Raw genomic sequence first — 55760 nt, 5'->3', positions numbered from 1 at the left:
GTCGCTGGTGCGCGAGGACGACGCGCGCCCGCCGAGCTGGCAGAACCTGCCGGCCCTGCACCACAGCGACGGCGTGATCCTGGTGACGTCCCGGATGACCGGCCGGCAGCGCGAGCAGCTCGAACGCGCCGGCGTCGCGCTCGTTCTGGTCGACCCGGTGAACCTGCCGGACACCGACATCGCCAGCGTCGGCGCCACCAACTGGGCGGGCGGCCTCGCCGCCACCGAGCACCTCATCGGGCTCGGCCACCGCCGCATCGGGATGATCGGCGGCCCCGCCGACATGCTGTGCACGCAGGCCCGGGTGGACGGCTACCGGACGGCCCTGGAGCGCGCGGGCATCGAGGTCGACCGCGACCTCGTCCGGTACGGCGACTTCCACCACGAGGGCGGCTTCGCCCGCAGCCGCGAGCTGCTCGACCTGCCGGACCGGCCCACCGCGATCTTCGCGGGCAGCGACCAGCAGGCCATGGGCGCCTACCAGGCCGCGCGCCTCGCCGGACTGCGCGTCCCCGAGGATCTGAGCGTCGTCGGGTTCGACGACCTGCCGACCTGCGAGTGGCTGTCGCCGCCGCTCACGACCGTCCGGCAGCCACTGGAGGAGATGGGCCGGGTCGCCGCCCGCACCCTGCTGCAGCTCCTGGACGGACGGCCGCCGCTGACCCCCCGCGTGGAGCTCGCCACCGAGCTCCGCGTCCGCGCCTCCACCGCCCCGCCCGCCCCCACGGAGCAACGATGACCGAAGCACCCTCCCCCGCCGCGGCCGCCGCGGAGCGGTGGCGCGATCCCGCGCTGCCGGCCGCCGACCGGATCGCCGACCTGCTGTCCCGCATGACCCCCGAGGAGAAGGCGGGCCAGCTCGCCGGCTTCTGGGCGATGCCCGCCGAACCGGGCGAGCCCGTCGCCCCCATGGAGGACGACTCGAACGAGTCGGCGCCCGCGCTCGACGAGCTCCTCCCGCACGGCCTCGGCCAGTTCACCCGGGTGTTCGGCACCGCGCCGGTCACCGCCGCCGAGGGCGCCGCCCGGCTGCGCGACCTGCAGCGCCGCGTCGCCGAGGCCAACCGCTTCGGCATCCCCGCCATCGCGCACGAGGAATGCCTCAACGGCTTCATGACCTGGGGCGCCACCGTCTTCCCCAGCCCGCCCGCGTGGGGCGCGACCTTCGACCCCGGGCTGGTGGGGGAGATGGCCGCCGCGATCGGGGCGAGCATGCGCGCCGCGGGCGTCCACCAGGGGCTCGCGCCCGTCCTGGACGTGGTCCGCGACGCCCGCTGGGGGCGCACCGAGGAGTGCATCGGCGAGGACCCGCAGCTCGTCGCCGTCCTCGGCACCGCCTACGTGCGGGGGCTGGAACGGTCCGGCGTCGCCGCGACGCCCAAGCACTTCGCCGGGTACTCCGCGTCCCGCGCCGCCCGCAACATGGCGCCCGCCCCGATCGGCCCCCGCGAACTCGCCGACGTGATCCTCGAACCGTTCGTCATGGCGCTGCGCGACGGCGGCGCCCGCTCGATCATGCACTCCTACACCGACGTGGACGGCGTCCCCGCCGCCGCCGACGCGCGGCTCCTCACCGACCTGCTGCGCGGCGAGCTCGGCTTCACCGGCGCCGTCGTGTCCGACTACTTCGGCATCTCCTTCCTGGAGAGCCGGCACCGCGTCGCCGGGTCCCGCGGCGAGGCCGGCGCCCTCGCGCTGCGCGCCGGCATCGACGTCGAGCTGCCGACCGTCCGCTGCTTCGGCGAACCGCTGCTGGAGCTGGTGCGCCGCGGCGACGTCCCCGAGGAGCTGCTCGACCGCGCCGCCGCCCGCGTCCTCGCCCTCAAGGCCGGGCTCGGCCTCCTGGACGGCCCGCCCGACCCCGCGGGCCCCGATCCCGCCGGCCTCGACTTCGACCCGCCCGAGCACCGCGCGCTGGCGCGGCGGCTGGCGGAGGAGTCGGTCGTCCTGCTCGCCAACGACGGGACGCTGCCGCTCGCGCCCGCCGCCCGCGTGGCGCTCACCGGCCCCCTCGCCGACGACACGGCCGGGATGCTCGGCTGCTACACCTTCCCCGCGCACGTCGGCCGCCACCGGCCCGACCTGCCGCTCGGCGTGGACGTCCCGACCCTCGCCGACGCCCTGCGCGGCGAGCTGCCCGACGTCGCCGTCGCCCCGTCCGCGGACGTCCTGGTCACCGAGGACGACATCGCCGCGGCCGCCGCGGCGGCCCGCGACGCCGACGTGGCCGTCGTGGCGCTCGGCGACCGGGCGGGCCTGTTCGGGCGCGGCACGTCCGGGGAGGGCTGCGACGCCGAGACCCTCGCGCCGCCCGGACGGCAGCGCGACCTCGCCGAGGCCGTCCTCGCCACCGGCACGCCCACCGTGATCGTGCTGCTGTCGGGACGCCCGTACGCGATCGAGGACCTCGCCGACCGGGCCGCCGCCGTCGTCCAGGCGTTCTTCCCCGGCCAGGAGGGCGCGGGGGCGGTCGCCGGGGTGCTCACCGGACGCGTCGAGCCGTCCGGGCGGATGCCGATCAGCGTCCCGCGGCGCGCGTCCGGCCCGCCCGTCACCTACCTGCGCTCGAAGATGGACGGCCCGCACGACTGGAGCGCCGTCAGCCCCGCCCCGCTGTTCCCGTTCGGGCACGGCCTCACCTGGACGCGGTTCGCCTACACGGACCTGCGCGTCGACGAGCGCGCCCCCACCGACGGGTCGCTGACCGTGGAGGCGGTCGTCCGCAACGTCGGCGACCGCCCGGGCACCGAGGTCGTCCAGCTCTACCTCGCCGACCCGGTCGCCTCCGTCGTCCGCCCGTCCCGCCTGCTCGCCGGGTGGGCCCGCGTCCGCCTCGAACCGGGGGACGCCGCCCGCGTCGCGTTCACCGTGCACGCCGACCGCACCTCGTTCACCGGCCCCGACCTGCGCCGCATCGTCGAGCCGGGCGCGATCGAGGTCATGGTCGGCGGGTCCAGCGAGGACCTCCCGCTGCGCGGCGCGTGCACGCTGGACGGCCCGGTGCGCGTCCTCGGCGCCGACCGCGTCCTCGACGTCCCGGCGGAGGTGACGCCGCTGTGAACCGGTTCCGGAACCCGATCCTGCCGGGCTGCCGCCCCGACCCCTCGGTCTGCCGGGTGGGCGAGGACTACTACCTCGTGACGTCCACGTTCGAGTGGTTCCCGGGGCTGCCGGTGTTCCACAGCCGCGACCTGGTCCACTGGCGGTGCATCGGGCACGCCTTCGACCGTCCGGACCAGCTCCCGCTGGACGGCGTCCCGGCGTCCGGCGGCCTGTACGCGCCGGCCCTGCGCCACCACGACGGCCGCTTCCACCTGTTCTGCACGCTCGTCGACGGCGCCGAGTGGTCGGGGCACTTCGTGCTGACCGCCGACGACCCGGCCGGCCCGTGGTCGGACGCGCACCGGCTGGAGGGCGAGGGCATCGACCCGTCGCCGTTCTTCGACGACGACGGACGGGCCTGGTGCACCGGAACCCGGCTCACCGGCCGCTACGACGGGCACACCGAGATCTGGCTGCGCGAGTACGACCCGTCCGTCCCGGCGCTGGTCGGCGAGGAGCACGTCATCTGGGACGGGACCGTCAAGAACGCCATCTGGACCGAAGGCTCCCACATCTACAAGGTGGACGGCCGCTACCACCTGCTGACGGCCGAAGGGGGAACCGCGCTCGACCACGCGGTGATGAGCGCGCGCGCCGACGCCGTCACCGGCCCCTACGAAAGCAACCCGCGCAACCCGATCCTGACGCGCCGGCACCTCGGCCTGGACACCCGGACGGGCGAGTACCCCATCGTCGGGACCGGGCACGGCGACCTCGTCGACACCCCGGACGGCGAGTGGTGGATGGCGCTGCTGGCGATGCGGCCGCACCACCGGGACCGCTGCGCCCTCGGGCGGGAGACCTTCCTGACGCGGGTGCGCTGGGAGGACGGCTGGCCGGCCGCCGACCCGGTCGAACCCGTCCGCGAGGCGCCGTCGACGCCGCCGGCGCCCTGGCCCGCCGAACCCGCCTGCGACCATTTCGACGCGCCCTCCCTCGCGCCGGAGTGGAGCATGCTCCGCCCGCCCCGCGAGCGGTGGTGGAGCCTCACCGACCGCCCCGGGCACCTGCGGCTGCGGGTCCGGCCGGAAACCCTCGCCGACACGGCGAACCCGTCGTTCGTCGCGCAAGGGCAGCGGCACCACGACTTCGCCGCGTTCACCGCGCTGGAGTTCGCGCCGCGCGACGAGGAGCAGGCGGGCCTCGCCCTCGTGCAGAACGGCGACTTCCACGTGCTGCTCGTCTCGACCGCGCGGGGGCTGCGCCTCGTCAAGCGGGAGCAGGGCCTCGAGACGGTCCTGGCCGAGGCGCCCGCGGCGGAGCGGGTCCGGCTCGGCTTCGAGGCGCACGGCCGCTGGTACCGGGCGCTGTACGCGGCGGACCCCGGACCGTTCGCCCCGCTCGGCCCGCCGCTGGACGGCGACATGCTGACCAGCCAGGTGGCGGGCGGCTTCACCGGGGTCTTCATCGGCCTCTACGCGACCGCGAACGGGCGGACGAGCCGCAACCACGCCGACTTCGACTGGTTCGAGTACCGGCCGCTCCCCGGACCGGCCTAGCCGGAGTCGGGCGGCGGCGCCGGACTTCGTAAGATCCGTGCCGTGCCCTCACCACACCCCCCACCGCCGCGGTCGGGCCCGGACCGCTGCCCGGGCGCCCTCCGGGTCCACGCGGCGGCCGACGGCGGGCTCGCGCGGGTCCGGCTCCCCGGCGGGCTCCTCACCCGCGTCCAGACCGGCGCGCTCGCCGACGCCGCCGCCGCGCTCGGCGACGGCTTCCTGGAGCTCACCTCCCGCGCGAACGTGCAGATCAGGGGGCTCGCCGAGGGGGCCGAGGGCGAGCTGGGCGACCGGCTGCGGGCGGCCGGGCTGCTGCCCTCGGCGACGCACGAGCGCGTGCGGAACATCGCCGCGAGCGTCCTGTCCGGACGCGACGGCGCCGGGCTCCTCGACGTCCGCCCCCTGGTCCCGGCCCTCGACGCCGCGCTCTGCGCGGATCCCGCCCTCGCCGCGCTGTCCGGCCGGTTCCTGTTCGCCCTCGACGACGGGCGCGGCGACGCCATCGCCCTGCGCCCCGACGTCGGCCTGTACGCGGTCGCACCGGACGAACTCGCGCTCGTCCTCGCCGGGACCGACTCCGGTCTGCGCACGAGCCGGGAACACGCCGTCGGCCTCGCGGTCGACGCCGCCCGCGCCTTCCTCCGCGCCCGCACCGCCGAATGGCGGATCTCCGAACTGCCCGACCGGGCGCCGCTCGTCGAGGCCCTCGCGCGCGGCCGCCGCCGCGCCGGGCCGGTGCCCGTCCCGGCCGTCCCGAGCCGGACGCCGCTCGGCGCGATCCCCCAGCGGGACGGACGGCGCGCGCACTCGGCGCTCGTCCCGCTCGGGCGCCTCGACCCCGCCCCGCTCCGGGACGCCGAAGAGATCATCGTCACTCCGTGGCGGGGCGTCGTGATCCCCGACCTCACGGACATGCCACACTTTCCTGGCCTGGTCACGGCGGCGGACTGGGCCGGGGTCACCGCCTGCGCGGGCCGCCCCGGCTGCGCCCGGTCGCTGACCGACGTCCGCGCGGACGCCGCCGCGGCCGTCCTCGCGGCGCGCCCGCACGGACCCGCGGGCGGGGCGCCGGTGCACTGGTCCGGCTGCGAGCGCCGGTGCGGGCACCCGCCCGACCGGCACGTCGCGGTGGTGGCCGCCCCCGGCGGCTACGAGGTGCGGCTCGGCGACGAGGTCCGCGCCCGGACCCGGGACCCGGCGGCGACGGCGGCCGCCGTCGCCCGAACACGGAGGAGCGAGTGATCGACTACGTCCGCGACGGCGCGGAGATCTACCGGCGGTCGTTCGCGACCATCAGGGCGGAGGCGGACCTGTCCGGGCTGCCCGAGGACGTCGCCCGGGTCGCGGTCCGCATGATCCACGCGTGCGGGATGACCGACCTGGTCCGCGACCTGGCCTGGTCGCCCGGCGCGGTCGCGGCCGCCCGCGCCGCGCTGCTGGCCGGACGGCCGATCCTGTGCGACGCGCAGATGGTGGCGTCCGGCGTCACCCGCAAGCGGCTGCCCGCGGACAACGACGTGGTGTGCACGCTCCGCGACCCGCGCGTCCCCGGCCTCGCCGCCGACCTCGGCACCACCCGCAGCGCCGCCGCGCTGGAGCTGTGGCGGGACCGCCTCGACGGCTCCGTCGTCGCGATCGGCAACGCCCCCACGGCGCTGTTCCGGCTGCTGGAGATGGTCGACGCGGGCGCCGGGCGCCCCGCCGCGGTCCTGGGCGTCCCGGTCGGGTTCATCGGCGCGGCCGAGTCGAAGGAGGCGCTCGCCGCGTCCGGCCTGCCCCACCTGGTCGTGCACGGCCGCCGCGGCGGCAGCGCCATGACGGCCGCCGCGATCAACGCCATCGCCAGCGAGGAAGAGTGATGACCGGACACCTGTACGGGGTCGGGCTGGGGCCCGGCGACCCGGAACTGATCACCGTGAAGGCCGTCCGGCTGATCGAGGCCGCCGACGTGATCGTGCACCACGCCGCCCGGCACGGGCGCAGCGTCGCCCGCCGGATCGCCGAGCCGCACCTGCGGGACGGGCAGATCGAGGAGGCGCTGATCTACCCGGTCACCACCGAGGACACCGACGACTACCAGCGGGTCCTCGACGAGTTCTACGAGCGCTCCGCCGAGCGCCTCGCCGAGCACCTGGACGCCGGGCGCGACGTCGTCGTGCTCTGCGCGGGCGACCCGTTCTTCTACGGCTCGTACATGCACCTCCACAAGCGGCTGTCCGGCCGCTACCCGGCGACCGCCGTGCCCGGCGTGACGTCGGTCAGCGCCGCGTCCGCCGAGCTGGGCCGCCCGCTGGTGGAGCGCGACGAGGTCCTGACCGTCCTGCCGGGGACGCTGCCGCCGGACGACCTGGCGCGGCGGCTCGCGGCCACCGACTCGGCCGCCGTCCTCAAGCTCGGCCGCACCTTCGGCGGCGTCCGCGGCGCCGTCGAGGAGGCCGGCCGCCTCGACGACGCCTGGTACGTCGAGCGCGCCACGACCGGCGGGCAGCGGATGCAGCCGCTCGCGGACGTCGACGCCGCGACCGTCCCGTACTTCTCCCTCGCGATCCTGCCGTCCCGCGTGCACGAGCGGACCCGCCGCGAGCTGCCCGCGCCCCGCACGCCCGGGGACGGCGCGCCCGGCGAGGTGACGGTCGTCGGGCTCGGCCCGGCCGGGCGCGACTGGCTCACCCCCGAGGCGCAGGACGCGCTGGCCGCCGCCGACGACCTCGTCGGCTACGCCCCCTACCTGGCCCGCGTCCCCGCCAACCCGCGGCAGGAGCGGCACCCGTCCGACAACCGGGTGGAGTCCGAGCGGGCCGAGTTCGCGCTGGCGCTGGCCGAGCGGGGGCGGCGCGTCGCGGTCGTGTCGTCCGGCGACCCCGGCGTGTTCGCGATGGCCGCCGCGGTCCTGGAGGTCGCCGCCGAGGAGCGCTGGAAGCACGTCCCGGTGCGGGTGCTGCCCGGCCTGACCGCGGCGAACGCCGTCGCGTCCCGGATCGGCGCGCCGCTCGGCCACGACTACTGCGTGCTGTCGCTGTCGGACCGGCTGAAGCCGTGGGACGTCATCGAGCGGCGGCTCGCGGCCGTCGCCGCCGCCGACCTCGCGATCGCGATCTACAACCCCGCCTCGCGGACCCGCACCGGGCAGGTCGCGAAGGCCCGCGACGTCCTGCTCGCGCACCGCGCCCCGGACACGCCCGTGGTGATCGGCCGCGACGTCGGCGGCCCGGAGGAGAGCGTCCGGGTGGTCCGGCTCGCCGAGCTCGACGGGACCGGCGTCGACATGCGGTGCCTGCTGCTGGTCGGCTCGTCGCGGACCCGGGTCGCCGAGCGCGGCGGCGGCACCGCCGTGTTCACGCCCCGCCGCTACCCGGCGTGAGGCGGCCCGCATGACCGAGCCACGCCGCCGCGTCCTCGACGGTCGCCGCCACCGGGACGCCGTCCGGGACGGGCGGCCGGTCGACCACCACGACCGGGACGCCCAGCTTCCGCGCGGCGGTCAGCTTCGCGGCCGTCATCGCGCCGCCGCTGTCCTTGGTGACGAGCACGTCGACGCGGTGCTCGCGCATCAGCGCCGTCTCGTCCCCGACGGTGAACGGGCCGCGCGCCAGCACGACCGTCGTGCGGGGCGGCAGCGGCGGCTCGGGCGGGTCCACCGACCGCACGAGGTACCGGCGGCGGGCGTCGCCCGCGAACGCCGCGAGCCCGGTGCGCCCGGTCGTCAGGAACACGTGCTCGCCGGGCAGGTCCGCGGCGGCGGCCGCCAGGGACGGGACGCGCCGCCAGTCGTCGCCCGGCCCCTTCGTCCAGCCCGGACGGCGCAGCACGAGCAGCGGTACCCCGGCCGCCGCGCAGGCCAGGGCGGCGTTGCCGGTCATCCGCGCGGCGAACGGGTGCGTGGCGTCCACGACCGCGTCGATCCGCTCGACCCGCAGCCACGCCGCGAGCCCGTCCGGGCCGCCGAACCCGCCGACCCGCACCCGTCCGGGGAGGGCCCGGGGGGCGGCGGTCCGGCCCGCCAGCGAGCTGGTCACCTCGACCGCCGGGTCCGCGTCGAGCCGCCCGGCCAGCCGCCGCGCCTCCGCGGTGCCTCCCAGCAGCAGCACACGCCTGCTCACGGAAGTAATCGCCACGAGGGAATGCTATGAGCGGACTGCGGTACGGCTGGACGACCGGGGCCTGCGCGACGGCCGCGACCAAGGCGGCCCATGCCGCCCTGCTGACCGGCGAGTTCCCCGACCCCGTCGAGATCACCCTGCCGAAGGGGCGGCGGCCCGCGTTCGCGCTCGCCGTCGAGGAACTGGGCGACGGCCGCGCCACCGCCGGGATCGTCAAGGACGCGGGCGACGACCCCGACGTCACGCACGGCGCGCTCGTCCGCTCGACCGTCCGCCCGGGGGCGCCCGGCACCGGCGTCACGTTCCGGGCGGGCCCCGGCGTCGGCACCGTCACCCGGCCCGGCCTGCCGCTCGACGTCGGCGAACCCGCGATCAACCCGGTGCCGCGGCGGATGATGCGCGAGGTCCTCGGCGACGCCGACGTCGTCGTGGAGATCTCCGTGGACGGCGGCGAGGAGCTCGCGCGCCGCACCTGGAACCCGCGGCTCGGCATCCTCGGCGGCCTGTCGATCCTCGGCACCACCGGCGTCGTCGTCCCCTACTCCTGCTCCGCGTGGATCGACAGCATCCGGCGCGGCGTGGACGTCGCCCGCGCGATGGGCCGCGCGCACGTCGCCGGGGCCACCGGCAGCACGTCCGAGAAGGTCGTCGCCGAACTCCACGGCCTGCCCGAGGACGCCCTGCTCGACATGGGCGACTTCGCCGGGGCCGTGCTGAAGTACGTGCGCCGCCACCCCGTGCCGCGGCTGACGATCGCGGGCGGCATCGGCAAGCTCGCCAAGCTCGCCGCCGGGCACCTCGACCTGCACTCCAAGCGCTCGCAGGTCGACTTCGCCGTCCTCGCCGCCATGGTCGGCGACCCGGAGACCGCCGAGCGCGTCCGCGGCTGCAACACCGCGCTGCACGCGCTCCAGGTGTGCCAGGAGGCCGGGATCCCGCTCGGCGACCTCGTCGCGGAGCGCGCGCGGGCCACCGCGCTGGACGTCCTGCGCGGCGCCCCGGTCGAGGTCGACATCGTCGTCATCGACCGGGGCGGCACGATCGTCGGGCGCGCCTAGGGGCGGGGGCGGGCGGCCGAGTACAGGTGGCTGTCGGTGAAGTCCTCCGCGCCCAGCACCGACCCGACGATGATCACGGCGGTGCGGCGCACCCCGGCCTCCCGGACCTTCCCGGCGATGTCGGCGAGCGTGCCCCGCAGGACCAGCTCGTCCTCCCGCGACGCCCGCGCCACCACCGCGACCGGGCAGCGGCCTCCGTAGTTCGGGAGCAGCTCCTCCACCACGGCGTCGATCCGCTGCACGGCCAGGTGCAGCACCATCGTCGCGCGGCTCCGGCCGAGCGCCGCCAGGTCCTCGCCCGGCGGCATCGGCGTCGCCCGCGCCGCCGTGCGCGTCAGCACCACCGTCTGCGCGACCCCGGGCGCCGTCAGCTCCCGGCCCAGCGCCGCGGCCGCCGCCGCGAACGCCGGCACCCCGGGCGTCACGTCGTACGGGACGCCCGCCGCGTCGAGCCGCCGCATCTGCTCGGCCATCGCGCTGAACACCGACGGGTCGCCCGAATGCAGCCGCGCCGCGTCCTCCCCGCGGCCGTGCGCCGCCACGAGCTCGGCGACGATGTCGTCCAGCACCATGTTCGCCGTGTCGACGAGCCGCGCCCCCGGCGGGCACCACTCCAGCACCTCCGCCGGGACGAGACTGCCCGCGTAGAGGCACACCGGCGACGCGGCGACCAGGTCGCGGCCCCGCACGGTCATCAGGTCGGCGGCGCCGGGCCCGGCGCCGATGAAGTGGACCGTCACCGCGTCACCGGCCCTTCACCGCGCACCACTGCGTCACCGGCATCCTCGCCCTCCATCCCGTGAAGCCGCCCACCGGCCCCGCCCGGCTCACCTCGACCCGGGTCAGCTCGCCGCCGAACTTCCGGCGCGCCTCCACCAGTACGTGCTCCGACTCCAGCGTGACCGCGTTCGCGACGAGCCGCCCGCCCGGCCGCAGCGCCGCCCAGCACGCGTCGAGCATCCCGCCCGCGGTGACGCCGCCGCCGACGAACACCGCGTCCGGCTCGGCCAGCCCCGCCAGCGCGCGCGGCGCCTCGCCGGTGACCACCTCCAGGCCCGGGACGCCGAGCCGCTCGGCGTTCGCCCGGATCCGCTCCGCCCGCGCGGCCAGCGCCTCCACCGCGACGGCGCGGCAGGCCCGGTGCGCCCGCATCCACTCGATCGCGATGCTCCCGGTGCCCGCGCCGACGTCCCACAGCAGCTCCCCGGGGACGGGCGCGAGCCGCGCCAGCGTGATCGCCCGGACCTCCCGCTTGGTGAGCTGCCCGTCGTGGTCGTAGGCGTCGTCCGGGAGCCCCGGCACGGCCTGGACGCCCGCGCCCCGGCACCGCACGGCCACGATGTTGAGGGCCGCGACGTCCGCCCGCGGCGGCCCCACCCGCTCGTCGGGCCCGCCCAGCCGCTCCAGCACCGTGACCTCGCTGGCGCCGAAGCCCCGCTCCTCCAGCAGCTCGACGACCTCCGCGGGCGTGCCGGCGTCCGCGCTGAGCACCAGCACCCGCCGGCCCGGCGCCAGCACCCGGGCCAGCGCCGCCAGCGGGCGCCCCACGGCGGTGACGACGTCGGTGTCCTCCAGCGCCCAGCCGAGCCGCGCGCACGCCAGCGACATCGACGACACGTGCGGCAGCACCCGGACGTTCTCCGCGCCGAGCAGCCGCACCAGCGTCGTCCCGACCCCGAAGAACATCGGGTCGCCGCTCGCGAGGACCGCCACCCGCCGCCCGCGGTGCTCGTCGAACAGCGCGGGCAGCGCGGGCAGCATCGGCGACGGCCACGCCACCGCGACGCACTCGGCCGCGAGGTCGGGCAGCATCCCGAGCTGCCGCGCCCCGCCGACCAGGACCTCGGCCGCCCGCACCGCGTCCCGCGCCGGGCCGGCGAGCCCGTCCCAGCCGTCCGCCCCGATCCCCACCACGGTGACCCGGTGGCCGCCGGCGCCGACGTCCTCCACCGTGATCGGCGCCTCTCCGGCGCCGCGCACTCCGGCGCCGCGCGCCCCCGCCGCCCGGTCGGACGCCCCGCGGTCCCCGGCCGCCGCCCGCCCGTCCGGCGGGTCGACCGGGCCGCCCGAGTTCCGTACGTCCTCAGACATTGCCGAGCACCCGCGCCACCGCGATCTCGATGACGACCCGCTCCGGGTTGCGGCGCGGCGGCTTGTACCGTTCGGCGTACCGCCGTTCCGCGTCCGCGACCGACTCCGCGTCCGTCCGCAGCACCGCCCGCCCCTCGGCGGTCGACCAGCGGCGCCCGTCCACCTGGCTCACCGCGACCGGAAGCCCCGCCGGCCCGGCGGCCCGCACGTGCCGCGCCTTCGCCGACCCGCCCGACGTGATCACCCGGACGATCCCCGCCGCCGGGTCCAGCGTGGCCCCGACGGGCACCGCGTGCGGCGTGCCGTCCGGCCGCAGCGTCACGAGCGTGCACACGCGCCGCTCCCGCCAAAACTCCCGTACCCGTTCGTCGTCCAGCTCCAGCCGGTGCCGTTTCCCCTGCATCTCGTCCTCTCGTCCGCGCGACCAGCAGGATCCCAGAAGCGCGCGTGCCGCCGCACGCCCACCCGCGCCGAACCGCCCGGCGTGGACGTCCCCGCAGCTGGCGGGCCTCCAGGTCGGCCGCGGGCGCGGGCGGTCAGGTCCGGACGAACGGCTCGTCGCGGGCGGCGAGGTCCGCGCGGGGCGCGGCGGCGCGCAGCACGACGTCCAGCACCCGGTCCGGCGGGGCCGCGTAGCAGTTGCTGAACCACGCCTCGTTCGCCTCGACCACCGCGTACCGGGGCGGGCCCGGCGCCGTGACGAGGCCGACGTCCACGACGACCGCGCCGGGCAGGTCCGGGGCGGCGTGCGCCAGCAGGTCCGCGGCGAACGCCTCGACGGCCGCGCGCTCCGGCAGGACGCCGAGCGGCGCGGCGTCGAGCACCCCGTGCACCGCGTAGCGGGACGCGGCCCGCACCGCGCCGTCCAGGACGTGCAGGCGGTACTCGCCCGCGAACACCACCGGGTCCGAGAGCAGCACGGGCGCCGCGGCGGGCAGCCCGTCCGGCGGGCGGCCCGGCCCGTACACGCCGGGCGCGAACGCCTTCCCGGACGCCGGTTTGACGAACGTCGGCGCGTCCAGCCGGCGCGCCTCGTCCGGCGAGCCGAGGCGGACGCGGCGTCCCGTGAACTCCGCGGGCAGGCCGGGCAGCCACCCGGGGCCGGGCGCCAGCAGCGCCACGTCCAGGACCGACGCGGCCTCCGACGCGAACGCCTCCCCGCCGTACACGTGCGCGCGCCCCCGGAGGCCGGGCGGGACGGGCCGCCGGTGCAGCGTCCGGACCGCGAGGCCGCGCCCGGCCGCCGCCTCGCCCAGCCGCGCGGCGGTGGCCGTCGCCGCGGGCGGCAGCAGCAGGACGCGGCCGCTCATCCCGCGAGCTCGGCGCAGAGCGCGGGCAGCGCCTCGCCGATGGGCTCGCGGACGACCCGGTCGGCCAGGTCGTCGTAGGGCGTCGGGTCCCGGTTCACGATGATCAGCGTCGCGCCGGACTCGGCCGCGACGGCGCACAGGCCCGCGGCCGGTTCCACGCCGAGGGACGAGCCGACCGCCACGAACACCTCCGACACCCGCGCGATGTTCGCCGCGTGCGAGAGCACGTCCTTGTCCAGGTACTGGCCGAACAGGACGACCGACGGCTGCAGGACGCCGCCGCAGCCGGTGCACGCCGGGTCGTCCTCGCCGCGCGCCAGCACATCGGTGGTCGGGGTCCGGGCGTGGCAGCGCATGCACTCGGCCGTCGCGAGGTTGCCGTGGAGTTCGAGGACCTTGCGCGGCGTCGAGCCGGCCTTCTGGTGCAGCCCGTCGACGTTCTGCGTCAGGATGCGGACGGCCGCGGCGCCCTCCAGTTCGGCCAGCGCGTAGTGCGCGGCGTTGGGGCGCACGTCGTCGTACCGGTCTCGCGTCCGCCAGAAACGGCGCCGGACGTCGGCGTCGCCGAGGAAGTTCTTGCGCGTGAACAGCGCCGCGAGTCCGGGGTCGCGGGCCCACAGCCCGGAGGGGCCCCGGTAGTCGGGGATGCCCGAGTCGGTGGAGATGCCCGCGCCCGTCAGCACGGCGATTCGCTTGGCCATGCGCGACACCGTACGAACGCCGAACGCCGCCCGCGACGGGTTTTCCGTGCGGGCGGCGTCCGGGGCGGTCACTGCCAGGAGCGGACGAGCTCGTCCAGCTTCGCCGGGTCGTAGTCGACGCCCTGCTCGTTCAGCTCCCGGGCGACGAGCGCCCCGTCGCCGTCGTGCTTGGCGAGCAGCCGGTACACGGCGTAGGGGAACCAGATCTTCTCGCGCACCCACACGACCTCGGACTCGTCGAAGACGTGGCCCTGCGCGCGGATCTCGGCCACGGCCGCGGCGGTGTCGCCGTTGGTGCGCTCGAGGATCTCGCGGGCGAGCGCCCGCAGGGTCTCGGCGTCCAGCGTGGGGACGGCGGGCTCCTCGACCGTGGCGACCGAGCCGTGCCCGTTCAGCTCGCTGCGCGCGGCGGCGGCGCTGACGAGCGCGGGCTCCGGGGCGGGCTCCGGCACCGGGGCGGGGGCCGGGGCCGGGTCGGCGGCCCGCGCGGCGGGCCGGGCCTTCGGCGCCTCGGGGGCGGGCGCGTCCTCGGCGGCCCCCGGCGAGGCGTCCGCGGCGGCGTCCGGCGCGGCCGCCGCGGCGGCGGGGCCGAGCGCCTTGCCGGTGTGCCCGGGGACCTGGATCTGCGGGAGCGGGCCGGTGTTGCGCAGCGGCATCAGCGTGATGTGCTGCAGGGTGACCGGCCCGGCGATGGCGCGCGTCTGCGGCTCGGGCTGCTTGGGCGCCTCCTCCTCGGCCTCCTCCGTCTTCTGCGAGACGTACCGGTGGAGTGTTCGCAGCAGGACGAACAGGCCGAGCATCGACACGATCGGCGGGACGGCCGCCGTCACCTGGTACGAGAACGTCCGGTTGCCGACGTGCCCGACGTTGAAGATGAGGCTCGCGGTCCACCCGGCGAGGGCGATCGTCAGCGGCAGGAAGAAGTCCAGCCAGCTCATCGCGCTCTTGCGGTGCAGGACGAACGCGTCCACGGCGAGCAGGAACAGGCCCAGCTCGCCGACGATGATGAACAGGTCGACCAGCAGCGGGAACGAGCTGGCCTTCCAGCCGGTCAGGCCGTGCTCCAGCGCCCAGTGGTACAGACCGGCGTAGGACTGGGCGAAACCACCGGCGGTGGCGGTGATGACCGCTGCCGCCATGAAGGAGATGGCCCCCCACCGTGTGATGACCTGTACGCGGTTGGCAGCGCTCATGCGGCGTACGCTCCAGACTTCCTTACGCGGCCGATGGTGATCGTCGGGAGACTATCCGTTTCATCTCGGCTTCGCGGGGTAATCCCATCACTTCCAGGTCACGTTCGACGAAACAGGCGTCCCCGCCGGGCCGGGCGGCCGCGACGGGGACGTTTCCCTGGAGGGGGCGGGAGCCGGGCGCTACGGGACCCGCAGGACGAAGTCGAACGCGGCGGCGCGTCCCGACGGGCCGCCCTGGACGTCCATCAGCAGCGCCGGGTCGAACAGCATGTCCGTCCGGTTGCGGGGCTCGCCCGGGAAGTACAGCTGCGTGGTGAGGATCGGCTGGTAGGGGGCCTGCACCTTGACGTGGATGTGGCGGGTGCGTCCCGGGTAGAGCCCCGGCACGATGGTCGACAGGGTGAACCGCCCGGACGCGTCGGTGTACTGGTGGCCGCGCAGCGTGTAGCCGTAGTTGTCGTACCGGCCGTAGTGGTCCGCCTGCCAGAAGTCGAGCAGCGCGCGCGCCACCGGACGGCACGACAGCGAGTACACGTATCCGGTGACGGTGAGCGGCGTGCCGGGCATGCCGGGCCGGACGAGCGACGCGCGCTCCGGCGAGCCGGGCTTGAAGTACGGCCCCTCCATCTGCGGCGGGGTCGGGTCGTCGCCGTCGTCGCACATGGGCGTGGGCGTCAGCGGCTCCCGCCGCGTGCGCGCCGCGGCCGGCGCGGCGGCGGCGGACACCGCGGCCGGGACCGCGAGCGCGCCGAGGCCCGCGGCGACGATGAACTTCTTGCGGGTGATGCCGGACTCCTGGGGTTCGTCCTCGGGCATGGTGTTCCTCTCCGGGGTCTTCCGGTTCGGGCGGGGGAGCGGGCCCTCCTCCGGTTCACGGCGGCGGGCCCGTAGCGGTATGTACCGGTAGCGACATGTATAGGCCGGGCGGGCGCGGCCGGTCTTGGCGCTGCCTGCCGCCGTCTTGGCGCCGAGTGCCGAACTCGGCGCGCGGCCTCGTCTCGACTCGCTCATTGACGGATCTGACCGGCTGTAGAAGCCTTGCGGGTGGCGTCCGGGACCGCCCCCGCACTGTGAAGGAGCGTCATGGCAACGCTCGTCCGCACCTCGGACCGCCCTGCCGCCGACCAGGCCGAATTCTGGCGGCACACGATCAGCTCGGCCTTCGGGCCCTTCCACCTGCGCCCCGCCGCGGAGGGGGGCGCCTTCCCCGCCCGGCTGCTCGGCCGGACCTACGGGGACGTCGAGGCCGGCGACGTCCGCGCGCCCGCGCACGCGGTCCGGCGCGGCGACCGGCAGATCGCCCGCGACACCCGCGAGTGCTACAAGATCGGTCTGGTGCTGCGCGGCTCCTGCGTGCTGCGGCAGAACGGCCGGCGGGTCGCGGTCGCCGCCGGCGACGCGGTGTTCTACGACCTGACCCGCCCGGTGGAGATCACGTTCGGCGCCCACCACATCTTCACGGTGGTGATCCCGCACCGCGCCCTGCCGCTGCCGCACGCGCGGGTGGCGGGGCTGGGCGGGACGCTGCTGTCCGCGCGGGCCCGCACCGGGCGGCCGGTGACGGCCCTGCTCGCGGCGCTGGCCGAGGACGCCCGCGAGCACGGCGGACCCGGCGGCGGCCCGGACGCCGCGGACGGCGCGGACGCCTCCGGCGGCGCGGCGCCCCCGGCCGGCGAGCCGTTCGCGCACCATGTCGGCGGGGCGATCGTCGAGCTGGTCGCCGGGGCGGCGGGGGAGTGGCTGGGAGTGCGGGACGAGTGCGCCGGCCGGGCCCCCGAGCGGGCGGCGATGCTGCGCGCCGTCCGGGAGTGGATCGAGGCGCGGCTGCACGAGCCGGACCTGTGCCCGGCGCGGATCGCGGACGCGCACCACGTCTCCGTCCGGCAGCTGTACCGGCTGTTCCAGCCGACCGGCACCACCGTCGCCCGGTACGTCCGGGACCGCCGCCTGGAGCGGTGCCGCCGGGAGCTGGCCGACCCGTTCCTCGGCACGCAGCGGATCGGCGCGATCGCGGCCCGCTGGGGGATGCCGGACGCCGCCGGGTTCAGCCGCGCGTTCCGCGCGGCGTACGGGGTCACGCCCAGCGCGTACCGGGCCGCCGCCACCGGCCGCCACCGGCCCGAGTAAACCCCCACAAAAGGGATGTTCGGCTGGGAATTGAACCGTCCGTCGCGGGGAAGGCGGGGAGCACGAAGCGAACGCGACATCGGGAAGAGGGGGAGCACCGATGAGCGATGCCGACGACGTGCGCGGCGCCGCGCTGCAGCTGGAGTACGAGGAGGACCTCGGCCCGCTCCTGGACCGGATCGGGGACGCCTCGTGCGTGCTGCTCGGCGAGGCCAGCCACGGGACGCACGAGTACTACGCCTGGCGGTCCGCGATCACCCGGCACCTCATCGCGGACAAGGGCTTCTCGTTCGTCGCCGTGGAGGGCGACTGGCCGGACTGCCGCCGCGTCGGACGGTCGGTGACGCTCGCGCCCGGCGCGGCCGCCGACCCGCGCGCCGAACTGGACGCCTACGAGCGCTGGCCGACGTGGATGTGGGCCAACGAGGAGACCGCCCGGTTCTGCCGCTGGCTGCGCGACCGCAACGCGGACCTCCCGGCGGACCGGCGCGCCGGCTTCTACGGGCTCGACGTCTACAGCCTGTGGGAGTCGCTCCGCGCCGTCGTCGAGTACCTCGCCGACCGCCGCCCGGAGTACCTCGGCACGGCCCTGGAGGCGTACCGCTGCTTCGAGCCGCACGGCCAGGACCCGCAGTCCTACGGGCGGAACACCTCGCTCGTCCCCGCGGGGTGCGAGGAGGAGGTCCTCGCGCTGCTCTCCCGGCTGCGCCGTCCCGTCGGGCACGCCCCCGACCACGACCGGCAGGCCGAGTTCGACGCCCGGCAGAACGCCGAGGTCGCCGCCGGGGCCGAGCGCTACTATCGGTCCATGATCGTCGGGGGCGCGGAGTCGTGGAACGTCCGGGACGTCCACATGGCCGACACCCTCGACCGGCTGATGGATTTCCACGCCGCCGGAGGACGCCCCGGCAAGGCCGTGGTGTGGGCGCACAACACCCATGTGGGCGACGCCCGCGCCACCGACATGGCGCGGGCGGGGATGGTCAACCTCGGGCAGCTCGCCAGGGAGCGGCACGGCCGCGACCGGGTGGTCGTGGTCGGGTTCGCGGGCGGTCCCGGCGAGGTCGTCGCGGCGCCGAGCTGGGGCGCGGCGATGGAGGAGATGCTCGTCCCGCCGCCGCGGGCCGGGTCGCTGGAGGCGGTGCTGGCCGAGTCGGAGCTGCAGCGCGGCCTGTTCGTGATGCCGCCCGAACGCGACAAGCCGTCCTTCCTCACCCGCACGCTGGGGCACCGGGCGATCGGCGTCGTCTACGACCCCGACCGGGACGGGCGCCAGTACGTCCCGACGAACGTCGCGGAACGCTACGACGCCCTGTGCTGGTTCCGCGCCACGACCGCGCTGCAACCGCTCCACCTGGAGCGGGCGCGCCTCGGCGAGCTGGAGACGATGCCCACCGGCGTATAGGCGCGATAGGAGTCGCTGATGTCGCTTACCCTGCCTCCCGGACCGCTCTCGGGTTCGCCCGGCGAGACGGTCAATTACACGATCGACGCGCCGAAGCACAAGCTGTTCATGCACGACTTCCCCCGCCGCGTCCGCGCGCGCTTCGCGGGCGAGACCGTCCTGGACACCGAGCGAGGCAAGCTCGTGCACGAGACCGGGCTGCTGCCCGTCCTCTACGTACCGGAGGAGGACGTCCGCACGGACCTGCTGGAGAGGACCGAGCACAGCACCCACTGCCCGTTCAAGGGCGACGCCGCGTACTGGACGCTGCGGGTGGGCGACCGGGCCGCCGAGAACGCGGTGTGGGCCTACCCCGAGCCGCTGCCGCCCGCGTCCTGGCTGCGCGGGTACATGGCGTTCTACTGGGGCCGGATGGACGCCTGGTTCGACGAGGACGAGGAGGTGCGCGGCCATCTGCGCGACCCGTTCCACCGCGTCGACGTCCGCGCGACGTCCCGCCGCGTCCGCGTCCTGCGGGGCGGCGACGTCCTCGCCGACACGACCCGGGCGAAGCTGCTGTCGGAGACGGGCCTGCCGAACCGGTTCTACATCCCGGCCGAGGACGTGAGGACCGACCTCCTCGTGCGCAGCGGCACCCGCACGGTGTGCCCCTACAAGGGGGAGGCGACGTACTGGTCGCTGCGGGACGGCGCCGCCGACGTCGCGTGGTCCTACGAGGAGCCGCTGGAGAACGCCCTCAAGGCGGCGGGCCACCTGTCGTTCGACCACGCCGACCTGACGGTCGAGGCGGGCCCGCCCGGCGCCTGACCGGCCCGACGTGATCCGCCTCCCGGACGGTGATACCGCGTTGCCTCGCCCGCACCGCCGGTTTACCGTTCGGGTGACGGATCCGCACCCGCCGCGCAAGGAGGACCGTTGGCCCCGCACGCGTCCTCCCCGCATCCCGGCTTCTGGCCCGCGCTCGACGCGGCCCAGCAGGCCGCGCTCCGCGCCGTCGCGCGCGTCCGGCAGTTCGGGGCCCGCGCGCCGCTCGTCTACCAGGGCGACGAGTCCGACCACGTGATCGTGATCGAGCGGGGCTGGGCCAAGGTCACCGCGACGACCGCGGACGGCCACGACGTCGTGCTCGCCGTGCGCGGGCCGGGCGACCTCATCGCCGAGAGCGCCGCGCTCGGCGGCCGGACCCGCTCGGCGACGGTGACGGCGCTGTCGCCGATCCGGGCGCTGGTCGTCCCGGCGTCCCGCTTCACCGGGTTCCTGGAGTCGCACCCGGACGTGTGGCGGCTGGTCACCGGCACGTTCGTCGACCGGATCGACGACCACGACCGCCGCCTGCAGGCGCAGGCCGCCGCCCGCGGCGCCCGCCGGCTCGCGCTGCTGCTCGCGCAGCTCGCCGAACGGTCCGCCCGGCACGTCCCGCCCGCCCGCGACGGCGCGATCGAGATCGGCCCGCCGCTGTCCCAGGCCGAGCTGGGCAGCTGGACGGACGCGTCCCGCGAGACGGTCGCCCGCGCGCTCACCGTCCTGCGCCGCGCCGGGCTGATCCGCACCGGCCGCCGCCGCATCACCGTCCTCGACCTCCCCGCCCTCCACGACTACGCCGCCCAAGACCCCGACGACGCCCCCGACGACTGACACCTTCCTTCGCACCGAAGAGGCCGCCCAAGCCGCCGTGGAAAGCTGCTCCGCCCGGTCACGCCCACGGCGGGCGTCGGGACGGGATGCTCCCGGCGGGCCGAGGTCCTGAAGGTCACCAGAGCACGGGACCGTTCACGTCGAAGAAGCCGCCGCTGGGACCGTCCGCGGGGAGCGTGGCGGCGCGCACGACGACCTTCGCGCCCTCTGCCGGATGCTGCGTTCCGAGATTGTTGTTCAGATCGGTGGCGTTGTATCCGGGGCACACCGAGTTGATTTTGATCGGTGTGTCGTCGAGTTCGACGGCGAACCATCCGGTGAGCGCGTTGAGGAGGGTCTTCGAGGCGGGGTAGGCGAAGGCCGGAAACCGTCCCAGCGGAGTGTTCGGAGATACGAGCGTGGTGATGGAGCCCATCGTGCTGCTCACATTCACGATGCGCCCGGCCCGCGCTCTCCGTACGAGCGGCAGGAATGCCTGCGTGACGCGCAGCGCCCCGTAGAAGTTCACCTCGAACGTGCGCTGAATCGTTTCCAGCTGCACGGTACTGGGAAGGCCCTCTCCTTCCCCGATCGCGACACCTGCGTTGTTGACCAGCACGTCCAGCGCGCCGGTTTCATCGCCGATGCGCGCCGCAGCGGCCCTGACGCTTTCCGTGTCGGTCACATCGAGACTGACGAGCCGAACGTCCCCGTCGTCGGCGAGTCCCTTCGCCGCTGCTTCGCCGCGCCCCTGGTCGCGGCACCCCAGCCAGACGGTGAAGCCCAGCTGCGCGAGCTGCCGCGCTGTCTCGAATCCAATGCCCTTGTTGGCGCCCGTGACGAGCGCCGTCCGCTCAGCGATGTTCACGGCCTCGATACTGCCGGACCAGGGCGGTACGATCCATCACGTCAAGTCTCCGATTCTTTACGCATCGTCCAAGGAGGGGTGGGTGCTCGGCTCCGACGATCCGATCGCTGATGCCATCGGTCTCCTGCGTCCCCGCACCGTGGTCGAAGCCGGCCTCCACGCCGCCGGGTCGTGGGCGGTGCGTTTCGATCCGTTCCCGCACGTCAAACTCGGCGTCGTCGTCCGCGGCGAATGCTGGCTGGCCCTCGAAGGGCACGAGCCCGTGCTACTGAGAGAGGGCGACTTCTACCTGCTGGGCAACCCTCCCCCCTACGTGCTGGCCAGTGCGCTCACCGCCCGACCGCGCACCGCGAAGTCGTTGTGGGACGGCGCCGCGAACGGCATCGTGCGGATCGGACCCGAAGCCGAGGAAGACGCTTTCCTGTGCAGTGGGCACTTCCGGTTCGACGACGCGAACGCCTCGATCCTGCTCGATGTCCTGCCGCCCCTCGTGCACGTCCAAGCCGCGGACCCCCGGGGAAAACTGCTCGGACACCTGAGCGAACTGCTGGTCACCGAGGTGGAGACCACCGCCGTCGGCGGCTCTCTGGTCCTGGACCATCTTGCGCAGATCTTGTTCGTCCACATGCTGCGCGCCCACGCCGACCAGGCCGGTCGGCCCACAGGCTGGTTGGGGGCGCTCAACGACGACGGCATCGGTGCCGCACTTCGCGCCATGCACGCGGACGTGGCGCACCGCTGGACGCTCAACGAACTCGCAAAGATCGCCCGCATGTCACGCTCGGCGTTCGCCGCGTCCTTCAAGAACCAGGTCGGAACCGCCCCGCTGGAGTACTTGATCGAGTGGCGGATGAGCCTTGCCCGCGATGCCCTGCGCCGCGGCACTCGATCGATCTCCGAACTCGCCTTCGCGACCGGCTATGCATCCGAGAGTGCCTTCAGCACCGCGTTTCGCCGTGTGGTCGGCTCCTCGCCCAAACAATTCCGGGACGCCGCACATCGGGGTGCGCACACCGCGCCGACGGTGTAGGCGTGGTTGTCCTGGCGTCGGCTGTGTCTTGGACGAGCCGGCACGATCGTCATATCAGCACGGCGCTCTGGGCGGTGGCCTTGCGGGTTGGAGTTGATCGAGCAGTGGCCGGACTGACAGATCCGTCTCCAGGTGCTTATGATGTCCGGGATGAAGAACAACTCCTCGTACAGATCGGGGGGATCGTTCGCGCAAGGTGAGTGCTGATGGCACCGCACCTCGCGAACATTCCGGCCCGTCTGCTGATGTGGCAGCGCGTGCGTGAGTACGCCGTGCCACTGTCCATGATCGAGACTGCGACCGCACGGCGTGCGGTCGGTGACTGGGCGGGGGCCTGCGCCTCCGCTCGGATCGACATCGATTTCGATCTGCGCGCCGTACGCGACCGCTACGGCACCGAGTTCGTCACCCGCCTTAAAGCGGATCTGCGTCGGCTGGCGCCGGATCTGCTTCGCTGGCACATGCCCCGCGTCGCTCCCCACGGGCGGATCCGGCCCGGCCTGACCATCTCCCTCAGCCGTTATGGCCGCTCCGGCACCACGCCGTTGCAGTTGGTGGTGCGGACACCGCCGGCTTGGGCGGACGCCGGCCAGCGGATGTCCTTGGCCCTCTGGGACGAGCACGGCGACGACGCACCGGGCCGTCACCCGCACCCGCATCCCGCCCGGCGTTTCCGGCTCGACCTGCACCGGCATCTGTGGGACTCCAGTCGATGCGGCGAACTGGCGTCGCGCTGCGGTGCCGACATCGCGCCGGTCCCGGCTCCCCCCGACCGGCCCGACCCGCTCGACTGGCTGAAAGGGCCGGTCCGGCCCGTTCCCTCCGAGGCCGATGATCTTTCGTGGGCGTCGGCGCGGTGGGCCGCCGAGGCCGAGCTGTTGCTGGGGGCGGAGGGCGACTCCGGCGGGGTTTTCACCGTGCGGTTCGGCGCACGGGACCGCAGGGCGTTCGAACTCGTCGCCCCCGACGACCACCACGTCCCGACGTTCCGGCCGCTTCGGGAGGCGCCGCCGCCCCAGGTGGTCGCGGCACTGCCGGTGCTCCCGGAGGCGTCGGCCCGGGTCCTTCCGGATCTGGCGTTGCTGCGGGCCGGGCTGGTCGCCGCCGATCGGCTGCATCCGCTTGTGGCCAAGGCGTTGTCGGCGTCCGGAGCAGAACCCGCGCCCGGGCCTGGGCAACAGCCCGGCGACCCCCACAGAGTGGAGTGCCGGGGCGAGGTCCACCGGATCGCGCTGCGGGACGGGGTGCTGACGGCGGTCGACCACGACCCGGCGCAACTGCGCAGGGAAGAGCTGCTGGTGGCACTCGGTGGCCCCGCGCTGCCGTGCCTTCGCGCGATCGACGCGGTGCACCGCGACCCGCAGGCACTCCCCGCCGTCCGGGAGCGGCTCGGCCACGGCGATGTCTCCGGGGCGCTGGCCGTGGTCGAGGGCCTGCTCGGGTCGGGTGCGGTCCTGCGCGACGGGCCCCTGCGAGAGGCGCTGGAGTCCGCCGCGGCCCGCCGCCTCGACCACGGACTCTTCCGCTCCGGCCTGCGCCCCGCGCACCCTCCCGCGACGCGCCCCCCACGGCGCGGTCGGGCGCGCTCCCGCACCAGTCGAGCACGGGCAAGCTGACCGTCCCGCGCTCGCAGCACGAATTCCGCACGGGCCGGCTCCACCGTCCTGCGGCCATGCCGTCCATTTCGACTACCCCCAGGTGAAGCCCATGATCTCCAGTGCCCTTCCGTCCGCATCGGTCCCGACGACCGGGACGTCCGCCGGCGCGTCCGGAACCGACCCGCAACTCGCTCTCGCCGACGACCTGTTGGCCCTGCTGCGAACCACCGCAAGCGAGCCGCGCCCCGACGAGCAGCTCGAAGCGCTCACCCTGGCCGTGGCGGCCGACCTGCCCGTGCTGCTGTGGGGCGAACCGGGCATCGGCAAGACCGCGGCGCTGACGCAGCTCGCCGCCTCGCTCGACCTGCCGCTGACGACCGTGATCGCCAGCGTCCACGAACCGACGGACTTCTCCGGGCTGCCCATCGTCGGCGATGATGCGGCGACGCAAGGAGTGCCCATGGCGCCGCCGCAGTGGGCAGTGGACCTCGTCCGTGCCGGACGGGGACTGCTCTTCCTGGACGAACTCTCCACCGCCACTCCGGCCGTCCAGGCCGCGCTGCTCAGGGTCGTCCTGGAGCGGAGGGTCGGTGCGTTGCAACTGCCGCCGGCGGTACGGATCGTGGCCGCCGCCAACCCGCGCGCATCGGCAGCGGACGGATGGGAGCTGAGCCCGCCGCTGGCCAATCGGTTCGTGCACCTGTACTGGGTCCACGACAGGGACACCGTGGTGCGCGGGCTCGGCGGGGTCTGGCCCCGGGCGCGACTGCCCCGGCTGGTACCGGAGAAGCTGCCGGAGGCGGTGGCCTACGCCCGGCGGGCGGTCTGCGGATTCCTGCAGGCACGGCCGACACTGATCCACCGGCTCCCGAGCACCGAGACACGGCGCGGCGGTGCCTGGCCGTCGCCCCGGAGCTGGGAAGCCGCGCTGACACTCCTGGCCTTCGGTACGGCGGCGTCGGTCTCTCGGGAGGTGCTGGCGGCGCTGGTACGGGGCGCGGTGGGGGACGGGCCGGGGCTCGAACTTCTTGCCCATCTGGACCGGATGGACCTGCCGGACCCCGAGACGCTGCTCGCCGATCCCGCGTCCGCCGAGCTGCCGATGCGGGGAGACCTGCGTCAGGCGACTCTGGAGGCGGTGGTGGCCGCCGTGGGCGCACGGCCGCAGCGGGAGCGCTGGGAGGCGGGCTGGATGGTCCTGGTCCGGGCGCTGGAGACCGGTGCCGCGGACCTGCTGGTCGCCCCGGCGAAGGTCTTGGCCTCGCTGCGGCGTGACGACTGGGAGGTGCCGGAGTCGGTGGAGCGGCTGGCCGGAGTGATCGGCCTCGCCCGGCGGGCGGATCAGTCGGTACTGCGGGCCGCGGGGGCGGCCGGCGCCGAGCCCGCGGCCCGGGTGGGCCGGTGACGAGAGCACCGAAGGTTCCGATGGCCCGGCCCGCACCGCCGCGCCGAGCGCGGGCCGCCGTTCCGACGCGCCCGGCCGCCTCCGGCGAGCCGTACGGACCGCCCGGCCTTCCGCTGGACCTGGAGAAGTTGCTGGCCGCGCGACTGCACGCGGTCAAGGTTCGTCCCTATCTGGCGAGCGCGCTCTTCGCGCTGCACGTCGTGGAGGACCGTTCAGTGCCGACGATGGCGGTGGACGCGCACTGGCGCTGCTATGCCTCCCCCGGCTTCGTCGCGCGCACCCCGGTGGAGGAGCTGGCGGGCGTCTGGGTGCACGAGGTCTCCCATCTGCTGCGAGACCATCACGAACGGGGAGACCGGTACGCGAGAGAGCACGGGGAGAACGGGCCGGGCGAGCGGCTGCGGCGGAACATCGCCGCCGACTTCGAGATCAACGACGACATCTACGGTGACGGTCTTCCCCGGCCCGCCGGAGCGGTCCTGCCGTCGATGCTGAGGCTGCCCGCCGGGATGCTCATGGAGGAGTACCTGCGGACGACCTCCCTGTCCGGGCTCACGCCGGACCTGGCCTGGCTGGACTGCGGCAGCGGGGCCGACGGACAGGACCGTCCGTGGGAGCTGGGGCCCGACGGGGCGCACGGCCTGAGCAGGCAGCAGCGGGACGCGGTGCGCTTTCGGGTCGCCGAGGGAATCAAGGGTCGGCCGGGCGACGCACCGGAAGGCTGGCGCCGCTGGGCAGACGAGGCGTTCCACCCGCCCCAGCCGTGGCGGCGGTTGCTGGGGGCGGCGGTCCGCTCGGCAGCGGGAGCCCCCGGGGCAGGAGAGGACCACAGCTACCGGCGCCCGTCCCGGCGCGCGGCCGCCGTCCCCGGTGTGCTCCTGCCGAGCCTGCGCCGTATCCCGCCCCGGGTCTGCGTGGTGATCGACACATCCGGATCGGTCAGCGACGCCGAACTGGGCAGCGCGCTGCTGGAGGTCGCGGCGATCTCGCGGGCGGTGGGCGGGCGCCGCGACCTGGTGTCGGTGATCTCCTGCGACGCGGCGGCCGGGGTCGCCGTCCCGCTCTGCCGAGCCGAGCACCTCGAGCTGATCGGCGGCGGCGGAACGGATCTGCGCTCGGGTTTCACCCGGGCGCTCCGCCTGCGGCCCCGCCCGGACGTGATCGTCGCCCTGACGGACGGCCAGACGCCCTGGCCCGCCGAGCAGCCCCCCTGCCGCACCGTCGTGGGCCTCTTTCCTCGTCCAGCGAGCGCAGTGGACGAGGACGACCCCGACTACGCCCCGGACAACCCGCCGCACTGGGCCCGCGTTGTCACGATCAGCTGAGGAAGCGCGACAGGCGCGGCTCGTTCTCGGGAGAAATCCGACCCAGCTCAGAGAAACCCCTACGGAAGAGCCGCGCCCGTCGACGATGACGACGGCGCGCGAGCCCGGCTCCGTGAAGTGCCCTACGGATGGTGGGGTCGCGGGCCGGCGTGTCACGTTCGGGTCAGGGGATTCCGGGCCTCGGCGGCGAGGCGTTGTTGTGCGTCGGCCCAGGTGAGGGGTAGCTCCGAGCCCCGGACGGTCCAGAACACGAACGTCGAGTCGCGCATCACCGCGCGCTTGCGGCGCATGGTGGACCGGTGCGGTTCGGCGGCCGCGTAGGCCCGCAGGGCCGCGTCGTCGCGCCACGCGGACAGCGTCCAGAACGTCCGCTTCGCCAGTTGGGCCTTGAGCGTGAACCCGTGCGCCCCCGGCGCCGTGCGGGCCTGCCGCAGCAGCGCCAGCGAGGCAAGGAAGAAGCCCGGGACGTGCCGGAGTGAGCGGACCTCGAAGCGGGAGGCCATCACCACCACGTCGGCGTCCGGGTCCGCGGCCTCGCGGGGGATCCAGGGAAGGGTCGGCATGGTGCCTCCTCGTCGGCAGCGAATCTAGTCATTGGCTAGATTGCCTCGCCGACGCGAACTTGTCAATGGCAAGATATGATCGGGGCGACCGAGGGAGGACACCATCGAGCAGCCGAGCTACCACCACGGGAACCTGCGGCGCGCCGTCCTGGACGCGGCCGCCGCCGCGATCGCCGAGTCGGGTCCGGCCGGCTGGAGCCTGCGCGAGCTGGCCCGCCGCGCGGGGGTGTCGCACGCCGCCCCCGCCCACCACTTCGGCGACAAGACGGGCGTGCTGACCGCCGTGGCCGCCGAGGGCTACGCGCGGTTCGCCGACGCGCTCGAGGCGGCGGGCGACGACCTGCACGACACCGGCCTCGCCTACGTGCGCTTCGCCGTCGACCACCCCGCGCACTTCGCGGTCATGTTCCGCCCCCAGCTCTACCGGACGGACGACCCCGAACTGGCCGCCGCGCGCGCCCGCGCCGACGCCGTCCTCACCCGGGGCGTGCGCGGCGCCGCCCCCGACGGCGGCCGGGACGCCGACGGCTCCGCGGCGCTCGCCGCGTGGTCGATCGTGCACGGCTTCGCCGACCTGTGGCTGAGCGGCGCGCTGCCCGCGGACCTGGGCGACGACCCGGTCGCGGCGGCGGGGCCGATCATCGGCCACCTGTTCCCTGGCTAGAACGGCCAGCGGCCCCGCCGGGCCTCCTCGATCAGCGGGACGACGCCCAGCGCGGCGTCGGAGAGGCCGTGGAAGACGATCCGGCCGGGTTCGTCCGGCTGCTCGTGGTCGGGCCGGTGGTCGCTCAGCCACGCGTACACCGGGACGTCCGCGCCGAGCTCGTCCGTCCGGTGGAACTCGACGGCCACGACGCGGTCGTGCCCGTCGAGGGCGCGGGCGACCGCCGCGGGGTCCGACCGCGTCAGGGGGCCGAGGCCCGCGGCGGGCCAGCGCAGCCGGCCGTGCAGCGGCGACTCGCCGGGGACGACCGGGAGGGGCTCGCCCAGCCCGCTCACCACGTCGGCGGACGCGCAGCGCAGGGCGAGCGCGAGGGCGAACACGGCGCCCGCGGCCGTATCGTTGCCCGCCACGATCAAGGTGCGGCCGGGGATCGCGGGGACGGCGGGCAGGTTCACGGCCGCGGCCTCCTCCAGGACCGGCCCCCAGCGCCGGCCCGCGACGCGGTCCCGGGCGGCGGCGAAGCGCAGCGGCAGCAGCCCGGACGCGCGCACCTCGGCCGGGTCGGCGAGGCGTTCGGCGATCTCCATCGCGGTGTCGAACGGGATCCCCGCGGCGTCGAACCGGCGCAAACCGTCCAGCAGGTCGGGCAGCGCCATGCGCGGGACGAGCCGCTCCCAGTCGTCCCGGCGGAGGCGGCGGCCCAGCGCGCCCGCCTCCTGCCGCCACGACCGGGCGGGGGAGCCGGGGGCGCGGCGGCGCAGCGCGAGCCGGAACACCTCGGCCTGGGCCGCGTCCCGGGGCCGCGGGTGGACGAGCGAGATCACGTCGCCGAACCGCGGCGGGCGGGCCGCCGGGAGGCCGCCGCGCACGGTCAGCGTGGACCGCAGGAACGACGGGACCGACAGGTGGCGGCCGCCGGTGTCGTACAGGGCGAGGGCGCGCTCGTCGTAAAGGCGCGCGACGGCGTCGGCGATGCCCCGCTTCAGCGGTTTGGGCAGCGGCCTGCCGTGGGTCCGGAGCCAGTGCCCGAGCAGCAGCCCCGGATCGTGCGGGTGCCGCAGCACGGACGCGACCACCTGCCGGGGCGTGCCGCCGGGGCCCTGCGGCGGCCGCTCCCGGACGTACGCCGCCGCGCCGGCCAGCGCCGGATACCGCATCGGGGTCGCGGCGCGGAGCCAGCCGAGGAACGCGGCCGTCCACGCGGGGTCGGCGCGCGCCGCCTCCCGGACGAGCCCGGTGAAGCGCTCGGCGCCGCCCCGCGGCCACGCGGACATCACGTCCTCGTAGCCGACGCGGGCGAGCGTCATGACGAACAGCTCCTCGAACGGGCCGTCGATGGCGCGTCTCCTTCCCTGCCTGCCGGGCGGGGAGCGCGCCCGAGAACCGTCGGCGGCGGGCTGGTGCCCCGGCGAGTCGCGAGCCGTCGCCCCTCCCGGGGCGGCGTCTCCGCATCTCCCTTTCGCGAACCGCGGCCTGCACACCGGGCGCGCTCCCGCGCGGGAGCCTAGAACCCGGCACCGACAGAACCAGCGGGAGGCAGGTGATCAGAAGGCGGGTGATCAGAAGGCGGGTGCGGTCCGGTGCCTGCGGCGCCGGTAGCGCGGCAGCCAGCTGCGGCGGCAGACCAGCCGGATCGGGACCGGCTGGAGCCCCAGCACCGCGCGGCACGTCGGCTCCGGCGCGCCGTCCAGCAGCCAGGGCAGGAAGAGCCGCAGCCCGCGGACGCCGATCTCGTGCCGGAACTCGACGTCGAAGGTGCCCCACTCGAACGCCGTGAGGCTGTCGTGGATCAGCGGCAGGACCTCCGCCTCCTTGTGGTCCAGGAGTGCGCGCACCGCCTTGCGGAGGTCCCGGGCGTACGCGGCGAGCACCCGCGCGTCGTGGTGCTCCACCGCCGCGTCCACCGCGTCGACCAGCGGGACGGTGCGGAGCGCCAGGGCGTCCATCGCGTCGAGGGCGGCGGCCCGCCCGGGCGGCCCGCCGGGCACGTGCCGCATGACCGACCACAGCGCCCGCCGCTCCGCGGCCTGCTGCGCCCGCCAGTGCAGCGCGAACAGCGCCCACACGTCCGCCGCCGCCGGGCTGGACCCGCCCTCCGCCGCCAGCCAGTCGGCGTCCCGGCGGAAGGCGTCGTACGCGGCGTGCAGCATCGTGAGGTCGAAACGTCCCGGTGCGTCCCGCATGTGCTTCATCTACCCCGCTGACCGTGTACCTACCGGTCCGGCGCCGCCCCCGCGGCCCCGACGGCTTCAGCGTACGACGCCCCCGGCGCGGTGATCACCCGGGGCGGGCCCGCCCGGCGGGCGCTCACGCGGGTTCGGCCGCGCGCTCCCGGATCCGCTCCCGCTGCGGCACCACCGTGTACTTCGGGTCCTTCGCCGACCGCATGCCCGCGTGGAACACCCCGAACCGGGTGCACGCCGAACCCGCGAGCAGGGCCGCGCCGCAGAGCGCCGCCGCCGTCCGGTTCCGGCCGCCGAGCAGCGCCCCGCCCGCCGCGCCCGCCGCCGTGAGCACCCGCGCCGCGCGCATCAGCCGCCCGCCCGTGCCCTCCCGGTAGTTCTCCGCGATGATGCCGAGCCGCCGCTCCATCAGCGTCGCCGCGCCCAGCTCGAGCGCCGCCCCGCACACCGCCGCCGTCCGCATCGGCGCCGTCTCCCGGGGCGGTGCCGCGACCAGCGCCATGCCGGACGCCGCCACCGCCGCCGACCCCGCGAACACGAACGGCAGCTCCCGGAACCCCTCGTGCCAGGCCGGGACGGCCGTGTCGGCGGCCAGCACGGCGGTGTAGGCGGCGACGCCCGGCCCGAGGGCCGCCGCGCCGGCCGTGGCGGCGTGCCCGAGCCGCGGGAACAGCCCCGTGACGTCCAGGGCGGCCGCCGCGCCCGCCAGCGGTCCGTACGCCGCCAGCAGCCACGAGCCCATGCTCATCGGCGACGTCGGCTTCATCACCCGCAGCATGTTGTAGAAGCGCCCGGGGCGGCCCAGATCGTGGATCAGCGCGGCGGTCGAACCCGAGATCGCCCCGAGCGACGCGGCCTTCAGCGCCCGCGCCGCCGCCGGGCGTCCCGTCCAGTGCGCCCCCGCGGCCAGCACCGACCCGGCCCCGGCGAGCCCGCCGAGGAAGAAGTACCCGGCGATGTCGACGGACTTCCAGACCGGCGGGTTCAGGATCGGCTTGCCGTAGTACGAGCGGAACTCGGCGTCCGGCACCATCGCCCGCTCGCCGCGGCGGCCCCGCCGGCCGCGGCGCCCGTCCGGGCGGTGCCCGCCCTGCCCGATCCTCGCCTCCCGGTCCGGCCGCGCCCCGGTGATCCCGTCGCGGCCCACGTCGGACGTGCTCACCGCGCGCCTCCCCGCGGCCCGTGGACGGCGAACACCGCGGCGAGCCCGCCCGCCAGCGCCGCCGCCGCGACGCCCGCGTGCCGCCACATCGACGGCAGGTCCCGCGTGGTGACCACCGGGTCGGGTGGCAGCCCGTACACCTCCGGTTCGTCCAGCAGCAGGAAGAACGCGCCGTCGCCGCCGACCCCGTCGTCCGGATCGTGCCCGTACAGCCGCGCGTCCTCCACGCCCATGCCGTGCAGCTGCTCGACGCGCATCGCGGCCCGCTCGCGCAGCTCGTCCAGCGGCCCGAACTGGATGGAGTCGGTGGGGCACGCCTTCGCGCACGCCGGCTCCATCCCCACCCCGAGCCGGTCGTAGCACAGCGTGCACTTCCACGCCCGCCCGTCGCCCTTGCGCTGGTCGATGACCCCGTAGGGGCACGCGGGGATGCAGTAGCCGCACCCGTTGCAGATGTCCTCCTGCACCACCACCGTGCCGAACTCGGTGCGGAACAGCGACCCGGTCGGGCAGACGTCCAGGCACGCCGCGTGCGTGCAGTGCTTGCAGACGTCCGAAGCCATCAGCCAGCGCATCCCGCCGTCGCCCTCGGCGGACGGGACGCCCTCGGCCTCGGGCCGCGCCGACACCGGCCTGTCCTGCTCGATGAACGCGACGTGCCGCCACGTGTCGGCGCCGAGCCCCTGCGTGTTGTCGTAGGACATGCCCGTGAACTCCAGGCCGTCCTCGGGCACCGCGTTCCACTCCTTGCAGGCCACCTCGCACGCCTTGCAGCCGATGCACACCGACGTGTCGGTGAAGAACCCCATCCGGGGAGGCGGGTCCCGGTGGCCGGCGTTGCCCGCCACGTCGGGTTCCGGTCCCGCGAGCAGGTTGCGGCCGACGAGCGTCCCGTCGGATCCGGAGCGGCCCATCCGACGACCTCCATCCCGGTGGTGCACGGCGCTTGGTCCATGGCGCCGCCCGCCGCACGGCGCGCGCGGCGGGCGGAGTGCCTGCACCCTTCCCGGGACGCGGCGCGCTACACGTGCGCCCGGACCGGCGGCGGCGCCGCCCGGCGCCGCGGGGCGGGGGAGCGGGGTCAGGGGCGGGCCCGGGGGCGCCTGCGGGCGGGCGGGACGGGCGGCGCGGCGCGGCCCTCGACGACGCGGTTCGACACCGTGCCGATGCCCTCGACCGTGAGGGTGACGACGTCGCCGGGACGCAGCGGCGGCGGGTCGTCCCGCCCGCCGCGCAGGCCCCACAGCTCGGCGAGGCAGCCGCCGTTGCCGCAGGTGCCCGAGCCGAGGACGTCGCCGGGGCGCACCCGGGTGCCGCGCGACGCGTAGGCGACGAGGTCCTCGAACGGCCAGCCCATGTTCGACAGCAGGTCGCGGCCGACGACCTCGCCGTTGACCTCGGCGGTCAGCGCGAGCCGCAGGAACCCGCCGGCGTCCCGGAACGGCTCCAGCTCGTCGGCGGTGACGAGCCACGGGCCGAGCGTCGTCGCGAAGTCCTTGCCCTTGCAGGGGCCGAGGCCGACCCGCATCTCGCGGGACTGCAGGTCGCGCGCCGACCAGTCGTTGAAGACCGTGTACCCCGCGATGCGGTCGCGGGCCGCGGCCGGCGACAGGTCGCCGCCCGCCCGGCCGACCACCGCGGCGACCTCCAGTTCGAAGTCCAGCTCCGCGCAGCCCGGCGGGACGGGCAGGTCGTCGCGGGCGCCGATCATCGCGTGCGGGTTCGCGAAGTAGAACGTCGGCGCGTCGTACCAGGCGTCCGGGACGCCCGCCGCGCCGTCGACCGCGCGGCGCACGCCCTCGACGTGCTCCTCGAAGGCGACGAAGTCCCGGACGGACGGCGGTTCGACGGGCGGCAGCAGCCGCACGTCCGCGACGTCCACGGGCGGGCCGTCCGGCTCCGGGAGGCCGCCCGGACCGGACGGGCCGAGGACGTCCAGGACGTCGATCAGGCGCGTCCCGTCCGGGAACGGCCGGATCGTCCCGGACTCGACGATGCCGCAGCGGACGCGGCCGGCGTGCTCGAAGGTGGCGAGGCGCATGCGGGCTCCCGGGATCAGACCGGCGGGGCGACGAACACGCCCCGGTCCGGATCGTTGAACGACTCCTTCGCGACCAGCTCGTTCATCGGGTTGGCGGTCCCCCACTGATCGGTGACCTCGGGCCGCGAGAAGTCGTACACGTGCGGGTGCCAGGCGTCCTCGTCGAGCGTCTCCAGCTCGGTGGTGTACTCGACGGTGTTGCCGTGCGGGTCGAGGAAGTACGAGAACGTGTTGTCGCCCGCCAGGTGCCGACCGGGCCCCCAGATCATGCGGACGCCCGCGCGCAGCAGCCGCCCGGTCCCGTACATGTACTCGTCGAGCCCGCGCATCTCGAACGACACGTGGTGGACGGACGTGTGCGGCCCCTTCGCGATCGCCAGGCTGTGGTGCCGCGGGTTGCAGCGCAGGAAATGCATGACCTCGCCCATGTGCGGCGACGACAGCGTGTCGCTGAGCGCGAAGCCGAGGTGCGCCTCGTACCAGCGGCGGGTCGCGCCGATGTCGGGGGAGTTCAGCACCACGTGCGACAGCCGCACCGGGACGGCCTCGCGCTCCTCCAGTCTCCGGTGGGCGCGGACGGCGACGTCGGCCGACACCTCGACCGTGCGGCCGTCGACGTCGAAGAACCGGAAGCCGTAGCCGCCGCCGGGCGTCGCCAGGGCCGCGGGCTCGCCGATCAGCCGGACGCCCGCGGCGCCGAGCCGCTCGGCGAGCGCGTCCACGTCGGCGGGCGACGCGGCGCCGAACGCCACGAGGTCGAGCCGCTTCTCGGCGTCCCGCCGCAGCCGGACGACGTACCGCTCGGGCGACCCCTCGGCGGCGAGGAACGAGATGCCGGAGTCGTCCGCGACCTCGGTGAGGCCCCAGACGCCGGCGTAGAAATCGCGCTGCCGCTCGAAGTCGGGCACGGCGAGGTCGACGTGCCGGAGGTGGGTGATGAGACGGTCGGACATCGTGCTCCTTGCGGGGTCAGGGGAGTTCGGTGACGAGGGCGCCGATGCGGCCCATCAGGCCGGGCACGTCGGCGTCCGGGGACGGGTCCAGCTGCCATTCGCCGAGCCGGACGGACGCCTCCACGACGGCCCTCGCGCGCTCGTACCGGCGGTCCATGAACGCCTCGAAGACGGCCCGGCCGGGGCCGCCGGCGGCGAGCAGCAGCTCGGCGAGGACGGCGGCGTCCTCCAGGCACTGTGCGGCGCCCTGCGCGAGGGTGGGCGGGCAGGCGTGCGCGGCGTCCCCGATCAGGACGACCCGCCCGCGGTTCCACGGGCGGTCGACCAGCAGCGACTCGAACCACGTGTAGTTGATGCGGTCCGGGTCGGTGATGTCGTCGCGGATCTCCGCCCAGACCCCGCCGTACGCCTCGGCGAGCGCCCGCATGTGCGCCGGCTTGTCGGCGTCCGCGATCGACTCGCGCGGGCGCGCCCGCTCCACCAGGTACGCGTACATGGTGTCGGGGCCGGTCGGGCAGTACCCGGCGATGAAGCAGGGCCCGCCGTAGACCAGGTCGGTCCGCTCGACGCGCTCCGGGCGCCGCGTGTGGACGCGCCAGATGCCCATCCCCGTCGGCGCCGGCTCGGTGCCGATGCCGATGAGCCGCCGCACCGCCGACCGGACGCCGTCCGCGCCGACCACGAGGTCGTACCGCGCGGCCGTCCCGTCCGACAGGTGCGCGACGACGTGGTCGCCGCGGTCGTCGAGGGCGTCCACGGTGGTCCCGTACCGGATGCGGGCCCCCGCGTCGCGCGTCGCGTCCGCGAGGATCCGGTTCAGCTCCGGCCGGTGCATCCCGACGGTCGCGGGCAGGTCGGGGCCGCCGCTGCGGACGTCCGGGATCTCGGCCAGCAGCGTCCCGTCCGGCGCCCGCAGGCCCAGCACGTCGAACGCGAACCCGGCCGCCGCGACCCGCTCCCACACGCCGAGGTCGCGCAGCACCCGCAGCGCGTTGCCCTGCAGCGTGATCCCGGACCCGAGCGCCGCCGGCCGCGCGCCGAGCTCGGCGACGTCGACGGCGACGCCCGCGCGGGCCAGCAGCGTCGCCAGCGCGGGCCCGGCGGTGCCCGCGCCGACGATGAGGACGTTCTCCACGGCGGCTCCCTTCGGTCGGTGCTCCAACCTTGGGTCACCGCCCACTGATCAGGGAAATAGATTCCCCGTATGCGGACGATCCGTCCCGTGGATGACGTGAGGCGGTGCGCCGGGAGGCCGGTTTATCCGGGGCGTTCGGGGAGACGCTGACGGCGACGTCGCAGGGGACTCAGCGGGCGCGGGGGCGCCGGCCCCGCGACCCGGGGGTACGCGATGAGAATGATGCTGAGGGCACGCCTGGACACCCAGGTCTCGAACGAACTGCTCGCGGACGGCACGATGGCGCAGGTCATGCAGTCGCTGCTGGAGCAGTTCAAGCCGGAGGCGGCCTACTTCCATCCCTACGACGGCGGCCGCACCTGCACGCTCGTCTTCGACATGCAGGACACTTCCCAGCTGCCCGCCCTCACCGAGACGTTCTTCCAGAAGTTCGGCGCGGAGATCGAGATCTGCCCGGTCATGAACGTCGAGGACATGCAGAAGGGGCTCGCCGCCCTGCGAGGCTGACCGGGCGCGACCCCACGGCACGACCCGACGGCACGCCGCCGGACGGCACGCCGCCGGACGGCGGCGTGCGTCCCTCCGGTGCGGCTCAGCGCGCCAGGTGGCGGGAGATCACGAGCCGCTGGATCTGGTTCGTCCCCTCGAAGATCTGCATGACCTTGGCCTCGCGCATGTTGCGCTCCACCGGGAAGTCGCGCGTGTAGCCCGCGCCGCCGAGCACCTGCACGGCGTCCGTCGTCACCTTCATGGCGTTGTCGGTCGCGACCAGCTTCGCCACCGACGCCTCCCGCCCGTACGGCCGTCCCATGTCCTTCAGCCGCGCCGCCGCCAGGTACGTCGCCCGCGCCGACTCGACCGCCGCCTCCATGTCGGCGAGGACGAACGCGAGCCCCTGATGCTCGATGATCGCCTTGCCGAACGCCTCGCGCTCCTTCGCGTACGCGACCGCCGTGTCGAGCGCCCCCTGCGCGAGCCCCGTCGCGACCGCCGCGATGCCCAGCCGGCCCGCGTCCAGCCCCGCCAGCGCGATCGACAGCCCCTGCCCCTCGCGCCCGATCAGGTGGTCCGCCGGGACCCGGACGCCCTCCAGCCGCACCGTCGCGGTCGTCGAGCCCATCAGGCCCATCTTGTCCTCGGGCGCGTCGAACTCCAGCCCGGGCGTGCCCGCCGGCACGTGGAAGCACGAGATGCCGCGCGCCCCGTCGTCGGACGTCCGCGCCATCACCGTGTAGAAGTCGGCCTTCCCGCCGTGCGTCGTCCACGCCTTCGCGCCGTTCAGCACGTAGGAGTCGCCGTCCCGCACGGCCTTCGCGCGCATCGCCGCCGGGTCCGACCCCGCGTGCGCCTCCGACAGGCAGTACGCGCCGAGCCGCTCGCCCGACAGCATGTCCGGCAACCACCGCGCCCGCTGCTCGTCCGTCCCGGCCGTGAACAGCGGGAAGCACGACAGCGCGTGCACGCTCACCCCGACGCCCACGCTCGCCCACACCGCGCCGATCTCCTCCAAGACCTGCAGGTAGATCTCGTACGGCTGGGCGCCGCCGCCGAACTCCTCCGGGTAGGGGAGCGACAGCAGCCCCGCCCGCCCCAGCGTCGTGAACACGTCGCGCGCGAACTCCCCGGTGCGCTCGGCGTCCGCGACCCGCGGCGCGAGCTCCTTCGCCGCGATCTCCCGGGTCAGCGCGATCAGGTCCGCCGACTCCTGGGTCGGCAAGGAACGGATGGCGGGCATGGGCGGGCTCCTCTCGTCACCCCGACGGTACCAAAACGAGTACCAAAGGCCCCATTTTGGTACCGTTTCTGGCATGACCTCGGTGGACGGCACCCCCCGGACCCGCGCGGAACGCCGCCGCGCCGACCTCGTCGACCGCCTCACCGCCCTCTTCCTCGCCCGCGGCTTCGCCGGCCTCGGCGTCGCCGACCTGGCCGCCGAACTGCGCTGCTCGAAGAGCACCCTCTACACGGTCGCCGCCAGCCGCGAGCAGATCATCGTCACGGTCGTCCGCGCCTTCTTCCGCCGCGCCACCGAGCGCGTCGAGGCCGCCCTGGACGCCGTCCCCGCCCGGCGGGGGCCCCGCGAGCGCGTCGGCGCCTACCTGCGGGCCATCTCCGCCGAGCTCGCGCCCGCGTCCCCCGCCTTCTTCGCCGACCTGGACGCGTTCCCCCCGGCCCGCGAGATCTACGAGGAGAACACCGGCTTCGCCGTCCGCCGCGTGCGCGGCCTGGTGAGCGAGGCGGCCCCGGACGCCGACGCGGCCTTCGTCGGCGCCGTCGCCGGGCAGGTCATGGAGTCGATCCACCGCGGCGACATCAAGGCCCGGACGGGCCTGGACGACTCCGCCGCCTACGCCGCGCTGGCCGCCCTCATCGTCGCCCGGATCCACGCCTGAACCCGGGCCGGGCCCACGACGCCGCCGGTCAGTACCCGGCCTGGTGGAGCGCGTGCTCCACCAGGGTGACGAGGATGCTCTTGGCGACGTCCGGGCGGCGGACGTCGCACAGCACGACGGGCACGTGCGGGTCGACGTCGAGGGCGTCGCGGATCTCCTCGACCGAGTAGCGGCGGGCGCCGTCGAAGACGTTCGCGGCGACCACGAACGGGATCTCCCGCTGCTCGAAGAAGTCGATGGAGGCGAAGCTCGTCGTCAGGCGGCGGGTGTCGACGAGGACGACCGCGCCGACCGCCCCGTAGGCGATCTGGTCCCACATGAACCAGAACCGCTCCTGGCCGGGCGTGCCGAACAGGTACAGCCGCACGCCGCCGGAGAGGGTGATGCGGCCGAAGTCCATCGCGACGGTCGTGGTGGTCTTGGCCTCCACGCCGCGCAGGTCGTCCACGCCGGCGGAGACGTCGGTGAGGGTCTCCTCGGTGCGCAGGGGGCGCACCTCGCTGACCGCGCCGACGAGCGTGGTCTTGCCGACGCCGAACCCGCCCGCCACCAGGATCTTCAGCGTGTGCAGCGGGACGTCGTCGTCCCGCGCGGCGGCGGGGACGGCGTCAGAGGCGGCGAAGTTCATCGAGCACTCTCATCAGTAGCCGGGGGTCGGGTCGTTCGGCCTGCCGGGCCTGCTGCACCTCTTCGATGAGGCCGTAGTGGTGCAGGTCCTCCAGCAGGATCTGCACCACCCGGAACGGCAGGTCGGTCTCCGAGGCCAGGTCGGCGGGGGTGGAGGGCCGCCGGCACAGCTCCAGCAGCGCGCGCTGCTCGCGCGACAGCCAGACCCGCTCGCCCGGGGGGCGGCCGGTCGCGACCAGGACCGTGACCAGGTCGAGGACGAGCCCGCGGGTGCGGGTCCGTCCGCGGGTCATCGCGTACGGCCGCACGACCGGGCCCGCCTCCCGGCCGATCCAGCGTTCTCTCGGCGTCTCCACGGCCGCCCGCCTCAGCCGGAGGCGCCGGCCCGCATCGCCGGGTCCTCCGTGCCGGGCGTGCGCGGCGCCGTGCCCAGCTGGCGCCGCACCCGCTTGATCAGCATGGTGGTCTCGTACGCGACGAGACCAGCGTTGCCGCCCGCGTCGCTCAGCACGGCCAGGCAGCTGCCGTCGCCCGCCGGCATGATGAAGAACAGCATGCCGTCCAGTTCGACGACGGTCTGCCGCACGTGCTTGGCCTGGAAGTGCTCCCGGGCGCCGTTCGCCAGGCTGTGGAAGCCCGACGACAGCGCCGCCAGGAACTCGGCGTCCTTCCGCGTGACGCCGCCCGAGGCGCCCATGACCAGGCCGTCGCGGGACAGCAGCACCGCCTGGTGCACCTCGCCGACCCGTTCGACCAGGTCGTCGAGCAGCCAGTCGAGCTCACCGGTCGCGTGCCCCTGCTGCTTCATGATCGCCCCCATTCATCGCGTGGTTCGAGATCTTCCGGTTCGTCGTCCTCGTCCCTGCCGCGCAGCCATCCCGACTGTAGCGAGGACATCAGGTCGCGGCTGAGCTCCGGGCTCGGCTCCGGGAAATCGTCGTCCGCCGGCTCGCCGTCCGCCGGCTCCCCGTCCGGCGGTGCGGCCCGCCGGCGCAGCTGCGGCGCGAGGTTGCGCTGCCGCACCCGCTTGGGCAGCCGGCCGGTCACCTCGCTCGACTCCACCCCGCTCGACTCCGCCCCGCCCTGTTCGCCGTCCGCGCCGGGGTCCACCGGGACGGACGGTTCCGCGTGCGGCCCGGCGTCGGGCCCGGCGTCCGGCCCGGCGACCGGGTCGGCGGTCGGCTCGAGGGTCGGCGCCGCGAGCGGCGGCGGCGAGGGCCGGTAGGAGGGCGGGGGCGCGCCGGGCGCCCCGGCCGGTGCGCCGGACGGCCGGTCGTCCGGCGGTCCGGCCGGTTCGGCGGGCGGTTCGGCGGGCGGGGTGTACAGCGGCGTGTAGGTGGGCGCGGGCGGGCCCGTCAGCTCCGGGCGGGCCCCCGCGGAGCCGGTGCGCCCGAGGCGCGGCAGCGACTCCAGCCGGGTCACCGAGGGGCGCCCGGCCGGACGGACCGGGCCGGCCGTCGCGGACACGACGGGCCGGTCGGCGGCCGCCGCGGGCTCCAGGTCGTCGTCCACCGTGACCAGCGCGTGCGGGACCAGGACGATCGCGGTCGTGCCGCCGTACGCCGACGGCTGCAGCGACACCTTGACGCCGTGCCGGGCGGCCAGCTTCGCGACGACGAACAGCCCGAGCCGGTCGGTGTCGGCGAGGTCGAACTCGACGTCGCTGGCCAGCCGCCGGTTCAGCTCGTCGCGCTCCTCGGCGCTCAGGCCGATCCCGCGGTCCACGACCTCCACGGCGAGCCCGTTGGCGACCGTGTCGACCTTGACCGTCACCTCGGTGGCGGGCGGCGAGAACGCCGCGGCGTTCTCGATCAGCTCGGCCAGCAGGTGGATGACGTCGGCGACCACCCCGCCGATCACGGCGGCCGACGAGGCGCCCGTCACCACGACCCGCGTGTAGTCCTCCACCTCGGCGATCGCGGCGCGGACGACGTCCTCCGCCGGGACCGGGTGGTCCCAGGCCCGCACGGTGGGGGAGCCGGACAGGATGACCAGGCCCTCGGCGTGCCGCCGCATGCGGGTGGTGAGGTGGTCGAGCCGGAACAGGTCCTCAAGCTCCTCCGGGCTGGACGCGCGGCGCTCCATCTGGTCGAGCAGCCGCAGCTGCCGGTGCAGCAGCGACTGGCTCCGCCACGACAGGTTGATGAACACGCGGTTGATGCCGGCGCGCAGCTCGGCCTCCGCGACCGCCTCGCCGATCGCGGTGCGCTGCACCGCGTCGAACGCCTCGCCGACCAGCGCGATCTCCGTCGTCCCGCCGGTCGCGGGCGGGGGCGCGGCGGCGTCGACGTCCACCGTCTCGCCCTTGCGCAGCCGCGCCACGACCGCCGGCAGCCGCTCGTGCGCGAGCCGCTGCGCCGTCTCCTGCAGCCGCCGCAGCTCGTCGGTGAGCCGCCGCGCGAACAGCAGCGACAGCGTCACCGACGCGATGACCGCGAGCAGGCCCAGGCCGCCCGCCGCGTAGAAGCCGAGCATGATCCGGTCGCCGGCCGGCTCGACGTACTCGCTCGACAGCGAGTCGTTGGCCCGCACGGCCGCGCCCAGCCAGACCGGCTCGACCGCGTCGACCCCGCCGCGCCACTCCCGGCGGGACGGCGCGATGCCGTTGTTGACGACGCCGCTCTCGAGCGTCGTGTACGCGGTGTACTCCCCGGTGTCCGCCAGCTCCTCCATGATCGTGGAGATCTCGCCGTCGGCGCCGGCGCGGCCCAGCGCGAAGAACTGCTGCCGGCTGCCCGCCCAGGACGCGAACGCCGCGCGGCTGACGGTGTCCATCGGCCCGGCGCCGAGCGCCGTCAGCAGCGCGTCCTCGCGGAGCATGAACTCGCGGGCCCAGTAGTTGTGCAGGACGGCGCTGGTGTTCCGGTAGACGGTGACGTCGTCCACGCTGACCAGGGTCGTCAGCGTCCGGACGACCGTGTCGATCACCGCGCTGTAGCCGTTGATCGCCGCCAGCGGGGTGGTGCCGCCGATCTCCACCTGCGAGCGCAGCGCGCCGAGTCCGTCGAACGCGCCGGCGTTCAATTCGACGCGCCGCTCGACCGGCGCGTCCATCGCCTCCCGCGTCTCCGGCGACAGGGCCGTGGAGCGGAACGCCGCCACCGCCGCGTCCGTCCGCTTCGCGAGGTCCTGGAAGCGCTTCTCGTCGGTCGCGTCGCCCGTCACCAGGGCCCGGACGGCCGCGGCGCGCTCCTGCTGGACCGCCTCGACCGCCGACGTCGCCGGGACGCCGACGTTGGTGTAGACGGTCGAGAAGTCGAACCGCTGCAGGGCGTTGGTCAGCGTGATGGTGGCGGGGACGCTCCACATGACGAGCAGGGAGCTGAGCGGGATCGCCAGAAGCAGCGCGATCCGGCGCCGGATGGGGCGCGTGCGCCGCCGCGGGGGCGGTGCCCCGGCGTCCCGTGGGTTCGACACTGCTTCACTCTCCGCGCATTCAAAACGGGCGTCACCAAAGGCCACGGAGCATACTTGCGTTCATTTGAGGAAGGCCAGAGGGGATGCCGGTTGAGGACACGCGCGACCCGCATTGTTCACGGAACGCGACGGCGTGATCACGTTCGATCGTGCCGAGTTGCATTCGGGAAGGCCGGGGTTGTAATGAGCGGCGGCGCTTCGCCGGTTTCGCCGCGGCCGTTCGGACAAAGCAATTGGGGGACGCGCCCGGCATCGTCGGCCGATCGCCGGGCGCGTCCCCCAATTCCGTCCGGTCGTCCGGCCGCCCGGAAATCGGAAAGGCGTCAGAGCCCGAGTTCCGCGGCGAGCGTCCGCAGCCCCGGAACCGGGTCCCGCCCGGCCTCCGTCAGCAGCTGGACGGCCACGTGGTCGGCGCCCGCGTCGTGGTGGGCCTCCAGCGCCGCCGCGACCGCGGCCGGCTCGCCGTGCGGCGCCAGCGCGTCGATCAGCGCGTCGCTGCCGTCGCCGGCGATGTCCTCGTCCGCCCAGCCGAGCCGCTCCAGGTTCGCGGTGTAGTTCCGCAGCTTCAGGTACGGGTTCGCGACCTGGGCCCGGCCGACCGCGCGGGCCCGCTCCGGGTCGGCGTCCAGGACCACCTTCTGCTCGGGCGCGAGCAGCCGCCCGTCGCCGAGCTCGGCGCGCGCCCGGCGGGTGTGCTCGGGCGTCACCAGGTAGGGGTGCGCGCCCGCCGTCCGCTCCGCCGCCAGCCGCAGCACCTTCGGCCCGAGCGCCGCCAGCACCCGGCCGTCCTCGGGGACGTCCGCGGCGTCCAGCCGGTCCAGGTAGTCCACGATCATCTCGTACGGCGCCCGGTACTCCTGCGTGGCCTCCCGGTGCCCGACCCCGACGCCGAGCACGAACCGCTCGCCGTGGGCGTCCCGCAGCCGCCGGTAGGACGCCGCGGCCTCCGCGGCGGGCGTCGCCCACATGTTCACGATCCCGGTCGCGACCGTGATCCGCTCCGTCGCGGCGAGCAGCCGGTCGGCGACGTCCGGGTCGGTGGGCGAACCGCCGATCCAGATCGCGCCGTACCCGAGCGCCTCCACCTCCCGCGCCAGCTCCGGCGTGAGCTGCGACCAGCCCCGCCAGATGCCGTACCGGCCCATGTCGATCTTCGTCATGCTCGCTCCAACATCGCGCCCCGCCGGATCATGCCCGGTCTTCCCCGCCGCGCGGCGTCCACCCGCCGCCCCGCGTCCACCCGCCGCCCCGCCTCCACCGGTCTTCCCGCGCGCACGTCCCGTACCGCGGGCCGTGTTTCTCGCACACCCCGACGGGCAGGTCCTCAAGGATCGCGACGACCGGCCCGGGAACCGGGACGGGCCGGGCGAGGGGGAGGTTTCGACGATGACCGCGGGCTGGTACGGAGCCGGGGGAATGGACCCGTTCGAGGAGATGCTCGCCCGGTTCTTCGGAGCGCGGGCGCACCGCCGTCCCACGGAGCGGGTCAGCATCGCCCGGCTGATGAGCGAACCCGCGCGCGAGCTCGTGCGCGACGCCGCGGCGCAGGCCGCGCAGTGGGGGAGTCTCGACCTGGACACCGACCACCTGCTGTGGGCGGCCACCCGGCAGCAGGGCACCCGGCACTGGCTGGTGCGCGCCGGCGCCGACCCCGACAAGATCAAGAACGAGATCGAGGGGAGCGCCCGGCGCGGCGATCCCCGCGACGTCCCGCCGCAGCTGACGCCGTCCGCCAAACGCGCGCTGCTGGACTCCCACCAGATCTCGCGCGCGCTCGGCTCGTCCTACATCGGCCCCGAGCACCTGCTGTTCGCGCTCGCGCTGGACCGCGACTCGCACGCCGGCCGCATCCTGGACGCCGAGCACGTCACGCCCGACGCGCTGCAGAACGCCGCGGCGGGCGGCGGGCACGGGCAGCAGCCCCCGGGCGGGGGCGGCGGCCAGCAGCCGACCGGCACCCCGACGCTCGACGAGTACGGCCGCGACCTCACCGAGTACGCCCGGGAGGGGCGCCTCGACCCGGTGATCGGCCGGTCCGACGAGATCGAGCAGACCGTCGAGGTGCTGTCGCGGCGGACCAAGAACAACCCGGTGCTCATCGGCGACCCCGGTGTCGGCAAGACCGCCATCGCCGAGGGCCTCGCGCAGCGCATCGTGGACGACGACGTCCCGGACACGCTGCGCGGCAAGCGGCTCGTCCAGCTCGACCTCGGCGGCGTCGTCGCCGGCACCCGCTACCGCGGCGACTTCGAGGAGCGCCTGAAGAAGGTGATGGACGAGATCCGCGGGCACTCCGACGAGCTCGTCATCTTCATCGACGAGATCCACACGGTCGTCGGCGCGGGCGGCGCGGAGGGCGCGATGGACGCCGCCAACCTGCTCAAACCGGCCCTCGCCCGCGGCGAGCTGCACGTCGTCGGCGCCACCACCATCGACGAGTACCGCCGCAACATCGAGAAGGACGCGGCCCTCGAGCGCCGCTTCCAGCCGATCATGATCACGGAGCCGTCCGCCGACGACAGCATCGAGATCCTGCGCGGCCTGAGCGACCGCTACGAGGCCCACCACCAGGTCCGCTTCACCGACGAGGCGCTGGTCGCCGCCGTCGACCTGTCCAGCCGCTACCTCACCGACCGGTTCCTGCCCGACAAGGCGATCGACATGATCGACCAAGCGGGCGCGCGGGTCCGGCTGCGCTCCCACACCATGGACGGCGGCCGCCGCGAGCTGGAGGACCGGCTCGAGCGGCGGCGCCGCGAGAAGGACCAGGCCGTCTTCGACGAGGACTACGAGAAGGCGTCGCAGCTCCGCGACGAGATCGCGAACCTGGAGGGCGACCTGGCCGCCGCGCGCACCGGCGACGGGCCCGCGGCCGTCCCGGAGGTCACCGCCGAGGACATCGCCGAGGTGGTCTCCCGCATCTCCGGCGTGCCCGTCACGCAGCTCACCCAGGCCGAGCGCGACCGGCTGGCCGGCCTGGAGGGGCACCTGCACGAGCGCGTCATCGGGCAGGAGGACGCGGTCGCCGCCGTCGCGCGCGCCGTCCGCCGGTCCCGCGCGGGGATGAGCGACCCCGACCGGCCGATCGGCGGGTTCCTGTTCCTCGGGCCCACCGGCGTCGGCAAGACCGAGCTGGCCAAGGCGCTCGCGGAGGCCCTGTTCGGCAGCCGCGACCGGATGGTCCGCTTCGACATGAGCGAGTTCCAGGAGAAGCACACCGTCAGCCGCCTGATGGGGGCCCCGCCCGGATACGTCGGCTACGAGGAGGCCGGGCAGCTCACCGAGGCCGTCCGCCGGCAGCCGTACTCGGTGATCCTCCTCGACGAGATCGAGAAGGCCCACCAGGACGTCTTCAACGTCCTGCTCCAGCTCCTGGACGACGGCCGCCTCACCGACGCGCAGGGCCGCACCGTCGACTTCCGCAACACCGTCGTGATCATGACGAGCAACCTGGGCTCCGAGCTGATCACCGGGCAGGTCGAGATCGGGTTCGGCACGGTCGGCGGCGACGGGCGGGGGTCCGCGCTCAGCGACCGCATCATGCGCCGCCTGCGGGAGGCGTTCCGCCCCGAGTTCCTCAACCGGATCGACGAGATCATCGTCTTCCACCGGCTCGAGGCGGCGCAGCTCCGGCAGATCACCGACCTGCTCCTGGACGAGACGCGCCGCCGGCTCCGCGCGCAGGACGTCACCGTCTCGTTCGGCACCGAGGCGGTCGACTGGCTCGCCGAGCGCGGCTACCAGCCCGACTTCGGCGCCCGCCCGCTGCGCCGCACCATCCAGCGCGAGGTGGACGACCGGCTCTCCGACCTGCTGCTGTCGGGCGACCTCGCCCCCGGCCGGCACGTGGACGTCGCCGCGACGTCCGACGGCCTGACCTTCGAGATCACCGCGCCCGAACCGGCGTCCGCCCCGTAACGGGGCATGAAGAAACCCAGACCGGGACGAGCGTCCTGGTCTGGGTGGGTGGTGGGCGATACTGGGATTGAACCAGTGACCTCTACCGTGTCAAGGTAGCGCTCTCCCACTGAGCTAATCGCCCGGGTCCGCTGCCTCCGGGGGAGGCACGGGATCGAGGTGGAGACGGGATTTGAACCCGTGTACACGGCTTTGCAGGCCGTTGCCTCGCCTCTCGGCCACTCCACCAGAAGAGACCTTCTGGGTTCACAGCCTGAAAGGCCCCTCAGAGCGGAAGACGGGATTTGAACCCGCGACCCTCACCTTGGCAAGGTGATGCTCTACCCCTGAGCCACTTCCGCTTGCCTGCCTCCCGGTCCGTCCGGTCCGTTCGGCGACGTGGAAAACATTAGCGCGTCTGAGCGCGATGCGCGAACCGGAATCCCCGGCGGGCCGTCCGCGGGCGCTTCGGCGCGGGGCGAAACGTCCGTCGCCTAGGGTTGGCGGCATGGCCACCGAGGATGCCGTCGCCGCGGACTTCGCGCCGGTCGCGGCCCTGCTGGCCGACCGGGCGCGGGCCGCGATGCTGACGGCGCTGCTGGACGGGCGGCCGCTCGCCGCGGGCGAACTGGCCCGCGCGGCGGGCGTCGGGGCGTCCACCGCGAGCGCGCACCTGGCGCGGCTGCTGGACGGCGGCCTCGTCACCGTGGTGGCCCAGGGGCGCCACCGGTACTACGAGCTGCGGGACGCCGAGGTGGCGCAGCTCGTCGAGGGCCTGTCGCGGATGAGCCCGCCCGTGAAGGTGCGCGGTTTGCGGCAGTCGCGGGAGGCGCGCCGGCTGCACCGGGCGCGCACCTGCTACGACCACCTCGCCGGGCAGGCGGGCGTCGCGCTGTTCGCCGCGCTGCTGGACGGCGGCCTGCTGGAGCCCGACGCCGACGGCTACGCCGCCACGCCCAAGGGCGCCGAACGGTTCGCCGGGCTGGGCGTGGACGTCGCCGCCCTGCGCGGCTCCCGGCGGCGGTTCGCCTGGCGGTGCCTCGACTGGACCGAGCGGCGCCCGCACCTCAACGGGGCCCTCGCGGCCGCGCTGACCGACCGGATGATCGACCTCGGCTGGTTCGAGCGCGGCGCCGCGCCCCGCGCGCTGGCCGTGACCGACGCGGGCCTCGCCGGGCTCGCCGACGCGTTCGGCTGCGTCCTGCCGTGAACCCCGCGCGCGAACCGGCGTTCGCGTACGCCGGGGGACTGCTCGCCACCGGGCTCGCCGACGTCACCACCGACCCGGCCGCCCTCGACTCGCGCGGCTGGTGGGCCGTCGTCGCCACCTATGAGGGGAAGATCACGTGCGCCCGGTTCGATGACGTCCGTCCCGCACCGCACCCCGCGGGCCCGTGGGCCGCGCCGGGGGAGTGGACGTCCTCGCTCGACGAGCCCGCCTACGTCGCGGGCGTCGAGGCGATCCGCGCCGCGATCGCCGACGGCGTCGTCTACCAGGCGAACCTGTGCCGGGTCCTGTCCGCGCCGATCGCGCCGGACGCCGGCATCGCCGGGCTCGGCGCCCGGCTCGCCGCGGGGAACCCGGCGCCGCACGCGATGACCGTCCGGCTCCCCGGCCTGGCGGTGGCGTGCGCGTCCCCCGAGCTCTACCTGGCGCGCGACGGCGCCGCGGTGACGTCCCGTCCGATCAAGGGCACCGGCCGGACGGCCCGCGACCTGCTGCCCAAGGACCGGGCGGAGAACGTCATGATCGTCGATCTGGTTCGCAACGACCTGGGCCGCGTCGCCGAGGTCGGGACGGTCCGCGTGCCCGGGCTCTGCGAGATCGAGGAGCACCCGGGCCTGGTGCACCTGGTGTCGACCGTCGACGCGCGGCTCGCCCCCGGCAGCGGCTGGCCGGAACTGCTCGCCGCGACGTTTCCTCCCGGTTCGGTCACCGGCGCGCCGAAATCCAGCGCGCTGACCCTGCTCGAAGAACTCGAACCCGTCCCCCGGGGGCCGTACTGTGGAGCCATCGGCTGGGTGGACGCGGACGCCCGGCGCGGCGCCCTCGCGGTGGGCATCCGGACCTTCTGGGCGGAGGACGGCGTGCTCCGCTTCGGCACCGGCGCCGGGATCACGTGGGGGTCCGATCCACACCGGGAATGGCGGGAGACGGAGCTGAAGGCGGCTCGGCTATTGGAGGTGGCGTCCGGGTGACGGAGCAGGCCAAGGTCTGGATGAACGGGGAGCTGATCGACGCGGAGCGGGCCGCCGTGTCGGTGTTCGACCACGGGATGCTCGTCGGGGACGGCGTCTTCGAGACCGTCAAGGCCGCGAACGGGGAGCCGTTCGCGCTCACCCGGCACCTGCGGCGCCTCGCCCGCTCCGCCGCCGCGCTCGGACTCCCCGAACCCGACCACGACACGCTCGCCCAGGGCACCCTCGAGGTGCTGGCCGCGGCGCCCCGCTGGCCCCTCGGCCGGATCCGCATCACCTGCACCAGCGGCCCCGGCCCGCTCGGCTCCGCGCGCGGCGACGCGGGCCCCACCATCACGATCATCGCCGACGAGCAGACCCCGTTCCCGGCGACGGGCGACGTCACGGTCGTCCCGTGGCCCCGCAACGAGCACGGCGCGCTGGCCGGCGTCAAGAGCACCTCCTACGCCGAGAACGCGCTCGCGCTCGCCTACGCCAAGGAGCGGGGGAGCGGCGAGGCGATCTTCGCCAACACCGCCGGGCGGCTCTGCGAGGGCACCGGCAGCAACGTCTTCGTCGTCCGCGGCGGGCGGCTCCTCACCCCGCCGCTGTCGTCCGGCTGCCTCGCCGGCGTCACCCGCGAGCTGACGCTCGAATGGTGCGGCGGCGAGGAGGAGGACCTCTCCCTCGACGACCTCTACCGGGCCGACGAGGCGTTCCTGACGTCCACCACGCGCGACGTCCAGCCGATCCGCGCCGTGGACGGCACCGCCCTGCCGGCCGCGCCGGGGCCCATCACGCTCAAGGCGATGGAGGCGTTCGCCGCCCGCGCCGCCGAGCTGATGGACCCCTGACGCGGCCCCGGGGGCCTCACCCCTCGACGGCCTTGAGGCCGATCACGCCCGCCAGGATCAGCGCCAGGCACGTCACCCGCAGCGGGGAGACGCCCTCACCGAGCGCCGCCATCCCGGCGACCGCCACGCCCAGCGACCCCAGCCCGACCCAGACGGCGTAGGCCGTGCCGACCGGCAGGTCCCGGAGCGCCAGCGTGAGCACCACCACGCTCAGCAGGCACACCGGGACGCCGATCACCGTCGGCCACAGCCGCGTGAACCCCTCCGACTCCTTCAGCGCCGTCGCCCACACCACCTCCATCGCGGCGGCGACGACCAGCAGCACCCACGGCATCCCGATCACGCCGCGTATCCGCCGTCGACCGCGATCGCGGCCCCGGTCACGTAGTCGCCGCCGGGCCCGGCCAGGTGCGCGACCATCGCCGCGACGTCGTCCGGGCTCCCGTACCGGCCGAGCGCGGCGTGCGCCCGCTCGTGCTCGGCGTCCGGCCCGTCCGCCGGGTTCATCTCGGTGTCGGTCGACCCGGGATGGACGACCACGGCGTTGACGCCGCGCGGCCCCAGGTCCCGCGCCAGGCCCTTCGTCAGCCCGAGCAGCGCCGACTTGCTCATCGCGTAGAGCGTCCAGCCCGGGTCGGGCACCCGCTCGGCCATCGAACTGCCCACGCTGATGATCCGGCCGCCCGCCCCGAGGTGCCGCGCCGCCGCCTGCGCGGCCAGGTACGCCGCGCGGACGTGGACGTCCAGCACCCGGTCGACCTCGTCGCGGCGCACGTCCTCCAGCGGCCCGTAGGGCGCGATCCCCGCGTTGTTCACCAGGACGTCGAGCCGTCCCAGTTCCGCCGCCGCCCGGTCGACGGCCCCGACGACCGCGTCCGGATCGCCCGCGTCCGCCCGGATGGCGATGCCGCGCCGCCCGTGCCCCTCGATCTCCGCGACCACCGACCGCGCGCGGTCGTCCGCCCGCAGGTAGGTGATCGCCACGTCCGCGCCCGCCGCCGCGAGCCGCCGGGCGATCGCCGCGCCGATGCCGCGAGCGCCGCCGGTGACCAGCGCCGTCCGTCCGTCCAGTTCCATGGTGCCCCCAAATCCGGAGAGTTCTCCGCAACGGTAAGCGGAGATGTCTCCGATGGGCAAGCCGAAACGGAGAAGCCTCCGGTTGCTAGAATCGCTCGGATGACCGAACCCAGGCGCGTCCTGCCCGTGCTCGGCGGGCCGCGCCCCGAACGGGCCGACGCCGCGCAGAACCGCCGCCGGATCCTCGCCGCCGCCGACCGGGTGATCGCCGCGCGCGGCGTCGGGGGCCTGTCCCTGGACGACGTCGCCCGCGAGGCGGGCGTCGGCGTCGGCACCGTCTACCGCCGCTTCGGCGGCCGCTCCCGCCTGCTCTACGCGCTGATCGACGAACGCGAGCGCGAGTTCCAGGAGGCGTTCATGCACGGCCCGGCGCCCCTCGGCCCCGGCGACGGCGGCGCCCCGCCCGCCGCGCGCGTCCGGGCCTTCCTGCACGCCCTCGTCGACCGCACCGAGGAGCAGTCCGAACTCCTGCTGGCCGCCGAGAGCGACGAGCCGTTCGCCCGCTTCCGCGACGCCTACTACGCCCTCTACCGGCTGCACCTGCGGACACTGCTCGACCGGATCGACCCCGGCGCCGACTCCGGCTACCTGGCCGACGCGCTCCTGGCCCCCCTCGCCGCCAACCTCTTCCGCTACCAGCGGCACACCGGCGGCATGGACGTCGCGCGCATCAAATCCGGCTTGGACGACCTCCTCGGCGGAGCGATCCGTCCAGGCAAGGGGGTTACGCGGACGGCGGATCCGCGTTCACACTGGGGGGCGTGAACGACTTCGACCTCCTCGTCCTCGGATCCGGACCCGGCGGCCAGCGCGCCGCGATCGCCGCCGCCAAGCTGGGCCGCCGGGTGGCGATCGTCGACCGCCGCGAGATGATCGGCGGCGTCTGCATCAACACCGGAACGATCCCGTCCAAGACGCTGCGCGAGGCCGTCCTCTACCTCACGGGCCTCAACCAGCGCGAACTCTACGGGCAGAGCTACCGGGTCGACGACGACATCACCGTGGCCGACCTGGGCATGCGGACCCGGCACGTGATCGGCCGCGAGATCGACATCGTCCGCAGCCAGCTGGCCCGCAACCGCGTCGCCGTCCTGGCCGGCACGGGGCGGTTCCTCGATCCGCACACCGTCGGCGTCACCTCCGACCAGGGCCGCGAGCAGAAGATCACCGCCGACCGCATCGTGATCGCGACCGGGACCCGCCCGGCCCGTCCGGACACCGTCCAGTTCGACGACCACACGGTCATCGACTCCGACGGGATCATCAACCTCGAGCGCATTCCCGAGAGCATGGTGGTCGTCGGCGCGGGAGTGATCGGCATCGAGTACGCCTCGATGTTCGCCGCGCTCGGCACCAAGGTCACCGTCGTGGAACGCCGCGAGCGCATGCTCGACTTCTGCGACCTGGAAGTGGTCGAGGCGCTCAAGTACCACCTGCGCGACCTGGCGGTCACCTTCCGGTTCCGCGAGACCGTCGCCTCCGTCGAGCGGATGGAGCACGGCGCGATCACCGTCCTGGAGAGCGGCAAGCGCATCCCCGCCGACACCGTCATGTACTCCGCGGGCCGCCACGGCATGACCGACGACCTGAACCTCGAGGCCGCCGGCCTCGCCGCCGACGCCCGCGGCCGCATCACGGTCGACGGGGACTACCGCACGGACGTCCCGCACATCTACGCCGTCGGCGACGTCATCGGCTTCCCGTCCCTCGCCGCGACCTCGATGGAGCAGGGCCGCATCGCCGCGCACCACGCCTGCGGCGACCCCCTCGCGCAGATGCACGAACTCCAGCCGATCGGGATCTACACGATCCCCGAGATCAGCTTCGTCGGCATGACCGAGGACGCCCTCACCGAGGCCAAGATCCCCTTCGAGGTGGGCATCTCCCGCTACCGCGAACTGGCCCGCGGCCAGATCATCGGCGACTCCTACGGGATGCTCAAGCTCCTGGTCTCACCCGAAGACCGCCGCCTCCTCGGCGTCCACGTCTTCGGCACCGGAGCCACCGAGCTCGTCCACATCGGCCAGACGCTCATGGGCTGCAACGGAACGGTCGACTACCTGGTCAACGCCGTGTTCAACTATCCAACGCTCGCCGAGTCCTACAAGGTCGCCGCACTCGACGCGATGAACAAGATGCGGCACATCGCACGCCTCACGTCATGACGGCCAGAGCAGGTTCTCCAGCTCGGCGTCGATGTCGATGAAGTCGGACTCCTCGCCCGCCGGCACCGCCTGGTACGTCCGGTGCAGGAAGTCCGCCAGCGGCGACAGGGGAACCTCGAACAGGGCGTTCCCGAACGGAGAGGACAGCGCGATGTGCAGCGTGCTGTCGTCGTCGCCCGGCCAGACCTCGACGTCGCCGTCTCCGACCTTGCGCACGATGCCGACGGTCAGCAGCTCCCGGGCGAAGATCCACTCCACCGGTTCGTCGTCGCCCACGAAGAAGGCCATCCGGATCGCGTACGGATCGTCGGCCGCGTACTCCAGCCCGGCGAGCAGAGGGACGGTCGTGCGGTCGGGGACGACGAGACGAAGGCCCAGCTCCGCTGAGACTGTGGTACTGCTGTTCATGGCCATTCCTTCATACGTCGATCCCGCTGGCGCGCGGGGAGCTCCGTTGGGTGCCTCTCCCTCATCACGGATGTCCCCACGATCTATGACGCCTAACTGCCGGAACTCGGCCGAACATTCCGCCGCACCCGTCCCGTGTGACCCATCTCACGGGGGCAAAACCCCGCCCTGAGCTGGGCAAAAGCGATCTTTCGGACACCAGGGCCCTCCCCCGCGTGCGACCATCGAACGTTCCCCGCGGGCCTCCCGCTGGCTTAGGGTAAATCCGTGGTAGTTAAAACCGAAGAAAAGGCCGCCCCCCGGGGCTACGGCCGCTTCCGCGACACCATGCGCCGCAACGCGCTCCTCAACACCGCCTGGCGGATCGGCGTCTTCACCGTGGGCGTCACCATCGCCCTCGGCGGCCTGGTCATGATGATCACCCCCGGCCCCGGCATGCTCGGCATCATCCTCGGCCTCGCCATCCTCGCCACCGAGTTCGCCTGGGCCCGCCGCGCCCTCACCCACGCGAAGGCCGCCGCCGAACGCGCCAAGGAACGCGCCCTCGACCCCAAGCGCCGCCGCCGCAACGCCGTCCTCGGCGTCACCGGCGGCCTCATCGTCGGCGCCGCCGTCGTCGGCTACCTCGCCGCCTACGACTTCGTCCTCCCATGGCAGATCGAAGACGTCAGCTTCTGGAACGAAGCCCGCCGGTAACCGAGGCGCGAACACCCCCCGACATGCGCTAGAGTTTCCGACGTCGGGAACGCCCACCACGGCGGCCCGCACGGGCGATTAGCTCAGTGGGAGAGCGCTTCGTTCACACCGAAGAGGTCACTGGTTCGAACCCAGTATCGCCCACCTCGCGTTTCCGCAGGTCAGAGCATGTTCTGCAATTGGTTCTATCGGTTCTCCGGTGACTCCTTCGCGGGTTCGGGAGCCAATCGGGGAGCCAGCGGGAGACTGCTTCGGTACCCCGAAGAGGTCACGCGGCGGTCGATCACGCTGTTCCGAGCTCGCCGTCTTGCAGGACGGCGACGTGCGGATGTTCAAGACCGACCAGGGTGCAGCTGGGGAGATCGTCGTGGTCCCGCACGGGACGCATCCGCTCGCCGACCCGGTGGCGGTCTGGAGCGGAGTATCGCGTTGCCAGCCGAGCGTGGCGCTGGTGGTGGTCTCGACCGGCCTGGCCGCGTCGGCGACGCCATCACCTGTGAGGGCATCAACCTCAACCGTGCCGTCCGCGCCCTGCCTCGGGCCGCCGACGTATCCCATGACTCGGGGTGATCAGGTTGGGCGCGGCGTAGAAGGAGGTCCCCCGGACTGGGACAACAGCCACGGCTTGAGCTGTACTTGGAGGGTGTCGCCCATGACCGGGGAAGTGGACACCTCGTTCACGCCTGCCGTTGGGCGATGGCTGGCGCAGTACCTCCCTCCGATTTGGCCGCAATGTTCAATGGCAAGGTTGCCCGACGCGCCGTTGCGCTTTAGACCGTGTCCTACGTGGTGGCGTGATCGTTGATCTTGCTATGGGTGAGGGTCGGTGGGGCTGGGTCGTGCCTGAGGGGTTGTGGGAGATTGTGCGGCCGTTGTTGCCGCCGCCGCGGGTGCGACCGCAGGGCGGAGGGACGGCGAACATCGATGACGAGGCGGTGTTCGCAGCCATCGTCTACGTCCTGACCAGCGGCTGCGCCTGGCGGTCTCTGCCGCCATGCTTCGGGGCGTCCAAGTCCACCGTGCACCGCAGGTTCATGATCTGGTCGCGGGCCGGGGTGTGGGCGCGGCTGCATCAGGTCCTGCTGGGCTGGCCCGCCGCTGACGGGCTGCTGGACCTGTCACGGATCATCCTCGACTCGGCCCACGTGCGGGCGAAAAAGGGGGCGAGCACACCGGTCCCAGCCCCGTCGACCGCGGGAACCCGGCTCCAAGCTGCACGTTCTGTCCGAGGCGGCCGGGCTGCCCGTCATGGTGGGCGTCTCGGCGGGCAACGTCCACGACAGGCACGGCCTGAAGCCGATGGTGGCCGGATTCCAAACGAGACACGACCCGGAACCGGGCCGGTTCCGCCAGGCCGGCAAGCTGCATGCGGACAAGGCCTACGACCGTCCCGACCTGCGCCGATGGCTACGCAGCGTGGGTATTCTCCCGCGCATCGCCCGTGTCGGAATCGAGTCCAGCGAACGACTCGGACGGCATCGCTGGATGATCGAGCGCACCATCTCCTGGCTGACCGGCTACCGCCGCATGTCCCCGCGCTACGAACGCAATCCCCGCAACTACCTGGCCTTTCTCGGCCTCGCCGCCGCACTCACCTGCTACAAACACCTGATCAAATCCACCACGTAGGACACGGTCTTAGGCATCTTCGCGCCTGCGGGACCTACAGAGGGGACGGTCACCCCATCATTGGAGTCAGTGCCGATTAACTCGGCGCGTCCTGCCAGCCCCGGGTGTCCCCACCTCGATCGGAGACCGTCGTGAAGAACAGCGTGTTGTGGCGAGTCGTCGACAACGACAGTGGCGCCGAGGCCATCGTTAGTACGCCTGCCGAGGCGGTCGCGTTCATCAACAGCCGGTTCGACACCGATGAGAACGACGAGCCGTTCGGCTTCACCGAGGTCGGTCCGTTCGTCCCGAAGCCGCTCGGTGTCATTACCGCGTGGGCGGCCGGACAAGACGACGGGCGGACCGATGGGCGAATCGCACCGGTCACGATCAGGCCGGTCGTGACCGACGGCGCCATCGACGAGTGCGACGACGTCGTGCTCTGGGGCGGCGTGCAGGTCACGTGGGACCACGACGTGTACACCGTCAATGGGCGGGACGGCTTCGAGTACGACGTCGCCGACAGCGCAGCCGAGCTCAACGAGATCCTCGACGAGTACGCCACCGGCTACGAGTACGTCGAACCTGAGGGGGCCGACGGCCACGCGCGGCCGAGCCGGCGCGAGTTGATCCGGTACGGCGCCCAGGAGTGCGCGGGCCGGTTCGGGCATCTTGACGACGATGCCCTGCTGTGGCTCGCCGCCACCCGGATCACGCTCGCCCTGTGGCGCAACACGCCCGTCGAGAACTGGCATGCCGGCAGGAGCCCGCTGCACGACGGCATGATGATGCGGATCAACGCGGCGACCACCAGGCTCGTGCGCTCGATGCTGTCGTTCGATCATGTCGACTGGGTCGCTGTCGGTCTCGCGGTGGTCGACCCGGCTCGGGTCCTGCCGACCGGACAGTCGGTGCTCGAGCTCGGATTGGCCTGTCACAACCCTGACGACCCGGCGCACGAGGATGATCCGCGCGACGACCTCGCGGAGATGGCACAGGACGCGATCGCGTGGGGCCGTGCGTACCGCCTCCACGAGCGGGAGTTTGAGGGGCCACGCGTTTTCCGGACAGCTTCTTCATGGGTGATCTGCGGGCAGATCTACGCTGCTTGCTGCCGATCCAGGTACTCGGTGTAGACCTCCATAGGGGTCCGGTACCCGTTCGCGGAATGAAGCCTGCGTCGATTATAGAAGCCCTCGATGTACTGCACAACCGCGCGGCGGGCCTTGGCTCGTGTGGCAAATACCATACGGTTGAGCCACTCGTTCTTCAATGCCCCGAAGAACGACTCGGCCATGGCGTTGTCCCAGCAC

At 74.4% G+C, this 55760-nt stretch carries 54 protein-coding genes, 4 tRNA genes and 1 pseudogene (1 of these 59 running past the window's edge); 29 read left to right on the top strand and 30 right to left on the bottom strand.

The genetic code is table 11. From position 1 onward, the window contains the following. The 6 genes in view from H505_RS44600 to H505_RS0127175 are tightly spaced (at most 42 nt apart) and all read left to right on the top strand, a layout consistent with a single transcriptional unit that may run on beyond the window. Positions 1–739 carry the 3' portion of a LacI family DNA-binding transcriptional regulator gene (locus tag H505_RS44600; protein WP_425248270.1) on the top strand. Its footprint begins 335 nt before the window's first position, so the window shows 739 of its 1074 coding nt (coding positions 336–1074); its start codon lies off the left edge, out of view; it ends in the stop codon at positions 737–739. Continuing rightward, the gene (locus H505_RS0127195) at positions 736–3060 is read left to right on the top strand and encodes a beta-glucosidase (RefSeq protein ID WP_051301213.1); all 2325 of its coding nucleotides are present in this window, start codon (positions 736–738) and stop codon (positions 3058–3060) included. Before H505_RS44600 ends, H505_RS0127195 begins: the two co-directional genes overlap by 4 nt. Beyond that, positions 3057–4601: a glycoside hydrolase family 43 protein gene (locus H505_RS0127190; RefSeq protein ID WP_026404507.1), complete on the top strand. Its 1545-nt coding sequence runs from the start codon at positions 3057–3059 to the stop codon at positions 4599–4601. The genes H505_RS0127195 and H505_RS0127190 overlap by 4 nt, the downstream gene beginning before the upstream one ends. Before the next feature lie 42 nt (positions 4602–4643). Then, complete coding sequence (locus H505_RS44595) at positions 4644–5843, top strand: hypothetical protein (protein WP_064743714.1); 1200 nt, start codon at positions 4644–4646, stop codon at positions 5841–5843. After that, entirely contained in the window at positions 5840–6460 is a 621-nt protein-coding gene (locus H505_RS0127180; protein ID WP_026404506.1) for a precorrin-8X methylmutase, read from the top strand. Before H505_RS44595 ends, H505_RS0127180 begins: the two co-directional genes overlap by 4 nt. Next, positions 6460–7962 carry a precorrin-2 C(20)-methyltransferase gene (locus H505_RS0127175; protein ID WP_026404505.1) on the top strand — a complete coding sequence of 501 codons (1503 nt, stop codon included), beginning with the start codon at positions 6460–6462 and terminating at the stop codon, positions 7960–7962. The genes H505_RS0127180 and H505_RS0127175 overlap by 1 nt, the downstream gene beginning before the upstream one ends. Here H505_RS0127175 and H505_RS44590 read toward each other — a convergent pair. Then, on the bottom strand, positions 7937–8710 hold the full coding sequence (locus H505_RS44590) for a cobalt-precorrin-6A reductase (RefSeq protein ID WP_211238574.1): 774 nt from the start codon (positions 8708–8710) through the stop codon (positions 7937–7939). The genes H505_RS0127175 and H505_RS44590 overlap by 26 nt on opposite strands. A gap of 17 nt (positions 8711–8727) precedes the next feature. On the opposite strand from H505_RS44590, the gene H505_RS0127165 reads away from it, so the two are divergent. Beyond that, positions 8728–9759 (top strand): cobalt-precorrin-5B (C(1))-methyltransferase, encoded by a 1032-nt coding sequence (locus H505_RS0127165; protein ID WP_034520041.1) that lies wholly within the window; start codon positions 8728–8730, stop codon positions 9757–9759. On the opposite strand, the gene cobM is transcribed toward H505_RS0127165, so the two are convergent. The 7 genes from cobM to H505_RS0127130 form a co-directional block, all read right to left on the bottom strand. Beyond that, positions 9756–10499 carry a precorrin-4 C(11)-methyltransferase gene (gene cobM / locus H505_RS0127160; RefSeq protein ID WP_026404503.1) on the bottom strand — a complete coding sequence of 248 codons (744 nt, stop codon included), beginning with the start codon at positions 10497–10499 and terminating at the stop codon, positions 9756–9758. The two genes, H505_RS0127165 and cobM, sit on opposite strands and share 4 nt — an antisense overlap. A 4-nt stretch (positions 10500–10503) precedes the next feature. Next, positions 10504–11850 carry a precorrin-6y C5,15-methyltransferase (decarboxylating) subunit CbiE gene (gene cbiE / locus H505_RS44585; RefSeq protein ID WP_084550888.1) on the bottom strand — a complete coding sequence of 449 codons (1347 nt, stop codon included), beginning with the start codon at positions 11848–11850 and terminating at the stop codon, positions 10504–10506. Continuing rightward, the gene (locus H505_RS0127150; protein ID WP_034520039.1) at positions 11843–12253 is read right to left on the bottom strand and encodes a pyridoxamine 5'-phosphate oxidase family protein; all 411 of its coding nucleotides are present in this window, start codon (positions 12251–12253) and stop codon (positions 11843–11845) included. The genes cbiE and H505_RS0127150 overlap by 8 nt, the downstream gene beginning before the upstream one ends. 133 nt (positions 12254–12386) lie before the next feature. Continuing rightward, positions 12387–13160 carry an ATP-grasp domain-containing protein gene (locus H505_RS0127145; RefSeq protein ID WP_026404501.1) on the bottom strand — a complete coding sequence of 258 codons (774 nt, stop codon included), beginning with the start codon at positions 13158–13160 and terminating at the stop codon, positions 12387–12389. Continuing rightward, positions 13157–13861 (bottom strand): SIR2 family NAD-dependent protein deacylase, encoded by a 705-nt coding sequence (locus tag H505_RS0127140; RefSeq protein WP_026404500.1) that lies wholly within the window; start codon positions 13859–13861, stop codon positions 13157–13159. The genes H505_RS0127145 and H505_RS0127140 overlap by 4 nt, the downstream gene beginning before the upstream one ends. Before the next feature lie 68 nt (positions 13862–13929). Further along, positions 13930–15000 (bottom strand): DUF2637 domain-containing protein, encoded by a 1071-nt coding sequence (locus H505_RS0127135; RefSeq protein WP_026404499.1) that lies wholly within the window; start codon positions 14998–15000, stop codon positions 13930–13932. 234 nt (positions 15001–15234) lie between these two features. Continuing rightward, the gene (locus H505_RS0127130; RefSeq protein WP_026404498.1) at positions 15235–15870 is read right to left on the bottom strand and encodes a dioxygenase family protein; all 636 of its coding nucleotides are present in this window, start codon (positions 15868–15870) and stop codon (positions 15235–15237) included. A gap of 267 nt (positions 15871–16137) precedes the next feature. Here H505_RS0127130 and H505_RS0127125 point away from each other — a divergent pair, with 267 nt between their 5' ends. The 4 genes from H505_RS0127125 to H505_RS0127110 all read left to right on the top strand — a co-directional run bounded on the left by H505_RS0127125 (position 16138) and on the right by H505_RS0127110 (position 20221). Next, positions 16138–17181, top strand: a complete 1044-nt coding sequence (locus H505_RS0127125; RefSeq protein ID WP_026404497.1) for an AraC-like ligand-binding domain-containing protein — start codon at positions 16138–16140, stop codon at positions 17179–17181. A 100-nt stretch (positions 17182–17281) separates the two neighbouring features. Beyond that, positions 17282–18586, top strand: coding sequence for an erythromycin esterase family protein (locus tag H505_RS0127120; RefSeq protein ID WP_084550884.1), 1305 nt, complete (start codon positions 17282–17284; stop codon positions 18584–18586). 18 nt (positions 18587–18604) lie between these two features. Beyond that, on the top strand, positions 18605–19393 hold the full coding sequence (locus tag H505_RS0127115) for a DUF427 domain-containing protein (protein ID WP_026404495.1): 789 nt from the start codon (positions 18605–18607) through the stop codon (positions 19391–19393). Positions 19394–19501: 108 nt separating this feature from the next. Continuing rightward, the gene (locus H505_RS0127110) at positions 19502–20221 is read left to right on the top strand and encodes a Crp/Fnr family transcriptional regulator (RefSeq protein WP_026404494.1); all 720 of its coding nucleotides are present in this window, start codon (positions 19502–19504) and stop codon (positions 20219–20221) included. Between the two features lie 115 nt (positions 20222–20336). On the opposite strand, the gene H505_RS0127105 is transcribed toward H505_RS0127110, so the two are convergent. After that, the gene (locus tag H505_RS0127105; protein ID WP_026404493.1) at positions 20337–21068 is read right to left on the bottom strand and encodes an SDR family oxidoreductase; all 732 of its coding nucleotides are present in this window, start codon (positions 21066–21068) and stop codon (positions 20337–20339) included. 82 nt (positions 21069–21150) lie between these two features. On the opposite strand from H505_RS0127105, the gene H505_RS0127100 reads away from it, so the two are divergent. From H505_RS0127100 to H505_RS0127085, 4 genes are all read left to right on the top strand, one after another. Continuing rightward, the gene (locus tag H505_RS0127100; RefSeq protein ID WP_026404492.1) at positions 21151–22098 is read left to right on the top strand and encodes an AraC family transcriptional regulator; all 948 of its coding nucleotides are present in this window, start codon (positions 21151–21153) and stop codon (positions 22096–22098) included. Positions 22099–22304: 206 nt separating this feature from the next. Continuing rightward, positions 22305–23714, top strand: coding sequence for a hypothetical protein (locus tag H505_RS44580; RefSeq protein ID WP_051301212.1), 1410 nt, complete (start codon positions 22305–22307; stop codon positions 23712–23714). Positions 23715–23805: 91 nt separating this feature from the next. Next, positions 23806–25101 carry an AAA family ATPase gene (locus H505_RS0127090; RefSeq protein WP_026404491.1) on the top strand — a complete coding sequence of 432 codons (1296 nt, stop codon included), beginning with the start codon at positions 23806–23808 and terminating at the stop codon, positions 25099–25101. Beyond that, on the top strand, positions 25098–26426 hold the full coding sequence (locus H505_RS0127085) for a vWA domain-containing protein (protein WP_245592639.1): 1329 nt from the start codon (positions 25098–25100) through the stop codon (positions 26424–26426). Before H505_RS0127090 ends, H505_RS0127085 begins: the two co-directional genes overlap by 4 nt. A gap of 152 nt (positions 26427–26578) precedes the next feature. Here the strand turns inward: H505_RS0127085 and H505_RS0127080 are convergent, their stop codons facing one another. Then, positions 26579–26989 (bottom strand): DUF3291 domain-containing protein, encoded by a 411-nt coding sequence (locus tag H505_RS0127080; RefSeq protein ID WP_034520036.1) that lies wholly within the window; start codon positions 26987–26989, stop codon positions 26579–26581. 103 nt (positions 26990–27092) lie between these two features. Between H505_RS0127080 and H505_RS0127075 the strand changes: the two genes are divergently transcribed. Then, positions 27093–27653, top strand: a complete 561-nt coding sequence (locus H505_RS0127075; protein ID WP_026404488.1) for a TetR/AcrR family transcriptional regulator — start codon at positions 27093–27095, stop codon at positions 27651–27653. Here the strand turns inward: H505_RS0127075 and H505_RS0127070 are convergent. From H505_RS0127070 to H505_RS0127040, 7 genes are all read right to left on the bottom strand, one after another. Beyond that, the gene (locus H505_RS0127070) at positions 27650–28960 is read right to left on the bottom strand and encodes a hypothetical protein (protein ID WP_026404487.1); all 1311 of its coding nucleotides are present in this window, start codon (positions 28958–28960) and stop codon (positions 27650–27652) included. The two genes, H505_RS0127075 and H505_RS0127070, sit on opposite strands and share 4 nt — an antisense overlap. Before the next feature lie 252 nt (positions 28961–29212). After that, positions 29213–29836, bottom strand: coding sequence for a hypothetical protein (locus H505_RS0127065; RefSeq protein WP_026404486.1), 624 nt, complete (start codon positions 29834–29836; stop codon positions 29213–29215). A 124-nt stretch (positions 29837–29960) separates the two neighbouring features. Beyond that, on the bottom strand, positions 29961–30998 hold the full coding sequence (gene nrfD / locus H505_RS0127060; RefSeq protein ID WP_026404485.1) for an NrfD/PsrC family molybdoenzyme membrane anchor subunit: 1038 nt from the start codon (positions 30996–30998) through the stop codon (positions 29961–29963). Then, on the bottom strand, positions 30995–31807 hold the full coding sequence (locus H505_RS0127055; protein ID WP_233617828.1) for a 4Fe-4S dicluster domain-containing protein: 813 nt from the start codon (positions 31805–31807) through the stop codon (positions 30995–30997). Before H505_RS0127055 ends, nrfD begins: the two co-directional genes overlap by 4 nt. Before the next feature lie 272 nt (positions 31808–32079). Continuing rightward, on the bottom strand, positions 32080–33039 hold the full coding sequence (locus H505_RS0127050) for a fumarylacetoacetate hydrolase family protein (protein WP_026404483.1): 960 nt from the start codon (positions 33037–33039) through the stop codon (positions 32080–32082). Between the two features lie 14 nt (positions 33040–33053). Further along, entirely contained in the window at positions 33054–33992 is a 939-nt protein-coding gene (locus H505_RS0127045) for a VOC family protein (protein ID WP_026404482.1), read from the bottom strand. 16 nt (positions 33993–34008) lie between these two features. Further along, complete coding sequence (locus H505_RS0127040) at positions 34009–35127, bottom strand: FAD-dependent monooxygenase (protein ID WP_026404481.1); 1119 nt, start codon at positions 35125–35127, stop codon at positions 34009–34011. A 213-nt stretch (positions 35128–35340) separates the two neighbouring features. On the opposite strand from H505_RS0127040, the gene H505_RS0127035 reads away from it, so the two are divergent. After that, positions 35341–35634: a DUF3303 domain-containing protein gene (locus tag H505_RS0127035; protein WP_026404480.1), complete on the top strand. Its 294-nt coding sequence runs from the start codon at positions 35341–35343 to the stop codon at positions 35632–35634. Positions 35635–35719: 85 nt separating this feature from the next. Here H505_RS0127035 and H505_RS0127030 read toward each other — a convergent pair whose 3' ends face one another. Continuing rightward, positions 35720–36862, bottom strand: coding sequence for an acyl-CoA dehydrogenase family protein (locus H505_RS0127030; RefSeq protein ID WP_026404479.1), 1143 nt, complete (start codon positions 36860–36862; stop codon positions 35720–35722). Positions 36863–36935: 73 nt separating this feature from the next. On the opposite strand from H505_RS0127030, the gene H505_RS0127025 reads away from it, so the two are divergent. Further along, positions 36936–37520 (top strand): TetR/AcrR family transcriptional regulator, encoded by a 585-nt coding sequence (locus H505_RS0127025; protein ID WP_026404478.1) that lies wholly within the window; start codon positions 36936–36938, stop codon positions 37518–37520. Positions 37521–37548: 28 nt separating this feature from the next. Here the strand turns inward: H505_RS0127025 and H505_RS0127020 are convergent, their stop codons facing one another. The 5 genes from H505_RS0127020 to H505_RS0127000 all read right to left on the bottom strand — a co-directional run bounded on the left by H505_RS0127020 (position 37549) and on the right by H505_RS0127000 (position 42724). After that, entirely contained in the window at positions 37549–38148 is a 600-nt protein-coding gene (locus tag H505_RS0127020; protein WP_034520030.1) for a GTP-binding protein, read from the bottom strand. After that, positions 38129–38503: a DUF742 domain-containing protein gene (locus H505_RS0127015; RefSeq protein ID WP_026404476.1), complete on the bottom strand. Its 375-nt coding sequence runs from the start codon at positions 38501–38503 to the stop codon at positions 38129–38131. The genes H505_RS0127020 and H505_RS0127015 overlap by 20 nt, the downstream gene beginning before the upstream one ends. An 11-nt stretch (positions 38504–38514) precedes the next feature. Then, positions 38515–38955, bottom strand: a complete 441-nt coding sequence (locus H505_RS0127010) for a roadblock/LC7 domain-containing protein (RefSeq protein WP_026404475.1) — start codon at positions 38953–38955, stop codon at positions 38515–38517. Beyond that, complete coding sequence (locus H505_RS44575; RefSeq protein ID WP_051301210.1) at positions 38952–41564, bottom strand: sensor histidine kinase; 2613 nt, start codon at positions 41562–41564, stop codon at positions 38952–38954. Before H505_RS44575 ends, H505_RS0127010 begins: the two co-directional genes overlap by 4 nt. Before the next feature lie 323 nt (positions 41565–41887). After that, the gene (locus H505_RS0127000; RefSeq protein WP_026404474.1) at positions 41888–42724 is read right to left on the bottom strand and encodes an LLM class F420-dependent oxidoreductase; all 837 of its coding nucleotides are present in this window, start codon (positions 42722–42724) and stop codon (positions 41888–41890) included. Between the two features lie 226 nt (positions 42725–42950). On the opposite strand from H505_RS0127000, the gene H505_RS0126995 reads away from it, so the two are divergent. Beyond that, entirely contained in the window at positions 42951–45482 is a 2532-nt protein-coding gene (locus H505_RS0126995; protein WP_026404473.1) for an ATP-dependent Clp protease ATP-binding subunit, read from the top strand. A gap of 49 nt (positions 45483–45531) precedes the next feature. Here the strand turns inward: H505_RS0126995 and H505_RS0126990 are convergent. The 3 genes from H505_RS0126990 to H505_RS0126980 all read right to left on the bottom strand — a co-directional run bounded on the left by H505_RS0126990 (position 45532) and on the right by H505_RS0126980 (position 45823). Next, positions 45532–45606: transfer RNA gene (locus H505_RS0126990), tRNA-Val, on the bottom strand. Positions 45607–45639: 33 nt separating this feature from the next. Continuing rightward, positions 45640–45710 (bottom strand) — tRNA-Cys (locus H505_RS0126985). 41 nt (positions 45711–45751) lie between these two features. Then, a tRNA-Gly gene (locus tag H505_RS0126980) sits at positions 45752–45823 on the bottom strand. Between the two features lie 146 nt (positions 45824–45969). Here H505_RS0126980 and H505_RS0126975 point away from each other — a divergent pair. The 3 genes from H505_RS0126975 to H505_RS0126965 are packed head-to-tail and all read left to right on the top strand — an operon-like array spanning position 45970 to position 48493. After that, the gene (locus H505_RS0126975; RefSeq protein WP_026404472.1) at positions 45970–46671 is read left to right on the top strand and encodes a helix-turn-helix domain-containing protein; all 702 of its coding nucleotides are present in this window, start codon (positions 45970–45972) and stop codon (positions 46669–46671) included. Next, on the top strand, positions 46668–47660 hold the full coding sequence (locus H505_RS44570; protein WP_084550880.1) for a chorismate-binding protein: 993 nt from the start codon (positions 46668–46670) through the stop codon (positions 47658–47660). The genes H505_RS0126975 and H505_RS44570 overlap by 4 nt, the downstream gene beginning before the upstream one ends. A gap of 20 nt (positions 47661–47680) precedes the next feature. After that, positions 47681–48493, top strand: coding sequence for an aminotransferase class IV (locus tag H505_RS0126965; RefSeq protein ID WP_051301225.1), 813 nt, complete (start codon positions 47681–47683; stop codon positions 48491–48493). 16 nt (positions 48494–48509) lie between these two features. On the opposite strand, the gene H505_RS0126960 is transcribed toward H505_RS0126965, so the two are convergent. Then, positions 48510–48827, bottom strand: a complete 318-nt coding sequence (locus H505_RS0126960) for a DMT family transporter (protein ID WP_026404470.1) — start codon at positions 48825–48827, stop codon at positions 48510–48512. Positions 48828–48832: 5 nt separating this feature from the next. Next, entirely contained in the window at positions 48833–49570 is a 738-nt protein-coding gene (locus tag H505_RS0126955) for an SDR family NAD(P)-dependent oxidoreductase (protein ID WP_026404469.1), read from the bottom strand. Between the two features lie 99 nt (positions 49571–49669). Here H505_RS0126955 and H505_RS44565 point away from each other — a divergent pair, with 99 nt between their 5' ends. Then, the gene (locus H505_RS44565; protein WP_051301209.1) at positions 49670–50335 is read left to right on the top strand and encodes a TetR/AcrR family transcriptional regulator; all 666 of its coding nucleotides are present in this window, start codon (positions 49670–49672) and stop codon (positions 50333–50335) included. Then, entirely contained in the window at positions 50332–51735 is a 1404-nt protein-coding gene (gene sthA / locus H505_RS0126945; RefSeq protein ID WP_026404468.1) for a Si-specific NAD(P)(+) transhydrogenase, read from the top strand. The genes H505_RS44565 and sthA overlap by 4 nt, the downstream gene beginning before the upstream one ends. Here sthA and H505_RS0126940 read toward each other — a convergent pair. After that, on the bottom strand, positions 51730–52143 hold the full coding sequence (locus tag H505_RS0126940) for an SsgA family sporulation/cell division regulator (protein ID WP_026404467.1): 414 nt from the start codon (positions 52141–52143) through the stop codon (positions 51730–51732). The genes sthA and H505_RS0126940 overlap by 6 nt on opposite strands. A 267-nt stretch (positions 52144–52410) precedes the next feature. On the opposite strand from H505_RS0126940, the gene H505_RS44560 reads away from it, so the two are divergent. From H505_RS44560 to H505_RS44550, 5 genes and pseudogenes are all read left to right on the top strand, one after another. Further along, positions 52411–52839 (top strand): PGPGW domain-containing protein, encoded by a 429-nt coding sequence (locus tag H505_RS44560; RefSeq protein ID WP_233617824.1) that lies wholly within the window; start codon positions 52411–52413, stop codon positions 52837–52839. 72 nt (positions 52840–52911) lie between these two features. Next, positions 52912–52983: transfer RNA gene (locus H505_RS0126930), tRNA-Val, on the top strand. Positions 52984–53651: 668 nt separating this feature from the next. Continuing rightward, positions 53652–53852, top strand: a pseudogene (locus H505_RS52010) (transposase); the annotation flags it as partial. A gap of 58 nt (positions 53853–53910) precedes the next feature. Next, positions 53911–54468 (top strand): IS5 family transposase, encoded by a 558-nt coding sequence (locus tag H505_RS52005; protein WP_341849571.1) that lies wholly within the window; start codon positions 53911–53913, stop codon positions 54466–54468. A 131-nt stretch (positions 54469–54599) separates the two neighbouring features. After that, positions 54600–55583 carry a hypothetical protein gene (locus H505_RS44550; protein ID WP_211238573.1) on the top strand — a complete coding sequence of 328 codons (984 nt, stop codon included), beginning with the start codon at positions 54600–54602 and terminating at the stop codon, positions 55581–55583. On the opposite strand, the gene H505_RS44545 is transcribed toward H505_RS44550, so the two are convergent. Further along, positions 55547–55760 (bottom strand): integrase core domain-containing protein (locus H505_RS44545; protein WP_034520024.1); only part of this gene is annotated, 214 nt, incomplete at its 5' end. The genes H505_RS44550 and H505_RS44545 overlap by 37 nt on opposite strands.

Source organism: Actinomadura rifamycini DSM 43936, assembly GCF_000425065.1.
Classification (GTDB): domain Bacteria; phylum Actinomycetota; class Actinomycetes; order Streptosporangiales; family Streptosporangiaceae; genus Spirillospora; species Spirillospora rifamycini.
This window is presented reverse-complemented; position numbering and strand designations above follow the sequence as displayed.

What these genes read in the sequence shown, in the direction of transcription:
- H505_RS0127195 (WP_051301213.1), top strand. Translation starts at nt 736, where the DNA reads ATGACCGAAGCACCCTCCCCCGCCGCGGCCGCCGCGGAGCGGTGGCGC.
- H505_RS0127175 (WP_026404505.1), top strand. Translation starts at nt 6,460, where the DNA reads ATGACCGGACACCTGTACGGGGTCGGGCTGGGGCCCGGCGACCCGGAA.
- H505_RS0127165 (WP_034520041.1), top strand. Translation starts at nt 8,728, where the DNA reads ATGAGCGGACTGCGGTACGGCTGGACGACCGGGGCCTGCGCGACGGCC.
- cbiE (WP_084550888.1), bottom strand. Translation starts at nt 11,850, where the DNA reads ATGTCTGAGGACGTACGGAACTCGGGCGGCCCGGTCGACCCGCCGGAC.
- H505_RS0127150 (WP_034520039.1), bottom strand. Translation starts at nt 12,253, where the DNA reads ATGCAGGGGAAACGGCACCGGCTGGAGCTGGACGACGAACGGGTACGG.
- H505_RS0127145 (WP_026404501.1), bottom strand. Translation starts at nt 13,160, where the DNA reads ATGAGCGGCCGCGTCCTGCTGCTGCCGCCCGCGGCGACGGCCACCGCC.
- H505_RS0127140 (WP_026404500.1), bottom strand. Translation starts at nt 13,861, where the DNA reads ATGGCCAAGCGAATCGCCGTGCTGACGGGCGCGGGCATCTCCACCGAC.
- H505_RS0127135 (WP_026404499.1), bottom strand. Translation starts at nt 15,000, where the DNA reads ATGGCGGCAGCGGTCATCACCGCCACCGCCGGTGGTTTCGCCCAGTCC.
- H505_RS0127130 (WP_026404498.1), bottom strand. Translation starts at nt 15,870, where the DNA reads ATGCCCGAGGACGAACCCCAGGAGTCCGGCATCACCCGCAAGAAGTTC.
- H505_RS0127125 (WP_026404497.1), top strand. Translation starts at nt 16,138, where the DNA reads ATGGCAACGCTCGTCCGCACCTCGGACCGCCCTGCCGCCGACCAGGCC.
- H505_RS0127120 (WP_084550884.1), top strand. Translation starts at nt 17,282, where the DNA reads ATGAGCGATGCCGACGACGTGCGCGGCGCCGCGCTGCAGCTGGAGTAC.
- H505_RS0127115 (WP_026404495.1), top strand. Translation starts at nt 18,605, where the DNA reads ATGTCGCTTACCCTGCCTCCCGGACCGCTCTCGGGTTCGCCCGGCGAG.
- H505_RS44580 (WP_051301212.1), top strand. Translation starts at nt 22,305, where the DNA reads ATGGCACCGCACCTCGCGAACATTCCGGCCCGTCTGCTGATGTGGCAG.
- H505_RS0127090 (WP_026404491.1), top strand. Translation starts at nt 23,806, where the DNA reads ATGATCTCCAGTGCCCTTCCGTCCGCATCGGTCCCGACGACCGGGACG.
- H505_RS0127080 (WP_034520036.1), bottom strand. Translation starts at nt 26,989, where the DNA reads ATGCCGACCCTTCCCTGGATCCCCCGCGAGGCCGCGGACCCGGACGCC.
- H505_RS0127070 (WP_026404487.1), bottom strand. Translation starts at nt 28,960, where the DNA reads ATGACGCTCGCCCGCGTCGGCTACGAGGACGTGATGTCCGCGTGGCCG.
- H505_RS0127065 (WP_026404486.1), bottom strand. Translation starts at nt 29,836, where the DNA reads ATGCGGGACGCACCGGGACGTTTCGACCTCACGATGCTGCACGCCGCG.
- H505_RS0127055 (WP_233617828.1), bottom strand. Translation starts at nt 31,807, where the DNA reads ATGGGGTTCTTCACCGACACGTCGGTGTGCATCGGCTGCAAGGCGTGC.
- H505_RS0127050 (WP_026404483.1), bottom strand. Translation starts at nt 33,039, where the DNA reads ATGCGCCTCGCCACCTTCGAGCACGCCGGCCGCGTCCGCTGCGGCATC.
- H505_RS0127045 (WP_026404482.1), bottom strand. Translation starts at nt 33,992, where the DNA reads ATGTCCGACCGTCTCATCACCCACCTCCGGCACGTCGACCTCGCCGTG.
- H505_RS0127035 (WP_026404480.1), top strand. Translation starts at nt 35,341, where the DNA reads ATGAGAATGATGCTGAGGGCACGCCTGGACACCCAGGTCTCGAACGAA.
- H505_RS0127030 (WP_026404479.1), bottom strand. Translation starts at nt 36,862, where the DNA reads ATGCCCGCCATCCGTTCCTTGCCGACCCAGGAGTCGGCGGACCTGATC.
- H505_RS0127025 (WP_026404478.1), top strand. Translation starts at nt 36,936, where the DNA reads ATGACCTCGGTGGACGGCACCCCCCGGACCCGCGCGGAACGCCGCCGC.
- H505_RS0127020 (WP_034520030.1), bottom strand. Translation starts at nt 38,148, where the DNA reads ATGAACTTCGCCGCCTCTGACGCCGTCCCCGCCGCCGCGCGGGACGAC.
- H505_RS0127010 (WP_026404475.1), bottom strand. Translation starts at nt 38,955, where the DNA reads ATGAAGCAGCAGGGGCACGCGACCGGTGAGCTCGACTGGCTGCTCGAC.
- H505_RS0127000 (WP_026404474.1), bottom strand. Translation starts at nt 42,724, where the DNA reads ATGACGAAGATCGACATGGGCCGGTACGGCATCTGGCGGGGCTGGTCG.
- H505_RS0126995 (WP_026404473.1), top strand. Translation starts at nt 42,951, where the DNA reads ATGACCGCGGGCTGGTACGGAGCCGGGGGAATGGACCCGTTCGAGGAG.
- H505_RS0126975 (WP_026404472.1), top strand. Translation starts at nt 45,970, where the DNA reads ATGGCCACCGAGGATGCCGTCGCCGCGGACTTCGCGCCGGTCGCGGCC.
- H505_RS0126965 (WP_051301225.1), top strand. Translation starts at nt 47,681, where the DNA reads ATGAACGGGGAGCTGATCGACGCGGAGCGGGCCGCCGTGTCGGTGTTC.
- H505_RS0126960 (WP_026404470.1), bottom strand. Translation starts at nt 48,827, where the DNA reads ATGCCGTGGGTGCTGCTGGTCGTCGCCGCCGCGATGGAGGTGGTGTGG.
- H505_RS0126955 (WP_026404469.1), bottom strand. Translation starts at nt 49,570, where the DNA reads ATGGAACTGGACGGACGGACGGCGCTGGTCACCGGCGGCGCTCGCGGC.
- H505_RS44565 (WP_051301209.1), top strand. Translation starts at nt 49,670, where the DNA reads ATGACCGAACCCAGGCGCGTCCTGCCCGTGCTCGGCGGGCCGCGCCCC.
- H505_RS0126940 (WP_026404467.1), bottom strand. Translation starts at nt 52,143, where the DNA reads ATGAACAGCAGTACCACAGTCTCAGCGGAGCTGGGCCTTCGTCTCGTC.